This window comes from Streptomyces prunicolor (genome assembly GCF_045162825.1).
GTDB lineage: Bacteria > Actinomycetota > Actinomycetes > Streptomycetales > Streptomycetaceae > Streptomyces > Streptomyces prunicolor.
In genome coordinates, this window is the sequence record NZ_CP108676.1 from 2,729,653 (window position 1) to 2,785,897 (window position 56,245).

The 56,245-nt window shown below is 70.7% G+C and carries 56 protein-coding genes and 1 pseudogene (2 of these 57 running past the window's edge); 17 read left to right on the top strand and 40 right to left on the bottom strand.

Annotation, left to right across the window (positions count from 1 at the left end; genetic code table 11):
* The 4 genes from pepN to OG588_RS12315 form a co-directional block, all read right to left on the bottom strand.
* Positions 1–845, bottom strand: the beginning of a protein-coding gene (pepN, locus tag OG588_RS12300) for an aminopeptidase N (RefSeq protein WP_405953102.1). Its footprint begins 1,753 nt before the window's first position; the window shows 845 of its 2,598 coding nt (coding positions 1–845); the start codon lies at positions 843–845; the stop codon falls past the left edge of the window.
* 47 nt (positions 846–892) lie between these two features.
* Positions 893–1,471: a two-component system response regulator gene (locus OG588_RS12305; protein ID WP_405947312.1), complete on the bottom strand. Its 579-nt coding sequence runs from the start codon at positions 1,469–1,471 to the stop codon at positions 893–895.
* Between the two features lie 152 nt (positions 1,472–1,623).
* The gene (locus OG588_RS12310; RefSeq protein ID WP_405947313.1) at positions 1,624–1,974 is read right to left on the bottom strand and encodes a chorismate mutase; all 351 of its coding nucleotides are present in this window, start codon (positions 1,972–1,974) and stop codon (positions 1,624–1,626) included.
* Between the two features lie 124 nt (positions 1,975–2,098).
* Positions 2,099–2,989 (bottom strand): helix-turn-helix domain-containing protein, encoded by an 891-nt coding sequence (locus tag OG588_RS12315; protein WP_405947314.1) that lies wholly within the window; start codon positions 2,987–2,989, stop codon positions 2,099–2,101.
* A gap of 96 nt (positions 2,990–3,085) precedes the next feature.
* Between OG588_RS12315 and OG588_RS12320 the strand changes: the two genes are divergently transcribed.
* Positions 3,086–4,903, top strand: coding sequence for a glycoside hydrolase family 35 protein (locus OG588_RS12320; protein ID WP_405947315.1), 1,818 nt, complete (start codon positions 3,086–3,088; stop codon positions 4,901–4,903).
* Here OG588_RS12320 and OG588_RS12325 read toward each other — a convergent pair.
* The 3 genes from OG588_RS12325 to OG588_RS12335 form a co-directional block, all read right to left on the bottom strand.
* Entirely contained in the window at positions 4,834–6,099 is a 1,266-nt protein-coding gene (locus tag OG588_RS12325; protein WP_405947316.1) for a DUF2201 family putative metallopeptidase, read from the bottom strand. The genes OG588_RS12320 and OG588_RS12325 overlap by 70 nt on opposite strands.
* Entirely contained in the window at positions 6,096–7,346 is a 1,251-nt protein-coding gene (locus tag OG588_RS12330; RefSeq protein ID WP_405947317.1) for an AAA family ATPase, read from the bottom strand. Before OG588_RS12330 ends, OG588_RS12325 begins: the two co-directional genes overlap by 4 nt.
* A gap of 76 nt (positions 7,347–7,422) precedes the next feature.
* On the bottom strand, positions 7,423–8,847 hold the full coding sequence (locus tag OG588_RS12335) for a hypothetical protein (RefSeq protein ID WP_405947318.1): 1,425 nt from the start codon (positions 8,845–8,847) through the stop codon (positions 7,423–7,425).
* A 180-nt stretch (positions 8,848–9,027) separates the two neighbouring features.
* Here OG588_RS12335 and OG588_RS12340 point away from each other — a divergent pair, with 180 nt between their 5' ends.
* Complete coding sequence (locus OG588_RS12340) at positions 9,028–9,915, top strand: hypothetical protein (protein WP_405947319.1); 888 nt, start codon at positions 9,028–9,030, stop codon at positions 9,913–9,915.
* A gap of 217 nt (positions 9,916–10,132) precedes the next feature.
* On the opposite strand, the gene OG588_RS12345 is transcribed toward OG588_RS12340, so the two are convergent.
* Both OG588_RS12345 and OG588_RS12350 read right to left on the bottom strand, forming a co-directional pair.
* On the bottom strand, positions 10,133–11,038 hold the full coding sequence (locus tag OG588_RS12345; RefSeq protein ID WP_405953103.1) for an SDR family oxidoreductase: 906 nt from the start codon (positions 11,036–11,038) through the stop codon (positions 10,133–10,135).
* Positions 11,039–11,071: 33 nt separating this feature from the next.
* Positions 11,072–11,830 (bottom strand): SDR family oxidoreductase, encoded by a 759-nt coding sequence (locus OG588_RS12350; RefSeq protein ID WP_405947320.1) that lies wholly within the window; start codon positions 11,828–11,830, stop codon positions 11,072–11,074.
* Between the two features lie 115 nt (positions 11,831–11,945).
* Here OG588_RS12350 and OG588_RS12355 point away from each other — a divergent pair, with 115 nt between their 5' ends.
* From OG588_RS12355 to OG588_RS12370, 4 genes are read left to right on the top strand one after another with little or no spacing between them, the layout of a single operon-like run.
* A complete protein-coding gene (locus OG588_RS12355) occupies positions 11,946–12,731 on the top strand; it encodes an enoyl-CoA hydratase family protein (protein ID WP_405947321.1) in 786 nt (261 codons plus the stop codon).
* Positions 12,732–13,580: a CoA transferase subunit A gene (locus tag OG588_RS12360; protein WP_266877968.1), complete on the top strand. Its 849-nt coding sequence runs from the start codon at positions 12,732–12,734 to the stop codon at positions 13,578–13,580.
* The gene (locus OG588_RS12365; RefSeq protein ID WP_405947322.1) at positions 13,580–14,338 is read left to right on the top strand and encodes a CoA-transferase subunit beta; all 759 of its coding nucleotides are present in this window, start codon (positions 13,580–13,582) and stop codon (positions 14,336–14,338) included. Before OG588_RS12360 ends, OG588_RS12365 begins: the two co-directional genes overlap by 1 nt.
* Positions 14,338–15,390 (top strand): NAD(P)H-dependent flavin oxidoreductase, encoded by a 1,053-nt coding sequence (locus tag OG588_RS12370; protein WP_405953104.1) that lies wholly within the window; start codon positions 14,338–14,340, stop codon positions 15,388–15,390. Before OG588_RS12365 ends, OG588_RS12370 begins: the two co-directional genes overlap by 1 nt.
* Before the next feature lie 57 nt (positions 15,391–15,447).
* Here OG588_RS12370 and OG588_RS12375 read toward each other — a convergent pair.
* From OG588_RS12375 to OG588_RS12395, 5 genes and pseudogenes are all read right to left on the bottom strand, one after another.
* Positions 15,448–15,729, bottom strand: a pseudogene (locus OG588_RS12375) (transposase); the annotation flags it as partial.
* 46 nt (positions 15,730–15,775) lie between these two features.
* Positions 15,776–16,120: a hypothetical protein gene (locus OG588_RS12380; protein WP_405947323.1), complete on the bottom strand. Its 345-nt coding sequence runs from the start codon at positions 16,118–16,120 to the stop codon at positions 15,776–15,778.
* A gap of 193 nt (positions 16,121–16,313) precedes the next feature.
* Positions 16,314–17,471, bottom strand: coding sequence for an acetyl-CoA C-acetyltransferase (locus tag OG588_RS12385; protein WP_405947324.1), 1,158 nt, complete (start codon positions 17,469–17,471; stop codon positions 16,314–16,316).
* Between the two features lie 26 nt (positions 17,472–17,497).
* Positions 17,498–18,109 carry a TetR/AcrR family transcriptional regulator gene (locus tag OG588_RS12390; protein ID WP_019062253.1) on the bottom strand — a complete coding sequence of 204 codons (612 nt, stop codon included), beginning with the start codon at positions 18,107–18,109 and terminating at the stop codon, positions 17,498–17,500.
* A gap of 39 nt (positions 18,110–18,148) precedes the next feature.
* On the bottom strand, positions 18,149–18,937 hold the full coding sequence (locus OG588_RS12395; RefSeq protein WP_405947325.1) for an SDR family oxidoreductase: 789 nt from the start codon (positions 18,935–18,937) through the stop codon (positions 18,149–18,151).
* Between the two features lie 80 nt (positions 18,938–19,017).
* On the opposite strand from OG588_RS12395, the gene OG588_RS12400 reads away from it, so the two are divergent.
* Both OG588_RS12400 and OG588_RS12405 read left to right on the top strand, forming a co-directional pair.
* Positions 19,018–20,157 carry an acyl-CoA dehydrogenase family protein gene (locus OG588_RS12400; protein WP_405947326.1) on the top strand — a complete coding sequence of 380 codons (1,140 nt, stop codon included), beginning with the start codon at positions 19,018–19,020 and terminating at the stop codon, positions 20,155–20,157.
* On the top strand, positions 20,157–21,131 hold the full coding sequence (locus tag OG588_RS12405; protein WP_405947327.1) for an acyl-CoA dehydrogenase family protein: 975 nt from the start codon (positions 20,157–20,159) through the stop codon (positions 21,129–21,131). Before OG588_RS12400 ends, OG588_RS12405 begins: the two co-directional genes overlap by 1 nt.
* Here the strand turns inward: OG588_RS12405 and OG588_RS12410 are convergent.
* The 3 genes from OG588_RS12410 to OG588_RS12420 are packed head-to-tail and all read right to left on the bottom strand — an operon-like array spanning position 21,106 to position 24,097.
* A complete protein-coding gene (locus OG588_RS12410) occupies positions 21,106–22,755 on the bottom strand; it encodes a cytochrome bc complex cytochrome b subunit (RefSeq protein ID WP_405947328.1) in 1,650 nt (549 codons plus the stop codon). The two genes, OG588_RS12405 and OG588_RS12410, sit on opposite strands and share 26 nt — an antisense overlap.
* 53 nt (positions 22,756–22,808) lie before the next feature.
* Positions 22,809–23,381, bottom strand: coding sequence for a HutD family protein (locus OG588_RS12415; RefSeq protein WP_405947329.1), 573 nt, complete (start codon positions 23,379–23,381; stop codon positions 22,809–22,811).
* Positions 23,378–24,097 carry a vWA domain-containing protein gene (locus tag OG588_RS12420; RefSeq protein WP_405947330.1) on the bottom strand — a complete coding sequence of 240 codons (720 nt, stop codon included), beginning with the start codon at positions 24,095–24,097 and terminating at the stop codon, positions 23,378–23,380. The genes OG588_RS12415 and OG588_RS12420 overlap by 4 nt, the downstream gene beginning before the upstream one ends.
* Positions 24,098–24,212: 115 nt before the next feature.
* Here OG588_RS12420 and OG588_RS12425 point away from each other — a divergent pair, with 115 nt between their 5' ends.
* On the top strand, positions 24,213–25,052 hold the full coding sequence (locus OG588_RS12425; RefSeq protein ID WP_405947331.1) for a chitosanase: 840 nt from the start codon (positions 24,213–24,215) through the stop codon (positions 25,050–25,052).
* A 144-nt stretch (positions 25,053–25,196) separates the two neighbouring features.
* Here OG588_RS12425 and OG588_RS12430 read toward each other — a convergent pair whose 3' ends face one another.
* The 3 genes from OG588_RS12430 to OG588_RS12440 all read right to left on the bottom strand — a co-directional run bounded on the left by OG588_RS12430 (position 25,197) and on the right by OG588_RS12440 (position 32,345).
* The gene (locus OG588_RS12430) at positions 25,197–26,660 is read right to left on the bottom strand and encodes a glutamate synthase subunit beta (RefSeq protein ID WP_405947332.1); all 1,464 of its coding nucleotides are present in this window, start codon (positions 26,658–26,660) and stop codon (positions 25,197–25,199) included.
* Entirely contained in the window at positions 26,653–31,248 is a 4,596-nt protein-coding gene (gltB, locus tag OG588_RS12435; protein WP_405947333.1) for a glutamate synthase large subunit, read from the bottom strand. Before gltB ends, OG588_RS12430 begins: the two co-directional genes overlap by 8 nt.
* 365 nt (positions 31,249–31,613) lie before the next feature.
* On the bottom strand, positions 31,614–32,345 hold the full coding sequence (locus OG588_RS12440; protein ID WP_405947334.1) for a VIT1/CCC1 transporter family protein: 732 nt from the start codon (positions 32,343–32,345) through the stop codon (positions 31,614–31,616).
* Between the two features lie 290 nt (positions 32,346–32,635).
* Here OG588_RS12440 and OG588_RS12445 point away from each other — a divergent pair, with 290 nt between their 5' ends.
* The 7 genes from OG588_RS12445 to OG588_RS12475 all read left to right on the top strand — a co-directional run bounded on the left by OG588_RS12445 (position 32,636) and on the right by OG588_RS12475 (position 40,873).
* Positions 32,636–33,727: an ADP-ribosylglycohydrolase family protein gene (locus OG588_RS12445; RefSeq protein ID WP_405947335.1), complete on the top strand. Its 1,092-nt coding sequence runs from the start codon at positions 32,636–32,638 to the stop codon at positions 33,725–33,727.
* 239 nt (positions 33,728–33,966) lie between these two features.
* Entirely contained in the window at positions 33,967–35,412 is a 1,446-nt protein-coding gene (locus OG588_RS12450; protein WP_405953105.1) for an ADP-ribosylglycohydrolase family protein, read from the top strand.
* Between the two features lie 8 nt (positions 35,413–35,420).
* The gene (locus tag OG588_RS12455; RefSeq protein WP_405947336.1) at positions 35,421–36,623 is read left to right on the top strand and encodes an ADP-ribosylglycohydrolase family protein; all 1,203 of its coding nucleotides are present in this window, start codon (positions 35,421–35,423) and stop codon (positions 36,621–36,623) included.
* Positions 36,611–37,975 carry an ADP-ribosylglycohydrolase family protein gene (locus OG588_RS12460; protein ID WP_405947337.1) on the top strand — a complete coding sequence of 455 codons (1,365 nt, stop codon included), beginning with the start codon at positions 36,611–36,613 and terminating at the stop codon, positions 37,973–37,975. The genes OG588_RS12455 and OG588_RS12460 overlap by 13 nt, the downstream gene beginning before the upstream one ends.
* Positions 37,972–38,865, top strand: coding sequence for a ribokinase (gene rbsK, locus OG588_RS12465; protein WP_405947338.1), 894 nt, complete (start codon positions 37,972–37,974; stop codon positions 38,863–38,865). Before OG588_RS12460 ends, rbsK begins: the two co-directional genes overlap by 4 nt.
* Positions 38,862–40,064: a CaiB/BaiF CoA transferase family protein gene (locus OG588_RS12470; RefSeq protein WP_405947339.1), complete on the top strand. Its 1,203-nt coding sequence runs from the start codon at positions 38,862–38,864 to the stop codon at positions 40,062–40,064. Before rbsK ends, OG588_RS12470 begins: the two co-directional genes overlap by 4 nt.
* Positions 40,061–40,873 carry an HpcH/HpaI aldolase/citrate lyase family protein gene (locus OG588_RS12475; RefSeq protein WP_405947340.1) on the top strand — a complete coding sequence of 271 codons (813 nt, stop codon included), beginning with the start codon at positions 40,061–40,063 and terminating at the stop codon, positions 40,871–40,873. The genes OG588_RS12470 and OG588_RS12475 overlap by 4 nt, the downstream gene beginning before the upstream one ends.
* Before the next feature lie 57 nt (positions 40,874–40,930).
* Here OG588_RS12475 and lgt read toward each other — a convergent pair whose 3' ends face one another.
* From lgt to hisI, 11 genes are all read right to left on the bottom strand, one after another.
* Positions 40,931–41,923, bottom strand: a complete 993-nt coding sequence (gene lgt / locus OG588_RS12480; protein WP_405947341.1) for a prolipoprotein diacylglyceryl transferase — start codon at positions 41,921–41,923, stop codon at positions 40,931–40,933.
* A gap of 103 nt (positions 41,924–42,026) precedes the next feature.
* A complete protein-coding gene (locus tag OG588_RS12485) occupies positions 42,027–42,806 on the bottom strand; it encodes a DsbA family protein (protein WP_405947342.1) in 780 nt (259 codons plus the stop codon).
* Between the two features lie 133 nt (positions 42,807–42,939).
* Positions 42,940–43,755, bottom strand: coding sequence for a tryptophan synthase subunit alpha (gene trpA, locus OG588_RS12490; protein ID WP_405947343.1), 816 nt, complete (start codon positions 43,753–43,755; stop codon positions 42,940–42,942).
* Entirely contained in the window at positions 43,752–45,041 is a 1,290-nt protein-coding gene (gene trpB, locus OG588_RS12495; protein WP_405947344.1) for a tryptophan synthase subunit beta, read from the bottom strand. Before trpB ends, trpA begins: the two co-directional genes overlap by 4 nt.
* 59 nt (positions 45,042–45,100) lie before the next feature.
* The gene (gene trpM / locus OG588_RS12500; RefSeq protein ID WP_374195669.1) at positions 45,101–45,313 is read right to left on the bottom strand and encodes a tryptophan biosynthesis modulator TrpM; all 213 of its coding nucleotides are present in this window, start codon (positions 45,311–45,313) and stop codon (positions 45,101–45,103) included.
* A 22-nt stretch (positions 45,314–45,335) separates the two neighbouring features.
* The gene (gene trpC / locus OG588_RS12505; RefSeq protein ID WP_352183724.1) at positions 45,336–46,145 is read right to left on the bottom strand and encodes an indole-3-glycerol phosphate synthase TrpC; all 810 of its coding nucleotides are present in this window, start codon (positions 46,143–46,145) and stop codon (positions 45,336–45,338) included.
* 126 nt (positions 46,146–46,271) lie between these two features.
* On the bottom strand, positions 46,272–46,727 hold the full coding sequence (locus OG588_RS12510) for a DUF2752 domain-containing protein (RefSeq protein ID WP_019062276.1): 456 nt from the start codon (positions 46,725–46,727) through the stop codon (positions 46,272–46,274).
* Positions 46,728–46,833: 106 nt separating this feature from the next.
* On the bottom strand, positions 46,834–47,082 hold the full coding sequence (locus tag OG588_RS12515; RefSeq protein ID WP_043258776.1) for an HGxxPAAW family protein: 249 nt from the start codon (positions 47,080–47,082) through the stop codon (positions 46,834–46,836).
* Positions 47,083–47,315: 233 nt separating this feature from the next.
* On the bottom strand, positions 47,316–47,960 hold the full coding sequence (locus OG588_RS12520; protein ID WP_405947345.1) for a TIGR02234 family membrane protein: 645 nt from the start codon (positions 47,958–47,960) through the stop codon (positions 47,316–47,318).
* A gap of 52 nt (positions 47,961–48,012) precedes the next feature.
* Positions 48,013–49,491 (bottom strand): anthranilate synthase component I, encoded by a 1,479-nt coding sequence (locus OG588_RS12525; protein WP_405947346.1) that lies wholly within the window; start codon positions 49,489–49,491, stop codon positions 48,013–48,015.
* Positions 49,492–49,502: 11 nt separating this feature from the next.
* Complete coding sequence (gene hisI / locus OG588_RS12530; protein ID WP_405947347.1) at positions 49,503–49,937, bottom strand: phosphoribosyl-AMP cyclohydrolase; 435 nt, start codon at positions 49,935–49,937, stop codon at positions 49,503–49,505.
* 105 nt (positions 49,938–50,042) lie between these two features.
* Here hisI and OG588_RS12535 point away from each other — a divergent pair, with 105 nt between their 5' ends.
* A complete protein-coding gene (locus OG588_RS12535) occupies positions 50,043–50,678 on the top strand; it encodes a TIGR03085 family metal-binding protein (protein WP_405947348.1) in 636 nt (211 codons plus the stop codon).
* A 24-nt stretch (positions 50,679–50,702) separates the two neighbouring features.
* Here the strand turns inward: OG588_RS12535 and OG588_RS12540 are convergent, their stop codons facing one another.
* From OG588_RS12540 to OG588_RS12580, 9 genes are all read right to left on the bottom strand, one after another.
* Positions 50,703–51,944, bottom strand: coding sequence for an MFS transporter (locus OG588_RS12540; RefSeq protein WP_405953106.1), 1,242 nt, complete (start codon positions 51,942–51,944; stop codon positions 50,703–50,705).
* A 31-nt stretch (positions 51,945–51,975) separates the two neighbouring features.
* Complete coding sequence (locus tag OG588_RS12545) at positions 51,976–52,563, bottom strand: ArsR/SmtB family transcription factor (RefSeq protein ID WP_405947349.1); 588 nt, start codon at positions 52,561–52,563, stop codon at positions 51,976–51,978.
* Between the two features lie 123 nt (positions 52,564–52,686).
* The gene (gene hisF / locus OG588_RS12550; protein ID WP_365307692.1) at positions 52,687–53,442 is read right to left on the bottom strand and encodes an imidazole glycerol phosphate synthase subunit HisF; all 756 of its coding nucleotides are present in this window, start codon (positions 53,440–53,442) and stop codon (positions 52,687–52,689) included.
* Positions 53,439–53,849 (bottom strand): RidA family protein, encoded by a 411-nt coding sequence (locus tag OG588_RS12555; RefSeq protein ID WP_405947350.1) that lies wholly within the window; start codon positions 53,847–53,849, stop codon positions 53,439–53,441. The genes hisF and OG588_RS12555 overlap by 4 nt, the downstream gene beginning before the upstream one ends.
* A complete protein-coding gene (gene priA / locus OG588_RS12560; protein WP_328683917.1) occupies positions 53,846–54,574 on the bottom strand; it encodes a bifunctional 1-(5-phosphoribosyl)-5-((5-phosphoribosylamino)methylideneamino)imidazole-4-carboxamide isomerase/phosphoribosylanthranilate isomerase PriA in 729 nt (242 codons plus the stop codon). The genes OG588_RS12555 and priA overlap by 4 nt, the downstream gene beginning before the upstream one ends.
* A complete protein-coding gene (gene hisH / locus OG588_RS12565) occupies positions 54,574–55,233 on the bottom strand; it encodes an imidazole glycerol phosphate synthase subunit HisH (protein ID WP_019062287.1) in 660 nt (219 codons plus the stop codon). The genes priA and hisH overlap by 1 nt, the downstream gene beginning before the upstream one ends.
* Positions 55,224–55,388, bottom strand: a complete 165-nt coding sequence (locus tag OG588_RS12570) for a hypothetical protein (protein WP_019062288.1) — start codon at positions 55,386–55,388, stop codon at positions 55,224–55,226. Before OG588_RS12570 ends, hisH begins: the two co-directional genes overlap by 10 nt.
* Positions 55,385–55,978: an imidazoleglycerol-phosphate dehydratase HisB gene (gene hisB / locus OG588_RS12575; RefSeq protein ID WP_019062289.1), complete on the bottom strand. Its 594-nt coding sequence runs from the start codon at positions 55,976–55,978 to the stop codon at positions 55,385–55,387. Before hisB ends, OG588_RS12570 begins: the two co-directional genes overlap by 4 nt.
* A protein-coding gene (locus OG588_RS12580) for a histidinol-phosphate transaminase (protein WP_405947351.1) crosses the window boundary here: on the bottom strand, positions 55,975–56,245 show its final stretch. The gene runs 839 nt beyond the window's last position; only the last 271 of its 1,110 coding nucleotides appear in the window; the start codon falls outside the window, past its right edge; it ends in the stop codon at positions 55,975–55,977. The genes hisB and OG588_RS12580 overlap by 4 nt, the downstream gene beginning before the upstream one ends.

The window sequence follows — 56,245 nt, forward strand, 5'->3', positions numbered from 1 at the left end:
ACGGCGGAGCGGTAGATGAACTCGTCGCGGAAGGTGACCAGTCCGGGGTTCTCCATGGCGCCCGCGTTGAACTCGGGGACGAAGGCCTGGTCGTAGGAGTCGAAGGGGTAGGGCTCCTCGAACTTCTCGTGGTAGCGGTCGTAGCACTGGCGGGTGATGTCGAGGATCTCGTCGGCGTCCGCGTCGAGGTGGGGGGCCAGGGAGCGGCGGCAGTGGATGCCGAAGGGCAGGCCGCGGTGTTCGGTGCGCACCGAGTGCCAGGGGCCGGCGGCCACGGCTACGAGGTAGGTCGAGATGAGGGGGGTGGGGGCGGCCTGCCAGCGGCCTTCGCCGAGGTGTTCGGTGATGCCGTTGGCGAGGACGGTCCAGCCTTCGGGGGCCGTGACGGTGAGGTCGAAGACGGCCTTGAGGTCGGGCTGGTCGAAGGCGGCGAAGACGCGCTGGACGTCCTCCATGAAGAGCTGGGTGTAGAGGTAGGTCTCGCCGTCGGTGGGGTCCGTGAAGCGGTGCATGCCCTCGCCGGTGCGGGAGTAGCGCATGCTCGCGTCGACGCGCAGTTCGTGCTCGCCCGCGGTGAGGCCGGGCAGCGGGAGCCGGTTCTCGACGAGGTGTTCCGGGTCGAGGGGGTGGCCGTCGAGGGTGACGGAGCGCAGTTCGGCGGGCTTGAGCTCGACGAAGGTGTCGGTGCCTGCTTGATCCCCGCGAACGGTGAACGCGATGACGGTGCGGGAGTCGAAGGTGTCTTCGCCCGTCGTCAGATCGAGTTCGATCGTGTAGCGGTGGACGTCGAGGAGCCTGGCACGGGTCTGCGCTTCGTCGCGCGTCAGTACGGACATGCAGAACATGCTGCCTGATGGCACTGACATGGCACAGAGCAGGTCGCGTACGCGGCTTATGTCCGGTCGGGTGCGGGGGCGGATGCCGATGTGGGTGTGGGTGTGGATGCGGGTGCGGGTGCGGGTGCCGTGTTCTGGGCGTCGCGCCGGCAGGGCACGCGCGCGTCCGGGTGAGGCAGGGCGGGGCGGGGTTCCTGGGGGTCCTTGAGGAGGGCGCGGAGTTCGCGGACCTCCTGTTCGAGGGCCTGGTGGCGCCGGTGGGCGTCGTAGAGGTAGCGGACCTTGGTGCGCAGGGTCCAGGGGTCGACGGGTTTGGTGACGAGGTCGGCGACGCCCAGGGCGAAGGCGGCGGCGGTCAGTTCGGGGTCGAGGCCGAAGCCGGTGAGGAGGATGACGGGGATGTGCTGGGTCTGTTCGAGACGGCGCAGATAGCGGACGACGTCCAGGCCACTGACGCCGGGCATGCGCACGTCGAGCAGGAGGAGGCCGACCCGGCCGCGGAGCACCTGCTTGAGCGCCTCGTCGCCGCTGGTGGCGCGGGCGAGCGGACAGTCCAGCGGGGCCAGGGCGCTCTCCAGCGCGTACAGCGTGTCCTCATGGTCGTCGACGACGAGGATCTTGGCATCCGACGGCATGGCCCGACGTCCCTCCCGCGTGGGACAACCAGCTTATGGCGCAGGCACTGACGGGGCGTGCCCGTCGACCGACATGGAGTGCACAAGGAGCGCACAGCGCAGCATGGCCCCGAACTCGCCCCGCTGTCACGCCCATTACGGGACTCGGGAGGTCAGTTCGCCGTGGGTGAACCGCCGTTCACGGCGTCCTCCGCGATGCGCTCGTGGTGCCGAATCACTTCGCCGATGATGAAATTCAGGAACTTCTCAGCGAACGCCGGGTCCAGCTTGGCGCTTTCGGCCAGCGCGCGGAGGCGTTCGATCTGGCGGGCCTCGCGGGCCGGGTCGGCGGGCGGCAGCCGGTGGGTGGCCTTGAGGACGCCGACCTGCTGGGTGGCCTTGAAGCGTTCGGCGAGCATGTGGACGACGGCCGCGTCGATGTTGTCGATGCTGTCGCGCAGCCGGGCGAGCTCCTCGCGCACGGCGGGGTCGACGTCACCGGTTCCCTTGGTGCTGGTGGTCATGGGCGACCACCCTACGTGGCGTGCGGCCACGCGATCATCGGCCCCTGTGTGGGGTGCGGCTATGTGGCGTGCGGACATTCGACGATCGGGCCTGCGTGATGTGCGGCCACATGGTCGTCGACCCCTATGTGGCGTGCGGCCACTCGATGATCGGTGGATCGGCCGGGTCGGGGACCTGGTCGCTCCAGCCGCCGGGGACGGTGCGGCCCTGTTGGGCGCGGAAGCGGACGGGGGGCATGCCGACGCGACGGGTGAACAGGCGGGAGAAGTAGGCGGGGTCGTCGTAGCCGACACGGCGGGCGACGGCGGCGACCGGGAGTTCGGTGGCGGCAAGGAGTTCCTTGGCGCGGCCCAGGCGGATGCCGAGGAGGTAGTCCTTGGGGCTGCATCCGGCGCCTCGGCGGACGGCGACGCGCAGGGCGGCGGGGGTCATGCCGTGCCGGGTCGCGTGGTCGGCGACGGTCAGCGGCAGACAGGCGTCCCGGGCGAGGGCCTGGAGGACCGGGTCGCCGTCGGGGGCGAGGTCGGCGCGGGCACGGCGCAGGGCGACCAGGAGTTCGTGGACGGCCGCGCCGGTCTCCACCTCCAGGAGGGGGTTGCCGCGCCGCGCGGCGCGCGCCATCCGCCCGATGACCGCGCGGGGGCCGCTCGCGTCCGAGAGGGCCACCACGGGCCGCTCCGGCTCGATGTAGCCGAGTTCGGTGTACGTCGTCGTCGCGGGCCCGGTGAAGTCGACGAACCCCTCGTCCCAGCCGGCGCCGGCGTCGGGCGCGTAGTGGTGCGGGACTCCGGGGGTGAGCCACAGCAGCGCCGGCGCGGTGACGGTCGTGCGGCGGCCGTCGGGGCCCAGGTACCAGCCGCCGCCCGCGCTGATCACGACGGCCACGTGGTGGTCGAGGGTGCGGGGGCCGACGGTGGGCAGGGCGCCGTACTGGAGGCCGACGCCGAGGCAGGCGAGGCCGAGGCGGTGGTGGGCGGGTGTGGGCGTGAAGAAACGCATCCAGGTGTGGTACATCGACGCCCCCTCACACGGTGTTCGGTCCGCTCGGTCCAAGTAACGGTGATCTTTATCCATGGACGTGATCGGCGCCAAGGGGTGAGAGTCGGGGGCATGAGCGAGTTCACCGTGGGCGACAGGGACTTTCTGCTGGACGGGCGGCCGGTGCGGCTGCTGTCCGGGGCACTGCACTACTTCCGGGTGCACGAGGCGAGTTGGGGGCACCGGCTGGCGATGCTGCGCGTGATGGGCCTCAACTGCGTGGAGACGTACGTCCCGTGGAACCTGCACGAGCCGGCGCCGGGCGACTTCCGGGACGTGGCGGCGCTGGGCAGGTTCCTGGACGCCGCGCGGGAGGCCGGCCTGTGGGCGATCGTGCGCCCGGGGCCGTACATCTGCGCGGAGTGGGAGAACGGCGGACTGCCGCACTGGCTGACCGGCGAACTGGGGGCACGCGCGCGTACGCGTGACGCACGCTTCCTGGGCCACCTGGAGCGCTGGTTCCGGCAGCTGCTGCCCGAGGTCGTGTCCCGGCAGCTGGACCGCGGCGGCCCGGTGATCATGGTGCAGATCGAGAACGAGTACGGGAGTTACGGCTCCGACGCGGTGTATCTGCGGCGCGTGGAGGAGCTGTTGCGCGACCAGGGGGTCACGGTCCCGCTGTTCACCTCGGACGGTCCCGAGGACTTCATGCTGAGCGGCGGTTCGGTCCCGGGTGTCCTGGCGACGGTGAATTTCGGGTCCCACGCGCGCGTGGCCTTCGAGACGCTACGAAGGCACCGCACCGAAGGCCCGTTGATGTGCATGGAGTTCTGGTGCGGCTGGTTCGACCACTGGGGCGGCGAGCATGTCGTACGCGATGCCGGGGACGCGGCGGACGCGCTGCGCGAGATCCTGGAGTGCGGTGCGTCGGTCAACCTCTACATGGCGCACGGCGGCACCAATTTCGCCGGCTGGGCGGGTGCCAACCGGGGCGGCGGTGCCCTGCACGAGGGCCCGTTGGAGCCCGATGTGACGTCGTACGACTACGACGCGCCGATCGACGAGTACGGGCGCCCCACGGACAAGTTCTGGCGCTTCCGCGAGGTACTGGCCGCGTACGCGGACGGCCCGCTGCCCGAACTCCCGCCCGCACCGGCCGTGTTGGGCGCCCCGGCCGAGGTGGGCCTGACCGGCTGGACTTCCCTGGCCGCCGTGCTAGAGGCACGCGGCGGGCCGGAGACCGAGGGTCCCGTGCCGCCGAGCTTCGAGGAACTGGACGTGGACCGCGGAATCGTCCGCTACGAAGTGACCGTTCCGGGACCGCGCGCACCGTATCCGCTCACCGCGCGCGGGCTGCGGGACCTCGCGGTGGTGTACGTCGACGGGGAGCGGGCCGGGGTCCTCACGGAGGGCGACGAGCAGCTCAAGGAGCCCGTCGCCGGGCACGCGCGTGTGCAGGTGTGGGTGGAGTCCCTGGGGAGGGTCAATTACGGGCCGCGGCTCGGGGAGGCGAAGGGGATCACCGGGGGGCTGTTGCACGAGCGGCAGTATCTGCACGACGTACGCGCGCGTGGGCTGCGGTTGGACGCGCTGGACGACATCTCGGGGCTGGCGTCGCGGGAGCTGCCGTCGGACGGCTCCCCCGGGCTGTACCGGGGCACCGTCGAGGTACGGGGTGTCGGGGACGCCCTGCTCGAACTGCCGGGCTGGACACGGGGGTTCGTATGGATCAACGGGTTCAGTCTCGGGCGGTACTGGTCGGCCGGGCCGCAACGGGAGTTGTACGTTCCCGGTGCCGTCCTGCGGGAGGGCGTGAACGAGGTGTGGGTGCTGGAGCTTCAGGAGGCGGCGTTCACCGGGAAGCCGGTCGTCCTGCGGGGTCACCGGGAGACGGGGGCGGACCCGATCTCGACCACCCGGGCCCAGTCGGGCGGTGTGTCCGGCACGTAGTCGGGGTCGTCCTCGGCGTACGACGACCCGTCCTCGTACCGGCGCGGGAACAGGCCGACCACCGTCCGGCACGGTGGTCGGGACTCCGGCCAGGGGGTCTGGCCGTCGGTGAGGACGACGACGACGTCGGGCCGACCGCGCAGCGCCTTGGCGAAGCCGGTGCGCAGGTCCGTGCCGCCGCCGCCCAGCAGCTCGATCCCCTCGGCGCGGCACAGCGGTTGCGCGACCTGGGCCGCCGCGTCGCAGGACACCACGGAGACCAGGTCGCGGCGCCCGCCCACGGCCCGTGAGATCGCGGCGACTTCGAGGAGCGCGCTGCCCAACTCGGCGTCGCTGACCGACCCTGAGGTGTCGATGACCACGCACACCCGGGGCGGTCGGCGGCGCAGGCTCGGCAGCACGATGCCGGGCAGCGACACCGAGCGGCGCGAGGGCCTGCCGTAGGTGTAGTCCTCGCCGACGCCGGGAGCGGAGACCGCCGAGCGGATCGCAGCGCCCAGCAACTTCCGCCAGGGCTGCGGCGGATGGAACACCTCCTCGGCCCATCGCCGCCACCCGTTGGGGGCGCTGCCCGGGCGACCCTTGATGGCCTGCGCCACCCGGAAGCGGACCGCGTCGCGCTGCTGCTCGCTGAGCCCGTGCGCGCCGTCCGGTCCCAGCTCCCAGCCCCGGTCGAGGCCGTCGGCACCACTCCCGCAGTCCAGCCACGCCAACTCCTGGGTGCGCGCGCCGAGTTGGAACCAGCGCAGGTAGTCCTCCATCAGGTTCCCGGCGGGCAGTCCCAACGTGCCCGGCTGCACCGCGCCTTCGGGGGTGACCAGGCCGTCGCCGTACGCGTCGTCGTTGATCTCCATGTCGGCGGCGATGTTCATCCGCAACCGCTCCCCCGGGCCGGTCAGTTCGCGCTCACGGGCGACGCGGTCGCTGCGGCCGTGGTGATCACGGAGGAGATGCGACACCTCGTGGACCCAGACACCGGCCAGGTCCTCGACCGGCATCCGGTCCACGAAACCCGGTGAGACGTAGCAGCGCCAGTGCCGGTCGACGGCCATCGTCGGCACCTGCCGCGACTCGACCGTGTGGAGGGCGAACAGGGCCGTGGCGAGGTAGGGGCGGGCGCGGGCGGCGTAGAGGCGGGCGGCGAAGAGCTTGTCGAGGTCGAGAGCGCCCGCCCCAGTGGCTACGGACGTGTTCATCGGCGGGCCTTCGCCGCCTCGGCGGCGCGGTCCGCCCGCTGCGACAGGGTGACGACTCCGGCGAGTCGCTCGATGGCCGGGGGTACGTCCCAGTCCTCGCGGCGCAGCGAGGCGAGGGTGGTCGCGGGGACGACGACCAGGTCCGGGGCGCCGGTCTCCAACGCCCGGACCAGCAGCGCCCAGGCCGCGTCCCAGCGGGCCCGGTCGGGACGGTTGCGGACCGCGGCCACCACGCCGTCGAGCACGGCCTGGCGCAGATCGCCGCGCTCGGGCAGCTCACCGGCCGTCGGGTCGGCGAGGAAGATCTCCGGGTCGGGAAGGTCCATCCGGTCCACACTCGCGAGCAGTTCCAGGCCGGGACCGTCCCCCACCGTGCCCCTGACCAGCAGGGACAGCACTTCCCGGGAGGAACCGGCCGCCGTCGCGAACGCGATCAGGCTCATCGCCATCTCCCAGCTCCGGGGCGAGGGCCAGGCGCCGCCGCGCCGCGTCTCGTTGCCGGGCAGTTGATGGACCAGCTTGGGCCGCCCGGTGAGCAACCCGCACACCGCGCGGCGCGCGAAGTCCACGGCCTCGGGCAGCTTCTCCGGGTCAAGCCGCGGCAGGGTCGCCCGCGGCCAGGTCCCACCGAGTCCGCGTACGACGACCTCGTGGTCGTGCGTCCACTGCAGGTGCACGAACCGGTTCGCGAGCGGCGGGCTCAACTCCCAGCCGTCCGCCGCCGAGGACCGCGGGTTGGCGGCGGCCACGATCCGCACCCCGGACGGCAACCGCAGCGCGCCGATCCGCCGCTCCAGCACCAGCCGCAGCAGCGCGGCCTGCACGGCGGGCGGCGCGGTGGACAACTCGTCCAGGAACAACAGCCCCCGCCCCGCCCGTACGAGCCGTACGGCCCAGTCCGGCGGGGCCATCGGCACGCCCTGCTCAGCCGGATCGTCGCCGACGACAGGCAGCCCGGAGAAGTCGGACGGCTCGTGCACGCTGGCGATCACCGTGGTCAACGGCAGGTCCAGGGCGGCGGCGAGCTGCGTCAGGGCGGCCGTCTTGCCGATACCGGGCTCGCCCCACAGCAGCACGGGGAGGTCGGCGGCGACAGCGAGGGTGAGGGCCTCCAGCTGGGTGTCGGGGCAGAGTTCGGTGGTGGTGTCGCGCAGGAGGGTCAACAGGTCATCGGCGACGTCGAGTTGGGCGGGCGAGGGGATGGGGTCGGCGGGGTTGAGGGCGGCGTACAGGGTGCGTGTGGGCATATGTGGTCACCTTTGGGGTCGAGTTGGGGTGAGGTGAGGCGTGCGTGGGTGCGGGCGGGGGCGAAGTCCCGTGCGGTCAGCGGCTGGTGGTGGGGCAGGGGCGGAGCTTTTGGGCGCGCGGAAGTCCGGGGAAGAAGTGGCCGGACCGTGGGCCGGGTTCGGCCAGGCCCGCCCTGAACAGCCCGTACCTGAGCCGCCGTTCGGCCGCCGCCTGCAGTTCGTCCCGCAGCGCGCCACCGCGCAGCACCGCGTCAGGACCGAGCAGTCCTTCTACGACGGCCAGCGCGCCGGCGGTGTCGCCGTGGATGAGGCGTTCACGCACGCCGGTGAGGCAGTCCGGGCGGCGGTGGGCCTCGTCGATGGCCTGGAGGCAGGGCAGCGGGGTGCCGGTCAGCGCGACCAGCAGTTCCTCGCGACGGATCTCGGCCGGGTCGTGGTCCAGGGGGGCCAGTACGCCGTCGACCAGGCCGATACGGTGTTGGGCGCCTCGGCAGTCGATCAGGTGCGGATCCCCTGCCATCGCCCGGTCCAACACCCGTGCGGAAGCGTCCAGTTGAGGCCTAGGCCGAGGTCGAGGTCGTGTTCGAGACTGATCCGGTACGAGGGCGGCGGCGACCAGTGGATGCAGGCGGTCGGCGTCGATCGCGCCGGTGCGGAGGAGTTCCAGGTCGGGCAGGGTCCAGGTCGCCGCGTCGGGGAGGACCGGCAGGGCGGTGGCGGTGCCGTCCGTCGGTGCCGGTGCGATCCGCAGGGTGCCCGGGACCGGATCCAGGGCCAGGAGGAACCGGTGCCGGGAACCGAACCGCACGACGACCGGACCGGCGCTGCGCCCTTCGGCGCGGAGCACGATCGCCGCCTCCGCGGCCCACCGGTCGACGGCGCAGTTCCGCGCGTCGGGCACCCTGTGCAGGTCCGCGATCGGCGGAGGTTCGGCGCCGGGTGGCCTATCCGCCCCGGACCGGGCCCGCAGCTCGCCGCTTCTCCCCGCGTCCCACAGATGTCGGTGCAGGTCGAGGCGGAACCAACGGCTGGGCCGGGGATGCGGATGCCGGCGGGCGTCGGCGTCGCGGCGGGTGCCGTCCCACAGCGCGAGGCTGATCCGCTGGCCGCCGTCCGCCCAGGCGGGTGGAGTCCGGACCACCAGATGCGGCGGGCCCGTGGCATCGTCGTCGCCATCGTCGCCGTAGCGGGCCAGGGTGAGGGTCAGTCCCGGGCGCAGCAGGCCGTCCGGCGCGATCCTCGGCAGCTGCCATCGGAGCAGGTCAGGGGCGAGTCGGCGGAGATCGGCGCGGACCTTGGCGGCCAGTTCCCGGCCGTGGGTGCGCGCTACGGACCGTAGATCGAGATCGAGGTCCACGCCTGCGGCGGCACAGGCACCTGCCCAGTCCCCGGCACGCCGACGGGCCGTGGCGGTCTCGATCATGGAGGGCGGCACGGCGAACTCGCGCACGCGCAGCCAAAAGGAAAGTCGGGAATCCCCGTTCGCGGTGTGAGGGAGCATCAGCGCTCACCTTGCGCGGACGGGACCCCCGATCTCTGTACGGAGTGAACCATCGTCGTCGTCATCGCGGGGAGCATAACCTTCCCGGCCGCGATCTGTCAGGGGGATTTCAGGGGCGTGCGTTCGTGCGCGTCGGCATACAGTGGATGCGGGTTCAGGGCGTCTCTGGGGGTTGTGGACGTGGCGGACGACGGACCGGTCGAGCACGGCTACCCGCACCTCGATACGGTGCGGGACGCCATCACCGCGCTCTACAAGCGGTTGTCCTACGACACCGTCCAGACGTTCGCGACCAGCGTGGCCCCCGTCGACGTGGCGTTCGGCGACACGGACGACCTGCACCTGGGCGCACAGCGGGTGGCCCGCGAGATGGTCCGGCACTACCGGCTCCCGGACGCGCGGCCGATCATCAGCTTCCGTGAGATGACACATGCGGCGAACGTCGAACTCACCGCCGGGCCCGAGTACTTCATCGAGTTGAACGACCGGTTCCGCACCCATCGGCGGGACATCGGCGCGGCTCTCGCGCACGAGGTCATGCACGTCTATCTGCACCGCCTGGACCTGTCCTTCCCCGGCACCCGCGAGAACGAGATCCTCACGGACACGGCGGCGACGTATCTGGGGGCGGGGTGGCTGTTGCTGGACGCGTACCGGGAGGACGCGGCGTCCTCGCAGAAGCTGGGTTATCTCACCCCGGAGGAGTTCGGGTACGTCCTCGCCAAGCGGGCCCTGGTCTTCGGCGAGGATCCCTCCGTGTGGTTCACCAGCCCGCAGGCCTACACGGCGTACGTCAAGGGCATGGCGCAGGCCCGGCGTGACGAGCAGCAGCCTCCGTTGACGGCGGCGGGGTGGGCGGGGAGGCGCCGGTACGCCCTGGACCGGCGGCACGGGCCCGGGCCGGGTTCTCAGTCAGGCGTGCCGTATGCCTTCAGCGGGGACAAGGGCGGCAGCTTGCGGGTGTCGTTCCCTTGCCCCACCTGTCATCAGCGGATCAGGGTGCCGGTGCGGGGGCGAGTACGGGCGAGGTGTTCTCTGTGCCGGACGGTGTTGGAGTGCGATACGTAGGTTGAAGTGCCGGGTGTGTTCCGGGTGTTGAAGCGGGCGAGCGGCGTCGCAGCGAGCGTCCCTGGGGGCTCCGCCCCCAGCCCCCCGGGCCTATGCCCACCCACCACCCGTCTCGGTCGGCCAAGAAGTGGACGCACAGCTGCAGACTCGGTCGGTCGAGAAGCAGACGTACGGCAGCGGATCGGTCGGCCGAGAATTGGACGCGCCACCCCTCCCCCTACGTCCCATACACCGCCCCCGGCACCCCCGCCTCCCCCAACAACTTCACCACCGTCTCCCCCACCTCCCCCACCCCCCACCGCGCCCCCTTCTCCGCACTGGGCCCCGCCCGCCACCCCTCCATCACGGTGATCCGCCCACCCTCGGCCTCAAAAACCCGCCCGGTGACCCCGGGCCCCTCCGCGGACCCCAGCCACACCACCAACGGCGACACATTCTCCGGCGCCATCACATCGAACCCGGAGTCGGGCGCGGCCATCGTCTCCGCGAAGGTGTGCTCCGTCATGCGGGTCCGTGCCGCGGGGGCGATCGCGTTGACCTGGACGCCGTAGCGGGCGAGTTCGGCCGCCGCGACCAGGGTCAGGCCGATGATGCCGGCCTTGGCGGCGCTGTAGTTGCCCTGTCCGACAGAGCCCAACAGCCCTGCCCCGCTACTGGTGTTGATGATCCGGGCGACCGGGGTACGGCCGGCTTTGGTCTCCGCCCGCCAGTGTGCCGCCGCGTGTTTCAGCGGCAGGAAGTGTCCCTTCAGATGGACCCGCATCACCGCGTCCCAGTCGTCCTCGTCGAGGTTGACGAGCATCCGGTCGCGCAGGTAGCCCGCGTTGTTCACAAGGGTGTCGAGTCGGCCGTAGGTCTCCAGGGCGGTCGACACGAGGGACGCGGCACCGGTGGCCGTGGCGATGTCGCCGCCGTGGGCCACCGCCTCGCCGCCCGCCGCGCGGATCTCGGCGACGACCTGCGCGGCGGGGCTGTCGGGGTCCGGGGTGCCGTCGAGACCGACGCCGAGGTCGTTGACGACGACCCGAGCGCCCTCGGCGGCGAAGGCGAGGGCGTGAGCGCGGCCGAGACCCCGCCCCGCGCCGGTGACGACGACGACCCGCCCATCACAGATTCCGCTCAACTCGTTCAACTCGCACTCACCTCTCCGGTCAACTCACTTCTCCTTGTTGGCAGTTGCCGCGTCCAGGAACGCCGGTCGCTCCCCGCCCCCGTGGACCAGGAGGCTCGCCCCGCTGATGTAGGCGGCGGCGGGGGAGGCCAGAAAGACCGCTGCCGCGCCGATGTCGGAGGGGTCGGCGAGGCGGCCGAGCGGGACGGTTCGGGAGACGGCGTCGATGGCGTCCTCGCCGCCGTAGTGGAGGTGGGCCAGCTCCGTGCGGACCATGCCGACGACGAGCGTGTTGACGCGGATGTCCGGCGCCCACTCCACCGCCATCGAACGGGCCAGGTTCTCCAACCCGGCCTTGGCCGCCCCGTACGCCGCCGAACCGGGCGAGGGCCGGCTGCCGCTGACGCTGCCGATCATCACGACCGAGCCCTTGGCCCGCTTGAGGTGTGCGTACGCGGCGAGGGAGGCGGTGAGTGGTGCGAGGAGGTTCAACTCGATGATCCGCGCGTGCCGTTCGGCCTCCGCGTCGACGAGTGGGCGGTACGGTGCGCCGCCCGCGTTGTTGACGAGTACGTCGAGTCGGGGCAGCGCGGCGAAGAACTCCCGTACGGCGTCCGGGTCGCGGAGGTCGAGGGGCCTGAACTCGGTTCCCTTGACGGGGTCTTCGGGCGGTCGGCGCGCGCAGGTCAGCACCTCGGCACCGGCCTCGACGAAGGCCCGTGCGATACCGGCGCCGACGCCTCGGGTGCCGCCGGTGACGAGGACGGTTCTGTGTGCGAGCGGGGCGTCGCGCGAGTTGTCCACAGGGCGATCGTCGGCAGGGTGGTTATCCACAGGGCCTCCCGCTCGGATTCTCCGGCTGCTAGCTTCGAAGCCTCGCACCTAACAAATGTTTGGTGGAAAGGTAGCTGATGCGTCCATGGGTGTCTCCACCTCGCCCTCGAAAAAGGGGCCCGAAAAAAATGGCGTCGCCGTCGTCACGGTCGACTACCCGCCGGTGAACGCGCTGCCGGTGGACGGCTGGTTCGCCCTGGCCGACGCCGTGCGCACGGCAGGGCGCGACCCCGACGTCCGCTGTGTGGTGCTGGCGGCCGAGGGGCGGGGATTCAACGCGGGCGTGGACATCAAGGAGATACAGGAGCGCGGGCAGTCGGCCCTGGTCGGGGTGAACCGGGGCTGTTTCGAGGCGTTCGCGGCGGTGTACGAGTGCGAGGTGCCGGTCGTGGCAGCGGTGCAGGGATTCTGTCTGGGCGGGGGCATCGGGCTGGTCGGCAACGCGGATGTGATCGTGGCGAGCGAGGACGCCACCTTCGGGCTGCCCGAGCTGGACCGGGGCGCACTGGGCGCCGCCACGCACCTGGCCCGGCTGGTCCCCCAGCACCTGATGCGCGCCCTGTACTACACCTCGCGCACGGCGACGGCGGCCGAGCTGCACGCGCACGGCTCGGTGTGGCGGGTCGTACCGCGCGCCGAACTCCTCCCCGCAGCCCTGGAGTTGGCGGCCGAGATAGCCGCCAAGGACGGCGAGCTGATCCGCCTCGCCAAGTCCGCGATCAACGGCATCGACCCCGTCGACGTCCGCCGCAGCTACCGCTTCGAGCAGGGCTTCACCTACGAGGCGAGCGTCAGCGGCGTGGCCGACCGGATCCGCGACACCTTCGGAAAGCCCGAAGTGACCGGCGAGAAGGCAAGGAAGGAGGCGTAGGTGACCGACAAGACGATGACGGCCGACGAGGTCGTCGCCCGGCTGCACAGCGGCATGACCCTCGGCATCGGCGGCTGGGGCTCGCGCCGCAAACCCATGGCCCTGGTACGGGCGTTGCTCCGCTCGGACCTCACCGACCTCACCGTCGTCTCGTACGGCGGCCCGGACGTCGGCATGCTCGCGGCGGCCGGCCGCATCCGCAAGCTGGTGGCCGCCTTCGTCACGCTCGACTCGATCCCCCTCGAACCGCACTACCGCGCGGCACGCGAGAGCGGAGCGTTCGAGCTGATGGAGGTCGACGAGGGCATGTTCATGTGGGGCCTGCGCGCCGCCGCGAACCGGCTGCCGTTCCTGCCGGTGCGCGCGGGGATCGGTTCGGACGTGATGCGGGTCAACCCCGGCCTGCGGACGGTCACTTCGCCGTACGACGACGGGGAGACGTTCGTCGCGATGCCCGCGCTGCGGCTGGACGCGGCCCTGGTGCACGTCAACCGCGCCGACAGGTTGGGCAACGGGCAGTATCTGGGCCCGGACCCGTACTTCGACGACCTGTTCTGCGAGGCGGCGGACGCGGCCTACGTCTCCTGCGAACGGATCGTGGACACCGCCGAGTTGACGAAGGAGGCGCCGCCGCAGTCCCTGCTCGTCAAGCGGCTGAGCGTGACCGGAGTCGTCGAGGCCCCCGGCGGCGCCCACTTCACCTCATGCGCTCCCGACCACGGCAGGGACGAGGACTTCCAGCGGCTGTATGCGACGACACCCTGGGCGGAGTTCGCCGAGCGCTTCCTGGCCGGTGACGAAGAGGCCTACCGGTCGGCAGTGCGCAACTGGCAGGAGGAGCAAGGGTGATGGACGTATCGCGTAGGGACGTACCGCGGACGGACGTACGGCGTTCCGAGTACTGCGTGATCGCCTGCGCGGAGGCGTGGCGTGACGCGGGTGAGATCCTGGCCAGCCCGATGGGCCTGATCCCCTCCGTCGGGGCCCGGCTGGCCCGGCTCACCTTCGCGCCGGATCTCCTGCTTACCGACGGCGAGGCGATGCTCGTCCGTCCGGACGGGACACCGGAGGGCTGGTTGCCGTACCGGCAGCACCTCGCCCTGGTGTCCGGCGGGCGGCGGCACGTGATGATGGGCGCGAGCCAGATCGACCGGTACGGCAACCAGAACATCTCGTGCGTCGGCGACTGGGCGCGGCCGAAGCGGCAGTTGCTCGGGGTGCGCGGGGCGCCGATCAACACCCTGAACAATCCGACGAGTTACTGGATACCGCGGCACTCCCGGCGGGTGTTCGTGGAGAAGGTCGACATGGTGTGCGGGGTGGGCTACGACCGGGTCGCCGAGCATCCGGGGACGGCCCGCTTCCACCGCATCCCCCGGGTCGTCTCCGACCTCGGTGTCTTCGACTTCGCGACCCCCGACCGCTCGATGCGGCTGGCCTCGCTGCATCCGGGGGTGAGTGTGGAGCAGGTACGGGAGGCGACCGGCTTCGAGCTGACCGTCCCGGACGAGGTGCCGCCGACCCGCGAACCCACCCCGGACGAGTTGCGGCTGATCCGTGAAGTGATCGACCCGGCCGACACCCGCCTCAGAGAAGTGAGTTCATGATGGAGACCGCGCTGACCCGGCTGGTCGGGGTCCGGCATCCGATCGTGCAGACGGGCATGGGGTGGGTGGCGGGACCGCGCCTGGTGTCGGCCACGGCGAACGCGGGCGCGCTGGGCATCCTGGCCTCCGCGACCATGACCACCGACCGGCTCCGGGACGCGGTCCGCGAGGTCAAGTCCCGTACGCGGGAGCCGTTCGGGGTGAATCTGCGCGCGGACGCGACCGACGCCGGCGACCGGGTGCGGATCATCATCGAGGAGGGAGTGCGGGTCGCGTCCTTCGCGCTCGCGCCGTCCGCCGAGCTGATCGCGGAGTTGAAGGAGGCGGGCGTGGTCGTGATCCCGTCGATCGGGGCGCGGCGGCATGCGGAGAAGGTCGCGGCGTGGGGCGCGGACGCGGTGATCGTGCAGGGCGGAGAGGGTGGCGGACACACCGGGGAAGTGGCGACGACGGTGTTGTTACCGCAGGTCGTGGACGCGGTGGACATACCGGTCGTAGCGGCCGGCGGCTTCTTCGACGGACGGGGACTGGTCGCGGCGCTTGCCTACGGGGCGGCGGGCGTCGCCATGGGCACCCGCTTCCTCCTCACCTCGGACTCGACGGTCCCGGACGCGGTGAAGGCGGCGTATCTGGCGGCGACGGTCAAGGACGTGACCGTCACGAGGGCGGTCGACGGCCTGCCGCACCGCATGCTCCGTACGGAACTGGTCGACGCCCTGGAGAACTCCGGCCGCACGAGAACCCTGCTCCAGGCGATACACCGGGCGGCGGGCTTCCGCCGACTGTCCGGACTGACCTGGCGCCGGATGATCCGCGACGGCCTCGCCATGAAGCACGGCAAGGAACTGACCTGGAGCCAGGTGCTGCTCGCCGCGAACACGCCGATGCTGCTCAAGGCGTCGATGGTGGACGGGCGGACAGATCTCGGGGTGATGGCCTCCGGGCAGGTCGCCGGGCTGATCGACGACCTGCCGTCGTGTGCGGAGTTGGTGCGGCGGGTGATGAAACAGGCCGACGAGGTGCTGTGGACGCTGGTCCGGGCCGACGCCTGAACTCAGGGGCGGGGGAAGGGGGCAGGGGGCAGGGGGACCGGGCGGGGCGAGTAGCGCCTGGGAGTTCTCGATCCGGCCCGCGGTTCCGGTGGAGTGGCGCTGGACGCCGACGCTGTGGGTGCCCTTCTTCAGGTCGCCGGTCTCGTCCACGACGAGCACGGCGTCCTTGTCGCCGAGGTGGTCGACGACGAAGGCCCGTATGTCGTCGCGGACTTGGTCCGCATCCCAAGACGCGCGGCTGAGCAGATGCCGCATGCCGGCCGGGCTCGTGTCCCCGGCGGGCTCGGCGATCGTCCAGCAGTTCTTCCTCGGCAGGTCCGCGAGCAGGCCCTGGAACAGAGGACGCCTGCGGGCGCCGGCTGCTGTCCTGGCCGGGGCTTGGCGGTCACATCTTCTGTACCTCGGTCGATACCGTGAACCCTTCTCTGCGGCAGGCGTCCAGGACCGTCGCCGTGGCGCTGGTCCAGAAGAAGTAGCGGTGGCCCTGGACGGTGCGCAGTCCGACACCGGGTGTACCCAGGCGGCCGCGGCAGGGGAAGACCTCGACGATGTCCTCCGGTGTGCCGGCCAGCGGTTGCGCTCCGGACAGCTGCCACACGGCACCGAACAGGCGGATCCTCAGGCGCAGTCGCCCGGGGTCGACCGTGAGTACACCGAACGGCCAGGTTGCGTTGAGCCGTCCCCCACCGAAGCGCGCTGCCGGGAAGTTCGCCCCACCCGTTATCTGCATCTGCCCAGCATGCCCACAGCGGACCATCGGCTTTCCATCGGGGTGGCATCGCGGTCCTGATCAGGTGGCATGCCCGGTATGTCGCCACCGGCACCAGGCCCGCGCCCGCACCAGCCGCGACCACTGACAAGCCGCCCTACAGCCATGAAGATCACGATCTGCGGCCGGAGTACCAGGACGTGGCCCGCGTCGATCAGAGCCGTTCGATGATCGTCACGTTGGCCTGGCCGCCGCCCTCGCACATGGTCTGGAGGCCGAACCGGCCGCCGGTGCGCTCCAGTTCGTGCAGGAGGGTGGTCATGAGTTTGACGCCGGTCGCGCCGAGGGGATGGCCGAGGGCGATCGCGCCGCCGTTGACGTTGACCTTCTCCGGGTCGGCGCCCGTCTCCTTCAGCCAGGCGAGGACGACGGGCGCGAAGGCCTCGTTGATCTCGACGAGGTCGATGGCGTCGATGGAGAGACCGGTCTTCTTCAACGCGTGGGCGGTGGCCGGGATGGGCGCCGAGAGCATACGGATCGGATCCTCGCCCCGGACCGAGAGGTGATGGACACGGGCACGAGGGCGTAGACCGTGCTCCCGCACCGCCCGTTCCGAGGCGAGCAGCATCGCCGCCGCGCCGTCGGAGACCTGGGAGGAGCACGCGGCGGTGATGGTGCCGCCGTCGACGACGGGTTTCAGGCCGGCCATCTTCTCCAGCGAGGTGTCCCGGCGCGGGCCCTCGTCGACCGCGACCGCGCCGTAGGCGACCGTCTCGCGTTCGAAGCGGCCCTCGTCGATCGCGCGCAGGGCCCGCCGGTGTGAGCGGAGGGCGAACTCCTCCTGCTCCTGCCTGCTGATCCCCCACTTCGCGGCGATCATCTCGGCCCCCGCGAACTGGTTGACGGGCCGTGTCCCGTACCGCGCGCGCCAGCCCTCGCTGCCTGCGAAAGGGCCCTCGGTGAGCCCGAGAGGCAGGGCGGCCTGGCGGGAGGCGAAGGCGATGGGGATGAGGGACATGTTCTGGACGCCGCCCGCGACGACGAGGTCCTGCGTGCCGGACAGCACGCCCTGCGCCGCGAAGTGCACGGCCTGCTGCGAGGACCCGCACTGCCGGTCCACCGTCACGCCCGGCACCTCCTCGGGCAGCCCGGCCGCCAGCCAAGCCGTCCGCGCGATGTCCCCGGCCTGCGGCCCCACCGCGTCCAGACACCCGAAGACGACGTCCTCGACGGCGGCGGGATCGATCCCCGAGCGCGCGACCAACTCCTTGAGCACATGCGCGCCGAGGTCGGCCGGATGCACCCCGCTCAGCCCTCCCCCGCGCCGCCCGACGGGCGTACGGACCGCTTCGACGATATAGGCCTCGGCCATGTCAACTCCCCATACAGACACGTGAGTTATGTGCGTACGGCGATCCCGTCCAGCACCATCGACAGGTACTGCCGGGCGATCTCCTCGGCACTGTGCTGTCCACCCGGCCGGTACCAGGAGGCGGCGACCCACACCGTGTCGCGGACGAACCGGTAGGTGAGCCGGACGTCGAGGTCGGCGCGGAAGACCTGGGCGGCGACCCCGCGCTCCAGCGTGGACAGCCACGCCTTCTCGAACTTGCGCTGCGACTCGGCGAGGAACGCGAACCGCTCCTGCGCGACCAGGTGCTTGCTCTCCTTCTGGTAGATCGCGACGGCGGCGCGGTGCCGGTCGATCTCCCGGAACGACTCCGTGACCAGGGCCTCCAGCGTCTCGCGCGGGCTCAACTCGGCGTCCAGGACGGTGTCATAGCCGCCCCACAGCTCGTCGAGGAAGGTCCGCAGGATCTCCTCCAGCATCGATTCCTTGGAGTCGAAGTGGTAGTAGAGGCTGCCCGCGAGCATGCCCGCGTGGTCGGCGATCTTCCGTACGGTGGTGGCGTTGTACCCCTGCTCGGCGAAGACCTCGGCCGCCGTGTCGAGGAGTTCACGACGGCGGGCCGGAGCGGCGGTCACCGGGGGTTTCTTCTTGGTCGGCACGCCACCATTGTCGTGCCAGAGCCTTGGTCCCTCGCGCCGCTACGCATGTTGGCTACTGACGGAGACAACCTCGCCGGTCATGTAGGACGAGTAGTCCGAGGCCAGGAACACGATCACGTTGGCCACCTCCCAGGGCTCCGCGTACCGTCCGAAGGCCTCGCGCGCGGTGAGTTCGGCGAGCAGCTCGGGCGTCGTGACCTTCACCAGGTGCGGGTGCATGGCGAGGCTCGGCGAGACCGCGTTCACCCGCACCCCGTACTCGGCGGCCTCTATCGCCGCGCACCGGGTCAGCGCCATCACGCCCGCCTTGGCCGCCGCGTAGTGCGCCTGTCCGGCCTGGGCACGCCAGCCGACGACGGAGGCGTTGTTGACGATCACCCCGCCGCCGCTCTCGCGCATCGCGCGCAGGGCGGCCCGGGTGCACCGGAACGTGCCGTTCAAGGTCACGTCCAGCACCTTCGACCACTGCTCGTCGGTCATGTCGACGAGGTCCGAAGTCCCGCCCAGGCCCGCGTTGTTGACGACGACGTCGAGTCGCCCGTGCGCGGCGACGGCCGCGTCGAACAACGCCTGCACCTGCGCCTCGTCGGTGACATCGCACGGCAGCGCGGCGACCGACTCCGGCCCGAACTCCCCGGCCAGCTCGGCCTCGTACTCCTTCAGCCGTCGCGTGTGCGCGTCACTGATCAGTACGCGCGCGCCCTCCTGGAGGAAGCGGCGCGTGGTGGCCCCGCCGATGCCCGCACCGGCGGCGGCGGTGACGACGGCGGTGCGTCCCTTCAGCAGCCCGTGCCCGGGGACGTATGCCGGACTCTCGACGCCTGTCATGGGCCCACGCTAACCTACCAAACACTTGTTAGGGAAGAACTGCCGAAGACTCAAAGGCTCTTGGGGAAGGACTCCCGCCGATGGACCTCGACTTCACTCCTGCCCAGGAGGCGTTCCGCGCCGAGGCCCGCGCCTGGCTGCACGCCCACGTACCGGCCGCACCCCTCCCCTCCCTGGAGACCGAGGCGGGCTTCGCCGCGCACCGCGCCTGGGAGGCCCAACTCGCCGCGGACCGTTGGTCGGTGGTGTCCTGGCCGGAGGAGTACGGCGGCCGGGGCGTGGACCTCGTGCGGTGGCTGGTCTTCGAGGAGGAGTACTACGCGGCGGGCGCGCCGGGCCGGGTCGGTCAGAACGGCATCAACCTGCTCGCCCCGACCCTCTTCGACCACGGCACGCGGGAGCAACGCGCGCGCGTGCTGCCCCCGATGGCGACCGGCGAGGTGGTGTGGGCGCAGGCCTGGTCGGAGCCGGAGGCGGGTTCGGACCTGGCCTCGCTCACCTCGCGCGCGGTGCGCACGGACGGGGGCTGGCTGCTGAGCGGGCAGAAGACGTGGTCCTCGCGGGCGGCCTTCGCGGACCGCGCGTTCGGCCTCTTCCGCAGCGAGCCGAACACCCCGAAGCCCCAACAAGGCCTGACCTACCTGATGTTCGACCTGCGCGCGCCCGGCGTCACAGTCCGCCCGATCGGCCGCCTCGACGGCAAACCGGCCTTCGCGGAGCTGTTCCTGGACGAGGTGTTCGTCCCCGACGAGGACGTGATCGGCGAGCCGGGGCAGGGCTGGCGGGTCGCCATGTCGACCGCGGGCAACGAACGCGGACTCACCCTCCGCTCCCCCGGCCGCTTCCTCGCCGCCGCCGACCGCCTGCTCAACCTCTGGCAGGCACAAGGCAGTTCACCCACAACCAGGGACCGGGTGGCCGACGCCGTGATCGGCGCCCGCGCCTACCAGCTCTTCACGTACGCCAACGCCTCCCGTTTCCTGGACGGCGAGTCCATCGGCCCGGAGTCCAGCCTGAACAAGGTGTTCTGGTCCGAGTACGACATCGCGCTGCACGAGACGGCCCTCGAACTACTCGGAGCGGAGGGCGAGTTGGCGGACTCCGACTGGGCCGAGGGCTATGTCTTCTCCCTCGCGGGTCCCATCTACGCCGGTACGAACGAGATCCAGCGCGACATCATCGCCGAGCGCCTGCTCGGCCTGCCGAAGGGCCGCCGCTGATGCGCTTTCTCCTCGACCCCGAACAGCGGGCGTTCGCCGACTCGTTGAACGCGATGCTGACGGCGGCGGAGACTCCGTCGGTCGTACGGGCATGGAGTCGCGGCGAGCACACGAGCGGGCGGGCCCTGTGGCGCCGTATCGCCGAAGCCGGGGTGTTCTCGCTGGCGGTGCCCGAGGCGTACGAGGGGCTGGGACCCCGGCCGGTCGAACTCGCCGTGGCGTTCGTGGAGTTGGGGCGGCACGCGGTTCCGGGACCTCTGGTGGAGACGGTCATGGCGGCCGCGCTGCTGGCCGAACCCGGCCCGGCCAAGCGCCTGTTGCCCGCGCTGGCCTCGGGTGAGGCGATGGCCACGGCGGCGCCGACGGGATCGTACGCACTGGACGGTGACGTGGCGACGACGCGCCTGAGCTGGGACGGGGACGGGGACGGACTGCGGATGGCCCCCGGGCACGGGCCGGTACGCACGTCCCTGGACCCGGCGCGCCGCCTCACCGCGCTCCTCCCCGGCGGTGAACTCCTCGCCCCGGACCCGCCCTTGGCCCACGCCCTCGCCTGGGCCCGGCTCGCCACCGCCGCCCAGGCCCTCGGCGTCGGACTCGCGCTGCTCGACAGGACGGTCACCTACGTCAAGCAGCGCACCCAATTCGGTGTCCCCATCGGCTCGTTCCAGGCAGTCAAGCATCAACTGGCCGATGCGAAGATCGCGTTGGAGTTCGCGCGTCCGCTGCTCTTCGGCGCCGCGCTCACCATGACGGAGGCGGACGTGGCCGCCGCGAAGGTCACGGCGTGCGAGGCGGCGTACCGGACCGCCCGTACGGCGCTTCAACTCCACGGCGCGATCGGTTACACCGCCGAGTACGACCTGTCGCTGTGGCTGACCAAGGCCCTTGCCCTGCGCGCGAGTTGGGGCAGCCCGGGTGAGTGCCGGGCCGCCGCACTCAACGGCCTCAGTGGTGGTGGTCGCCGCTCGTGAGTTCCTTGTACTCCTCCGAGGTCGGCTTCGGGATGCGGGCTTCGGGTCCGAACATCGCCTTGGCGAGCCGGGCCCGTACCCGCTGCCCGCCCTTGACCCGCCGCTCGACGCCGTTCGCGTCGACGAGCGGGCCGATCGCGTACGGCGGTTCCTGTTCGTGCTGGGTGAGCCTGAACCGCTCGCCGGGGGCGAGGGGGTCGTGGACCTCGACGTACTCGCCGTGCGGCAGCATCTTGATGAGGCCGGACTCGCGGCCGTGCAACACCTTGTCCCGGTCCCGGCGTTGGAGCCCGAGGCAGACGCGTTTGGTGATCAGGAACGCGGCGACCGGCATGGCGAAGAAGGAGACCCGCACGAACCAGGTGATCGCGTTGATGGAGAGATTCAGATGCGTGGCCACGACGTCGTTGCCGCCGCCGATCAGCAGCACCGCGTACAGGCTGAGCCAGGCCACTCCGAGTCCGGTGCGCACGGGCATGTTGCGCGGCCGGTCCAGGATGTGGTGTTCGCGTTTGTCGCCGGTGATCCAGGCCTCGATGAACGGGTAGGCGCCGATGGCGGCGAGGATCAGCGGGAAGAGCGTGAAGGGGATGAAGACGCCCAACTCCAGTGTGTGGCCCCAGGCGTTGATCTCCCATCCCGGCATCACCCGGATCAGCCCCTCGGAGAAGCCGAGATACCAGTCGGGTTGGGCGCCGGTCGTCACCAGGTCCGGCCGGTACGGTCCGAAGGCCCATACGGGGTTGATGCTGGCGATCCCGCCCATGATCGCGAGGACGCCGAAGACGAGGAAGAAGAAGCCGCCCGCCTTGGCCATGTAGACGGGCAGGAAGGGCATGCCGACCACGCTCTTCTGGTCCCGTCCGGCGCCGGGGTACTGCGTGTGCTTGTGGTAGAAGACCAGGATCAGGTGCGCGACCACCAGGCCCAGCATGATCCCCGGCAGCAGCAGGACATGGATCGGGAAGAGCCGCGAGATGATGTCGTGCCCCGGGAACTCCCCGCCGAACAGGAACATCGACATGTACGTGCCGACGATCGGCACGGACAGCATCGCGCCGTCCGCGAAGCGGATGCCGGTGCCGGACAGCAGGTCGTCGGGGAGCGAGTAGCCGGTCAGTCCGGTGAGGATGCCGAGGAACAACAGGGTCCAGCCGAACACCCAGTTGAGCTCGCGTGGCTTGCGGAACGCGCCGGTGAAGAACACCCGCATCATGTGGATGAGCATGCCGGCGATGAAGACGACGGCCGCCCAGTGGTGGATCTGCCGGATCAGCAGCCCGCCGCGCACGTCGAAGCTGATGTCGAGCGTGGACTCGAAGGCCCGGGTCATCGGGATGCCGTTCAACGGCGTGTACGAACCGTGGTAGATGACCTCGACGCCGCTGGGCTCGAAGAACAAGGTGAGATAGATGCCGGTGAGGATCAGGATGAGGAAGCTGTAGAGGCAGATCTCGCCCAGCATGAACGACCAGTGGTCCGGGAAGACCTTGCGCATATTGGACTTGGCGAGCGCGTACAGCCCGAGCCGGCCGTCCGCCCAGTCGGCGAGCTTCTCCCCTTTTCCGGCTGCGTCAGGCCGTCCGGCACCCGCCGCTCCGTTCACCGATCGTGCGCCGTCCATACGTTGGCCGCCCTCCCCGTCGGATCACCCCACAGGGTGCCACGAGGTCCGGGCTAAGCCAACGGTGCGTCAGCAGGCAATGACAGCCCGATCACGGCGGTACGGCCCCGGGCGTGCAGCACCGCATCCTCGGCGCCCAACTGCACGGCGTCGTAAGGCCCGAGGGTCAGCCCGGCCACCTCGGCGGTCCCGTCGAGCACCACGACCAGGGTGTCCGTGCGCAGGGGCAACCGCCCTCGGACGACAGCCACCGTAGGAACATCAGTCGTAGAACCCGCGCCGCCCCTGCACCACATGACGTTGAGGTTGACGACCGGCCCGTCCAGCAGTCGGCAGTCGGTCGGTACGTCACCCCTGAAGTCCCGTGGTTCGTAACGGGTGTTGACCAGCCACCGTTCGCCACCCACCGTCAGATCCATGCCCGCGCCCTCGACGACGGTCAGGGTGCGATCGACGTCGGGGAAGGCCGAGAACGGCCCGTCCGCCGCGACCTCGGCCAGACTCACCCGCCACGCGAAGTCGTCCATGCCCGCCCCCTCGGGCCACGCGGCGATCTCCCGCGTCACACCGCCACCGTTCTTCCAGGGCACGGCAGTTCGCGCCGAGGCGGGCAGGACTCGGATCACTGGACGAACCCCATCTCCCGTGCCGCCGCCAGCCACTGCGGGAATTCGCCCACCAGCCGGTCGTAGAGCTCCGCGTCGGACATCTTCAGCGGATCCGAACCGGCGTGGAAAAAGCCCGCGTTGTCGATCTCCCGCTTCTGCGGCACCGCCAACTCATCGAGTTTGCGCAGGAATTCGAACTGCTTGCTCTTCGCGTCGCCGAACCCGACGAACTGCCAGAACAGCGGGAGCTTGGCCGCCTTGCACAAGTACCGTTCCGCGGCGAGCTTGTTGATCGGGCCGCCGTCGGTCTGGAAGACGACGAGGGCGGGGTCCTTGGCGCCGCTGTCGAGGTAGTGGTCGATGACGGCGTCCATGGCCAGGTGGTAACTGGTCTTGCCCATGTGCCCGAGCCCGGCCACGATCCGTTCGATACGCCCCTGATGATCGGCGAGGGCGATGTCCGTGACGGCGTCGACGTCGGTCGAGAAGAATATGACCGGCACGGTTCCGTCGTCGTCGAGGTGCGCCGAGAGGCCCAACACCCGGTCGGCGAGCGCCTGGACGCTGCCGTCCTTGTAGTACGGCTTCATGGAGCCCGAGTAGTCGACCACGAGGTAGACCGCGGCGCGCTGCCCGTCCAGGCCGTGCTTGCGCAGCGAGACCCCGGCGCTCTTGTACAGGCTGACCAGCGCGGGCGCGGTCTCCTCGACCTTGCTGAGCGAGATCGCGGCCACGGGGGCTCCCTTCGGATCACGGCGAAAGGATCGAGGTTACGCCACGGAGGTCCGGCAAGCGCAATGTCCCCCCAACCCCCGAAATAACGGATGTAACCGCCCTTACGCTGGGCCCATGAAACGCGCCGGCGTCCTGTTGCTCGCCGCCGTGCCCGTCGCCATAGCCGCGACGGCCTACGGCCTCTCACCCACCACCACCCACACCGACCCGCGGCCCACGCACCCGTCCGCCGCGACCGAACGCAGAGCACCCGAGGGCCTGGCCGCGCCGGCCATGAAGAACCTCGCCCAGGAGCTGGTGGCCAGCGCCGAGAACTCCACCCTCGACTGGCGCAGCGCGTACGCCTACGTCCAGGACATCCGCGACGGCCAGGGCTACACCGCGGGCATCATCGGCTTCTGCACCGGCACCCACGACCTGCTCGTCCTGGTCGAGCGCTACACCGCCGCCCACCCCGACAACGGCCTCGCCCGCTACCTCCCCGCCCTGCGCAAGGTCGACGGCACGGCCTCCCACGAGGGCCTGGACCCCGGCTTCCCGGCCGCCTGGCGCGCCGAAGCGAAGGTCCCCGCCTTCCAGGCGGCGCAGGACGCGGAACGCGACCGCATCTACTTCGACCCGGCGGTCAGCACCGCCAAGCGCGACGGCCTGGGCCTGCTCGGCCAGTTCATCTACTACGACGCGATCGTCTTCCACGGCCCGGGCACGGACGGCTTCTACGGCATCCGGGAGCGCGCGATGCGGCAGGCCAGGACCCCGGCCGAAGGCGGCTCCGAGAAGGCCTACTTGAGCGCCTTCCTCGACGTCCGCCGCGCCACGATGCGGGCCAAGCACCCCGGCATCGACACCTCACGCATCGACACGGCCCAGCGGAAGTTCCTGGAGGAGGGGAACCTGGAGCTGCGGACGCCGTTGGTGTGGAAGGTGTACGGGGAGACGTACAAGGTGCCGTAGCAGGACGGGAGTTGGACCCGGACATACGGCGACGCCCGCCGGGTCCGGTCGGGGACAAGGCAGGCGCCGTCTCGTGCTCCGCACGCCTTTGTGCGGACGTCTTTTGATGAACCGTCAGACGGCGAACCGTCGGACCATGAACCGTCAGACCATCAACGCCCGGTCCGTCGGCCGGATCGGCGCAGGCAGTTCGCTCGCGCCGGTCAGGAAGCGGTCGACGCCGCGCGCGGCCGAGCGGCCCTCCGCGATCGCCCACACGATGAGGGACTGGCCGCGGCCCGCGTCACCGGCGACGAAGACGCCGGGGACGTTGGTCTGGAAGTCGGCGTCGCGGGCGATGTTGCCGCGCTCGTCGAGGCCCAGGGCGAACTGGTCGATGAGGCCGTTCTGGCGGTCGGGGCCGGTGAACCCCATGGCCAGCGTGACCAGTTGGGCCGGGATCCTGCGCTCGGTGCCCGGCTTCTGGGTCAGCTTGCCGTCGACGAACTCGACCTCGACGAGGTGCAGCCACTGGACGTTGCCGTCCTCGTCGCCCTCGAAGTGGGTGGTGTTGACGGAGTAGACCCGCTCACCGCCCTCCTCGTGCGCGGAGGTCACCTTGTAGAGCATCGGGAAGGTCGGCCAGGGCTGCGCGACCGCGTTCCGCTCGTCGCCCGGGCGGGGCATGATCTCCAACTGCGTGACGGAGGCGGCCCCTTGGCGGTGCGCCGTACCGACGCAGTCCGCGCCGGTGTCGCCGCCGCCGATGACGACGACGTGCTTGCCCTCGGCCGAGATCGGGGCGGTGACGTAGTCGCCTTCCTGGACCTTGTTCGAGAGGGGCAGGTACTCCATCGCCTGGTAGACGCCGGTCAACTCCCGTCCGGGGACGGGGAGATCACGGGCGGTGGTGGAGCCGGCGGCGATGACGACCGCGTCGTAGCGCTTGCGGAGGTCGGTGGCCTTGAGGTCGATGCCGATCTCGATGCCGGTGCGGAAGCGGGTGCCCTCCGCGCGCATCTGCTCGATACGGCGGTTGATGTGCCGCTTCTCCATCTTGAACTCGGGGATGCCGTACCGGAGAAGACCCCCGATGCGGTCCGCGCGCTCGTAGACGGCGACGGTGTGGCCCGCCCGCGTGAGCTGCTGCGCGGCGGCGAGGCCCGCCGGGCCCGAGCCGATGACCGCGACGGTCTTGCCCGAGAGGCGCTCGGGAGCCTGCGGGGCGACGTCGCCCGTCTCCCACGCCTTGTCGATGATGGAGACCTCGACGTTCTTGATGGTGACCGGCGGCTGGTTGATGCCCAGCACACAGGCCGCCTCGCACGGCGCGGGGCACAACCGCCCAGTGAACTCAGGGAAGTTGTTCGTGGCGTGCAGACGCTCCGACGCGGCCGTCCAGTCCTCGCGGTACGCGTAGTCGTTCCACTCGGGGATGAGGTTCCCCAGCGGACAGCCGTTGTGGCAGAACGGGATGCCGCAGTCCATGCACCGGCCGGCCTGCTTGCCGATGATCGGCAGCAGCGAACCGGGGACGTAGACCTCGTTCCAGTCCTTCAGACGGACGTCCACGGGGCGGGACTTGGCGACCTCGCGCCCGTGGTTCAGAAAGCCCTTCGGGTCAGCCATTGATCGCCGCCTCCATCATCTTCTCGGTGATCTCGGTCTCGGAGAGACCCGCTTGCTCAGCGGCGTCCTTGGCGGCGAGCACTGCCTTGTAGGCGCTGGGGATGATCTTGCTGAAGCGGTCCACGGACACGGCCCACTCGGCGAGCAGCTTCTCGGCGACCGTCGAGGCGGTCTCCTCGGCGTGCCGGCGCACCACGTCGTGCAGCCACTGCTTGTCGTCCTCGTCCAACTCGTGGACGGCGCCCGCGTTTCCGACGTTCACGTTGTCGGGGTTCAGGTCGATGACGTAGGCGATGCCGCCGGACATGCCCGCCGCGAAGTTGCGGCCGGTCTCGCCCAGGACGACCGCCCGGCCGCCGGTCATGTACTCGCAGCCGTGGTCGCCCACACCCTCGGAGACCACCGTGGCACCGGAGTTGCGGACACAGAACCGCTCACCGGTACGCCCACGCAGGAACAGCTCGCCGCCGGTCGCGCCGTAGGCGATGGTGTTGCCCGCGATGGTGGAGAACTCGGCGAGGTGGTCGGCGCCCCGGTCGGGGCGGACGATGACCCGGCCGCCCGAAAGGCCCTTGCCCACATAGTCGTTGGCGTCGCCCTCCAGGCGCAGCGTGACACCGCGCGGGAGGAAGGCGCCGAAGGACTGGCCCGCCGAGCCGGTGAAGGTGATGTCGATGGTGTCGTCGGGCAGACCCGCGCCGCCGAACTTCTTCGTCACCTCGTGGCCGAGCATCGTGCCGACCGTGCGGTTGATGTTGCGGATCGCGACCTGCGCGCGGACCGGCTGGGCGTCGGTGGCGCTGGACGCGGCCAGCGCGTCGGCGGCGAGCTTGATCAGCTCGTTGTCGAGTGCCTTCTCCAGGCCGTGGTCCTGCTTGATGACCTGGTGGAGGGCGGCGCCGTCCGGGAGTTCGGGGACGTAGAAGAGGGGGGCGAGGTCGAGGCCCTGCGCCTTCCAGTGGTCCACGGCCCGCTCGACGTCCAGGGTTCCGGCCTTGCCGACGGCTTCCTCGATGGTGCGGAAGCCCAGCTCGGCGAGGATCTCGCGGACCTCTTCGGCGATGAACTGGAAGAAGTTCACGACGTATTCGGCCTTGCCGGCGAACCGCTCGCGCAGCACCGGGTTCTGGGTGGCAATGCCGACCGGGCAGGTGTCGAGGTGGCAGACGCGCATCATGACGCAGCCGGAGACGACGAGCGGCGCGGTCGCGAAACCGAACTCCTCGGCGCCGAGCAGCGCGGCGATGACGACGTCACGGCCGGTCTTCAGCTGGCCGTCCGTCTGGACGACGATCCGGTCGCGCAGGCCATTCAAAAGGAGCGTCTGCTGGGTCTCGGCGAGGCCCAACTCCCAAGGCCCACCAGCGTGCTTGAGAGACGTCAGCGGGGACGCGCCCGTACCGCCGTCGTGGCCGGAGATGAGGACGACGTCCGCGTGCGCCTTGGACACACCCGCGGCGACCGTACCGACACCGACCTCCGAGACCAGCTTCACGTGGATCCGCGCCTGCGGGTTCGCGTTCTTCAGGTCGTGGATCAGCTGGGCGAGGTCCTCGATGGAGTAGATGTCGTGGTGCGGCGGCGGCGAGATGAGGCCGACACCCGGCGTCGAGTGACGCGTCTTCGCGACCCACGGGTAGACCTTGTGGCCGGGCAGCTGGCCGCCCTCGCCGGGCTTGGCGCCCTGGGCCATCTTGATCTGGATGTCGTCCGCGTTGACCAGGTACTCGGAGGTGACGCCGAAGCGGCCGGAGGCGACCTGCTTGATGGCGCTGCGCCGGGCCGGGTCGTAGAGCCGGTCCGCGTCCTCGCCGCCCTCACCGGTGTTGGACTTGCCGCCCAGCTGGTTCATGGCGATGGCGAGGGTCTCGTGCGCCTCCAGGGAGATGGAGCCGTACGACATGGCGCCGGTGGAGAAGCGCTTGACGATCTCACTGACCGGTTCGACCTCGTCGATGGAGATCGAGGGCCGGTCCGACTTGAAGCCGAAGAGCCCGCGCAGCGTCATCAGCCGCTCGGACTGCTCGTTCACGCGGTCCGTGTACTTCTTGAAGATGTCGTAGCGGTTGGTGCGCGTCGAGTGCTGGAGGCGGAAGACCGTCTCCGGGTCGAACAGGTGCGGCTCGCCCTCACGGCGCCACTGGTACTCGCCGCCTATGTCGAGGGCGCGGTGCGCGGGCGCGATGCCGCTGGCCGGGTACGCCTTCGCGTGGCGGGCGGCGACCTCCTTGGCGATGACGTCGATGCCGACGCCGCCGATCTTGGTGGCCGTACCGCTGAAGTAGCTGTTGACGAACTGCTCGTCCAGGCCGACCGCTTCGAAGACCTGGGCGCCCCGGTAGGAGGCGACGGTCGAGATGCCCATCTTGGACATGACCTTGAGGACGCCCTTGCCGAGCGCGTAGATCAGGTTGCGGATGGCCTGCTCGGCCTCGATGTCGGTGAGGAACGTGCCCGCGCGGACGAGGTCCTCGACGGACTCCATCGCCAGGTACGGGTTGACGGCCGCGGCGCCGAATCCGATGAGCAGGGCGACGTGGTGGACCTCGCGGACGTCACCGGCCTCCACCAGCAGGCCCACCTGGGTGCGCTGCTTGGTGCGGATGAGGTGGTGGTGGACGGCGGCAGTGAGCAGCAGCGAGGGGATCGGCGCGTGCTCGGCGTCGGAGTGCCGGTCCGAGAGGACGATCAGGCGGGCGCCGTTCTCGATCGCGGCGTCGGCCTCGGTGCAGATCTCGGCGAGGCGGGCCGCGAGGGCGTCGCCGCCGCCGGAGACCCGGTACAGGCCGGACAGCGTCGCGGCCTTCATGCCGGGCATGTCGCCGTCGGCGTTGATGTGGATGAGCTTGGCCAGCTCGTCGTTGTCGATCACCGGGAAGGGCAGGGTGACGCTACGACAGGAAGCGGCCGTCGGCTCCAGGAGGTTGCTCGCCGGTCCGAGGGACGAGCGCAGGGAGGTCACGAGCTCTTCCCTGATCGCGTCCAGCGGCGGGTTGGTGACCTGCGCGAACAGCTGGGTGAAGTAGTCGAAGAGCAGCCGGGGGCGGGCGGAGAGCGCGGCGATGGGCGAGTCGGTGCCCATCGAACCGATGGGCTCGGCACCGGCCTTGGCCATCGGCGCGAGGATGACGCGCAGCTCCTCCTCGGTGTAGCCGAAGGTCTGCTGGCGGCGGGTGACCGAGGCGTGCGTGTGCACGATGTGCTCACGCTCGGGCAGGTCGGACAGCTCGATCTCACCGGCTTCGAGCCAGTCGCCGTACGGCTTCTCGGCGGCGAGGCCGGCCTTGATCTCGTCGTCCTCGATGATGCGGTGCTCGGCGGTGTCCACGAGGAACATGCGGCCGGGCTGGAGGCGACCCTTGCGGACGACCTTCGCGGGGTCGATGTCGAGGACGCCGACCTCGGAGCCGAGGACGACGAGGCCCTCGTCGGTGACCCAGTAGCGGCCGGGGCGCAGGCCGTTGCGGTCGAGGACCGCGCCGACCTGGGTGCCGTCGGTGAAGGTGACGCAGGCCGGGCCGTCCCAGGGCTCCATCATCGTGGCGTGGAACTGGTAGAAGGCGCGGCGGGCCGGGTCCATGGAGTCGTGGTTCTCCCACGCCTCCGGGATCATCATCAGCACGGAGTGCGGCAGCGACCGTCCACCGAGGTGGAGGAGTTCGAGCACCTCGTCGAAGGACGCGGAGTCGGAGGCCTCGGGCGTGCAGATCGGGAAGATCCGGTCGATCTTCTCCTGGTCGCCGAAGAGGTCGGAGGCGATCTGGGACTCGCGGGCCGCCATCCAGTTGCGGTTGCCCTTGACCGTGTTGATCTCGCCGTTGTGCGCGACGAAGCGGTACGGGTGGGCGAGCGGCCACGACGGGAAGGTGTTCGTGGAGAACCGGGAGTGCACGAGCGCGATCGCGGAGGCGAAGCGGCGGTCGGACAGGTCCGGGAAGAAGGGCTCCAGCTGACCGGTGGTGAGCATGCCCTTGTAGACGATGGTCCGCGCGGACAGCGACGGGAAGTAGACGCCGGCCTCGCGCTCGGCGCGCTTGCGCAGCGCGAAGGCCTTGCGGTCGAGGTCGATGCCCTGGGTCTGCCCGTCGCTCACGAAGACCTGCCGGAACAGCGGCATGGTGGAGCGGGCCGTAGCGCCAAGGAGTTCGGGCGCGGTCGGAACCTCGCGCCACCCGAGAACGGTGAGGCCTTCCTCTACGGCGATCGTCTCAACCTGCGAGACGATCGCGTCGGCGCCGTCCTCGGGCAGGAAGGCGATGCCGACCGCGTATCCACCGGCGGCGGGGAGGTCGAATCCGGCCACCTCGCGGAAGAAGGCGTCCGGCACCTGGGACAGGATGCCCGCGCCGTCGCCCGAGTCGGGCTCGGCACCCGTCGCACCGCGGTGCTCCAGGTTGCGCAGCACCGTGAGCGCCTGCTCGACCAGCGCGTGGCTCGCCTCGCCGGTGAGGGTGGCCACGAAGCCGACGCCACAGGCGTCGTGCTCGTTGCGGGGGTCGTACATACCCTGCGCGGCAGGGCGAGCATCCATGAAGGACCAGTTCTGGCCATTCGTGGGCTGCTGGGACGGCTGGCGCGGCGTACGCATCGGCTCTCCCGTCGTCGTCGTGGCATATGCATGGGCATAGGGACGACGTTGGCCCTCTGCGAGTTAGCGCAAAATTTCGTGCAGGTTACATGATGGAACGGTTCTCGGGAACCGGATACTCCGTTCCAACATGCGGACGCCACGGGGTCGCGGCGGTGCACCGCACAAGCGGTGGAGGTGAAGGGGACCAAAGCGGACAGATCGATGTCCGTCGGTCCATGGCAGAGGGAGCGTCGTAGCCCATCCCGCGGGTGCGCCGCGAGCGTCATTGCCCACAGCGCTTACGGCTCATGCCCAGTGGTTAAGCGTTCGAAACCAGCGAGTAACGGCTACTTATGCGACCCAACGCATAAGTGCGCGTCGAGCTATCCTACGACCGTTCCGAACAAGGCGCCCAGGGCGTACGTCACACCGGCCGCCGCACCCCCCAGCGCGAGCTGTCGCAGCCCGCTGAACCACCAGGTCCGCGCGGTCACCCGGGCCACCACGGCACCACATCCGAACAACCCGACGAGCGCGAGCAGCAGCGCCGGCCAGAGCGCGGTCGCCCCCAGCAGGAACGGCAGTACGGGAAGCAGCGCCCCCAGCGCGAACGCCCCGAAGGACGAGACGGCGGCGACGAGCGGCGAGGGAAGATCCCCGGGATCGATCCCCAGCTCCTCGCGGGCATGTATCTCCAAGGCCTGCTCGGGATCACGCGAGAGCTGCCGGGCGACTTCACGGGCGAGCGCGGCCTCGACGCCACGACTCTCATAGAGGGAGGCGAGCTCGGTCTCCTCGTCCTCCGGGTGCTTGCGCAGCTCACGCCGCTCGACTTCGAGCTCGGCCTCGACCAGCTCGCGCTGGGAGGCGACGGAGGTGTACTCGCCGGCCGCCATGGAGAAGGCGCCGGCGGCGAGTCCGGCCAGCCCGGTGATGACGACGGTCTGGTGACTGACGGCGCCGCCGACGACACCGGTCATCAGGGCGAGGTTGGAGACGAGACCGTCCATGGCGCCGAACACGGCGGGGCGCAGCCAACCGCCGTTCACATCGCGGTGGGTGTGGTTGTCGCGGTGCGCTTCGTGGAGCGTCGCCTCGGTCTCGATGATGGCCATGCGGTGATCCCCCTGGAGGTTCAAGAAACTAAGGAAAGGCTAACTTTAGACATGTTCTACTCTTCGACAACACTCAACATACGGTTTCCATTTCCCGCCCACCAGCAAGGAAAGGCTGGGCTAACCTGCACCTTTACCCTCGAACGCTCATCCGTGCGTCATACCAATCAGATGTCGACCGGGTGACGCCGCGCTCCGTCAGGCTCTGCCGAAGGCCTCCCGTGGGAGACATCCGCAAAGGGTTCCGCGCCCCGAGGCGCCCTGAGGGAACCCCGTAGGAGAGGCCGCGTATGGCATCGATCGCCTGCATTCCCCCGGTCCCGGCGCCCAAGAACGCCACCGAACTCCGCGAACGAGCGCGCGGCGCGCTGCTCGGCCTGGCGGTAGGGGACGCCCTCGGGGCACCAGCAGAAAACATGAAGCCTTCGGAGATCCGCGCCCGTTGGGGCCGCATCACGGGCTACGTCGCGGAGAACCCGGCGGGCACGGACGACACGGAGTACGCGATCTTTTCGGGCCTCCTCCTCGCCCGCCACGGCTCGGCCCTCACGCCGACCCACGTGGAGGCGGCCTGGCACGAGTGGATCGCGGACCGCGACGAGGGCCCGTTCCGGGGAGCGGGCTTCAGCGAACGCGGCACCCTGGAGAACCTCCGCCGGGGCCTGGCCGCCCCCATCTCGGCACAACACCGCCACGCCTGGAGCGACGGCCTGGCGATGCGCGCGGCCCCCTTCGGCGTCTTCGCGGCGGGCCGCCCGGCGGAAGCGGCCCGTCTGGTGGCGATCGACGGTTCGGTGAGCCACGAGGGCGAGGGCATCTACGGCGGCCAGGCGGTCGCGGCGGGCGTGGCGGCGGCGATGGCGGGAGCGCCGACGATCGCGGTGGTGGCATCAGCCCTGGCCGTAGTCCCCGACGACTCCTGGACGGCCCGCTCCCTACGCCGAGCGGTGGCGGTGGCCCACCGAGGCGAACGAGCGGTCCGCTCCGCGGTGGTCATCGGCGGCTACCCCTGGACCGACCTGGCCCCCGAGGCGGTGGCTCTGGCCTTCGGCGCATACGCGGCAGCGGACGGCGACTTCGTCGAATCGGTCCTCACCGCGGTGAACATGGGGCGGGACGCGGATACGACGGCAGCGGTGGCGGGGGCGTTGGCGGGCGCGACCCGGGGCGCATCGTCGATCCCGCCCGACTGGGCATCGGCGATCGGTCCCGCGCGGGGGAGTTGCCTACCGGCGATGGCTGGTCACCATGTGCTGGATATCGCGGAGTTGCTGGTTCCGGGGGAGGGCGGGAAGTGGGGCACGGGGGGCGCGGTCCGACGGGATCCGCGGGAGCAGCGGGAGTACGTGCTGGCTGCGGATGAGGATGAGGTGCAGCTGTGAGGCGTGAGGAGAGCGGGAGCAACGGGGTGGCGCGGGACGCGCAACGGACTGAACCTGCGGTCGCTGGGGGCGAGTTCGCCGGGCAGGGGCTGCCCACGCCCAACGTCCCGCTCGGCCCCGAGCCGCTCCAACGCGCAGCTACTGACGGCGAATCCGCCCTGCGGGAACCGCCTGCGGCCACCGATGGCGAACCCTCCCCATGTGGGCGTCCCGCATCGGGCCCCCATCGCCACCCCAAGCTGCTTCAACTCCCAGCCGTCGACGGCGGATCCGCCTCGCGACAACCACCCACACCCGCCTACGGCGAACGCGCCCCACAAGGACGACCCGCCTCCAGCCCTCGTCTCCACCCCACCCTGCTCCACCTCACGTCCGCCGAAGGCGAATCCGCCGCGCACAACCCACCCGCACCCACTTCCCACCTCCACGCACCCCACCCCACCCCACTCAGCCGCACAGCCGCCGACGGCGAATCCGCCCCACAGGGGCCACCCGCACCCGACGACGAGAGTTGTACGGGCGGTGCGGGTGGGAGCACAAAGGCCGATGGCGAAGCCGAGGCCGTCAAAAAGGCCCGCCGTATCGAGGGGCTGCTCCTCGGGCTAGCCGCAGGTGATGCCGCCGGTTGGCCCGCCGCACGGCACCGCGCCGCTCGTATGCCCGAGTGGACCCGCCGCCTCACCCGCGAGCTGGACACCTTCGCCGAACAGAACGCGACCACCACCCTCCCCGTCCCCATCGCCCTGAACCAACCCCCCGAGCCCCTACGCCTGGGCCCCTCCGACGACGCCGAATGGGCGGCGTTCGCCGCAGAAGCCGTACTACGAGCCGGCGACGACACAGTCCTCGGCGACCTGAGCCGCGAACGCCGCACCCGCGCCGCGATCGACCTCACCTGGAACGCCATCGCCAGCGAGGTCGCCGCCGCAGCGGACCGCGCCCCGGAAGTCGAGTCCGCCGTACTCCCCCTCCGCGCCCGCATCTCGGTAAGGGCAGGCCTGGGAAACCTCGCCGCAGGACTCCGCCCACCCGCCACAGGCCACGACAACCCCCACTACTTCGACGACGCGGCCTGCGTAAGAGCCTGCGTCCTGGCAGTAGCGCACCCCGGTGACCCCCAACGCGCCGCCGCCCTCGCCGAGTTCGACGCCCACTACACCCAGGACGGCGACGGAGTCCACGGCGCCAGAGCCATGGCCGCGGCCCTCGCACTCGCCCTCGTCGGCGCGGACGTGGACGACTGCGTGGCAGCCGCACTCGCCGAACTCCCCGAAGCCACCGAGATCGGCCGCAACGCCCGCCACGCCCTGAAGTTGGCCCAGGACAGCGAGAACGCCTTCGCCCTGATCCCCCTCCTGGAACACCAGATCGTCGACCACGTCTACAGCTACGGCATCGCAGCCGCCGAAACAGTCCCGGTAGCCCTGGCCCTGGCAACAGCAGCCCGCGGCCGTATCGCGGAGGCGGTCCCGGCCGCAGCCTGCCTCTCCCGGGTAGCCGACTCGGCCCCGGCCCTGGCAGGCGCCCTCACCGGAGCACTGAGCGGCGGCCAGGCGATCCCATCGACCTGGCGGGAAGCCTGCCGCACCCTCTCCGGCTGCGCACTCCCCCGCCTCACCGGCACCGACCTCGTGGAACTCGCCGAACTCCTGGAAGCCACACAACCGGCGCCACCAGGAGGATGATTCGGTGCATGGCACCTAAAAAACCCAAAGAATCCAAACAGCCCAAACAACCTGAAGAAACAGAAACCAGCCTCGAAGAGAGGATCACCGGAGCCCTGGTGGGCGCCGCCGTCGGCGACGCCCTCGGCGGCCCCGTAGAGGGCTACTCCCCCGACCAGATCCTCGAACGCCACACCGGCCGCGTGCACGGCATCGTCGGCCCCTGGAACGGCGAAGCCTGGCGCACCGCCCGCCCCATCGCCCCGTACCACAAGGGCGACGGCCACGTCACCGACGACACCTTGATGACCCACGCTCTCGTACGGGTCTACGCCCAGGTCCGCGACCACCTCGACGCCTACTCCATCGCCGACCACCTCGTCCCGGACCTGATGCAAACCCCGCGCTGGATCCCGGAGTTGGAGGCGGAAGCCATCCCCCTCCAGCGCATCTTCCTCGCCGAGAAATGGCTCGCGACCCGCCTCCACTACGGCCACATCGACCCCCGCGAAGCAGGCGTCGGCAACATCGTCAACTGCGGTGCCGCGATGTACATGGCCCCGGTCGGCCTGGTCAACGCGGCCCATCCGGCGGCCGCTTACGCCGAGGCTCTGGACATCGCGGGCGCACACCAGTCGTCGTACGGCCGAGAGGCAGCCGGTGTCTTCGCCGCGGCCGTATCGGCAGCCTGCGTCCCGGGCGCCACCCCGGACTCGGTCGTGACCGCCTGCCTCGCCCTGGCGAAGGACGGCACCCGCACCGCCATCGAGAAAGTCTGCGAAGTAGCCTCCCGCTACTCGGACTTCGAGTCGGCCCTGGTCCCCCTGCGGGAGGCGATCGCGCCGTACGACACGGTCGGCCCCGACTACCGCGCCCCGTCCCTGGATGCCCGCCGCCCCTCCCGCACCAAGGCGATCGAGGAACTCCCCGTAGCACTCGGCATGTTGGTGGTCTCCGGCGGCGACTACCGCCACGCGGTGCTGGGTTCGGTGAACTACGGCCGGGACTGCGACTCGATCGCGACGATGGCCGGCGCGGTGGCCGGCGCCCTCGGCTCCACGGTCCCGCAGGACTGGTCGAAGACGGTCGCGGAAGCCAGCCGCCTGGACCTCTGGGAACCAGCCACAACCCTCACCGCCGTCACCCACGAGCTCTTCGAGCGCGATGTCCTCCGACGCCGTGCCCACGAGGCGGCGTTCACCGAGATCGGAGGGCTGCGGTGCTCCGACTGACCTGGGTCCAGCCGGAGGACCTGCTCGGCCACGAGCTGCACCAGGCCGCCCAGGACGGACGCGAGCCGTCCGCGATCGCGGCACGCTGGCGGGCGGCGGGCGGTGCGGAAGCCCCGGAACGGGCGGGCGCGTCGGACCGACCCCCCACCCGCTACCTCCGGTTGCTCGCCGAGGACCTGCTGGACGAACTGGCCGACCTCCCCAGCAGGTTGGCGGACCAGGAACCCACCGACCTGGCACGCATCAGATCCCTCTGCCCCAACTGGCCCACCCCACAAGCCACTTCACCACATCTCCCACCCCGTCCAGCCCGCCTCCAGGCCGCCTGGCTGGGCCGCGCCGTCGGCTGCCTCCTCGGCAAACCCGTCGAGAAGCTCCCCCTCGACGGCATCCGCCAACTCGCCCGCGCCACCGGCAACTGGCCCCTCAACACCTACTTCACCGCCCGTGGCGTCCCCGCCGAACTCCTCGCCGCCCACCCCTGGAACCGCCGCTCCGCCCCCACCTCCCTGGCCGAGAACATCGACGGCATGCCCGAGGACGACGACCTCAACTACCCCCTGTTGAACCTCCTGTTGCTACAGCGCCACGGCAAGGACTTCACCACCGCCGACGTGGCGAAGCTCTGGCTCGACGAACTCCCGGCAGGCCGCACCTTCACCGCCGAACGCATCGCCTACCGCAACCTCCTCACCGGCCTTGAACCCCCGCGAACGGCCCGCCACCGCAACCCGTTCCGCGAGTGGATCGGCGCCCTGATCCGCGCCGACGTACACGGCTGGACCAACCCCGGAAACCCCACCGCGGCGGCCGAACAGGCCCACCGCGACGCCACGTTGACCCACACCGCGAACGGCGTCTACGCGGCGATGTTCACGGCGGCCACCATCGCCACCGCGACCACCGGCACCCACGACATCCATACCTGCCTGCGCACCGGACTGACGGTCGTCCCGCCCAACTCCCGCCTCGCCAAAGCGATTCGCCACGCCCTCCAACTGGCCAGGAAACACCGGGACTTCGACACGATCGTGGACGAACTCCACGCCACCTACTCCTCCACCCACCACTGGGTCCACGCGATCCCCAACACCGCCCTGATCGCCGCCGCCCTCACCCACGCGGACGGCGACTTCACCGGCTCCATCTGCCGTGCGGTGTCGGGAGGTTGGGACACCGACTCCAACGGCGCGACGGTCGGCAGCATCGCCGCCCTTCTCTCGGACACCGCGCTCCCCGACCGCTGGACGACCCCGCTCAAGAACCGACTCGCCACCTCCGTAGGCGACTTCAACGGCATCGGCTTCGACACCCTCGCCCGGCTCACCCATCAGGAGACCGCCCGCCCATGACCCTCATCGCCGTGCTCGGCAGCACGAACATGGACCTCGTCGCCTACGTCGAGAAGGCCCCGCAGCGCGGAGAGACCGTGACGGGACGGGAGTTCCGCACGATCCCCGGCGGCAAGGGCGCCAACCAGGCGATCGCCGCGGCCCACGCGGGCGCCGACGTCACCATCATCAGCGCGGTCGGCAACGACGCCTACGGCGCCCAACTCCGGTCCACCTTCGAGCACTCCGGCGTCGACACCGACCATCTGCGCACCGTCGAGGGCCCGTCCGGCACCGCGCACATCGTCGTGGACGACGAGGGCGGCAACGCGATCGTCGTCATCCCCGCCGCCAACGGCACCGTCGACCACCTCGCCCCCGGCGACGAGGGCATGATCGCCACGGCCGACGCCCTGCTCCTCCAACTGGAGATCCCGCTCGCCGCGGTGATCGCGGGCGCGGAGGCGGCCCGCCGCCACGGCGTCCGTACGATCCTCACCCCCGCACCCGCCCAGCCCCTGCCACCCGAACTCCTCGCCGCCGTCGACGTGTTGATCCCGAACGAGCACGAGGCCACCGCCCTCACCGGCCGCACCGACCCGCGCGAGGCCGCCGCGGCCCTGCTCGACCAGGTGCCCGAGGTGATCGTCACCCTGGGCGCGGCGGGCAGCCTGTACGCGGCCCGGGGCGCCGAACCACTCACCGTTCCCGCGCCCCGAGTGACCGCCGTGGACTCGACCGGCGCGGGCGACACCTTCGTCGGCGCGCTGGCGGTGGCACTCGCCGAGGGCCGTCCGATGCGGTCCGCGCTGACCTGGGCGGCAGCGGCTGCGGCGCTGTCCGTGCAGCGGCCCGGGGCGACGGCGTCGATGCCGTTCCGCGCGGAGATCGACAAGCAGTACGCCTCATGACCGGGACGACGACCACAACTCCCCTGTCGGGCCTGCGCGTTCTCGACCTCGCGACGCTCTTCGCCGGTCCCCTCGCCGCCACCATGCTCGGCGACTTCGGCGCCGAGGTCATCAAGGTCGAGCACCCGACCAAGCCGGATCCGTCCCGGGGCCACGGCCCCTCGAAGGACGGCATCGGCCTCTGGTGGAAACTCCTCGGCCGCAACAAGCGCACGATCGCCCTCGACCTGTCGAAGCCGGGCGGACGCGACACCCTGCTCCGCCTCACCGCCACCGCCGACGTGATCATCGAGAACTTCCGCCCCGGCACCCTGGAGAAATGGGACCTCGGCTGGGCCGAACTCTCCGCCGCCAACCCGCAGTTGGTGCTCGCCCGGGTCACCGCGTTCGGCCAGTTCGGGCCCTACGCGCACCGCCCCGGCTTCGGCACCCTCGCCGAGGCGATGAGCGGCTTCGCCGCGATCACCGGCGAACCGGACGCGCCCCCGACGCTCCCGCCGTTCGGCCTCGCCGACTCGATCGCGGGCCTGGCGACGGCGTACGCCGTGATGACGGCCCTCGCCGCCCGCGACCGCACCGGCGAAGGCCAGGTGGTGGACATGGCGATCATCGAACCCATCCTCACCGCGCTGGGCCCCCAACCCCTCTGGTACGACCAGCTCGGCCACGTCCAGCCCCGCACCGGCAACCGCTCCCAGAACAACGCCCCGCGCAACACCTACCGTACGGCGGACGGCAGTTGGGTCGCCGTCTCCACCTCGGCCCAGTCGATCGCCGAGCGCGTGATGCGCCTGGTCGGCCGCCCGGAACTGATCGACGAACCCTGGTTCGCGACGGGCGCGGACCGGGCCCGGCACGCCGACATCCTGGACGCGGCGGTCGGCGACTGGATCGCGCAACGCACCCGCACCGAAGTGCTGGCCGCCTTCGAGAAGGCGGAGGCGGCGGTCGCCCCCATCCAGGACGTACGGGACGTCATGTCGGACCCGCAGTATCAGGCCCTCGACACGATCACCACCGTCGACGACCCCGAACTCGGCCCCCTCCGCATGCAGAACGTCCTCTTCCGTCTCTCCGCCACCCCCGGCGCGATCCGCTGGACCGGCCGCCCCCACGGCGCGGACACCGAGACAGTGCTGTCCGAACTCGGCCTGACCGAAACCGAGTTGACCACGCTCCGCCAGGAGGGCGCCCTGTGACCCCGCACCCCCTGACCTGGCTCTACGTCCCCGGCGACCGCCCCCCGATCGTGGCCAAGGCCCTCACCGCCGGCGCGGACGTGGTCGTCGTGGACCTGGAGGACGCGGTAGCCCCGGACCGTAAGGCCTACGCCCGCGCGGCCACGGCGGAACTCCTCTCCGAGCCCCAACTCGACGTCCACGTACGCGTGAACGCCCTGGACACCCCCTGGGCCGCCGACGACCTCCGCGCGCTCACACCCCTCCCGGGCGTGTCCGGCCTACGGCTCCCGAAGGTCACGTCCGCCGAGGACGTCGTAGCCGTAGCGGAAAAGGCCCGCGACCTCCCCCTGTACGCCCTCCTGGAGACGGCCCTCGGCATCGAGCGGGCCTTCTCGATCGCCGCCGCGCACTCCTCCGTGCACGGCATCGCGCTCGGCGAGGCGGATCTACGGGCCGACCTGGGCGTACGCGACGACACCGGCCTGGACTGGTCCCGCTCCCGGGTGATCGTCGCCGCCCGGGCGGCAGATCTGCCACCACCACCTCAGTCCGTCCACCCGGACATCCGCGACCTGGAGGGCCTGGCCGCCTCCTGCGCCCACGGCCGCGCCCTCGGCTTCCTGGGCCGCGCGGCGATCCACCCCCGTCAACTCCCGGTCATCGAGAGCGCGTTCCTCCCGACGAGCGAGGAGATCGAACAGGCCGAGACGATCGTCAAGGCGGCCATGCGGGAGGAGGGCGCGCAGGCGCTGCCCGACGGCCGGTTCATCGACGCGGCGGTGGTGGCTGCGGCGCAGCGAACGCTCGCGTTGGCGCGCCGCACCTGAACGCGATGAGGGCGCCCCGTGAAACACGGGGCGCCCTCATCGTCGTAGAACCGGCCGTCAGCCCTTCTTGGCCGACTCGGCCTCGTCTTTCTTGAGGTCTACTTCTTCTGCTTCTTCCGTACTGTCGGCGTCTTCCTTCGCTGCCGGAGCGTCGGACGCCGGCTCTTCCTTGTCCGCCGACTCGCTGTCACCGTCGGTCTCACCGCCGGATGCATCCGCGTCCGCGTTGATCTCCGTGTCCGGCTCGACGATCTCTTCGCGGCCCGGGCGCTTCTTCGCCGAGATCACGAAGTACGTGACCGCGAGCAGGAAGACGATCATCGCGGTCCAGTCGTTCAACCGGAGGCCGAGGATGTGGTGGGCGTCGTCGACGCGCATGTACTCGATCCAGCCGCGGCCGACGCAGTACGCGGCGACGTACAGCGCGAACGCCCGGCCGTGGCCCAGCTTGAAGCGGCGGTCGGCCCAGATGACGAGGAAGCCGACACCGATGCACCACAGGGACTCGTACAGGAAGGTCGGCTGGTAGTAGCCGGGGACGCGGCCGTCCGTCGAGGACGTGATGTGCAGCGCCCAGGGGAGGTGGGTCTCGCGGCCGTAGAGCTCCTGGTTGAACCAGTTGCCCCAGCGGCCGATGGCCTGGGCGAAGGCGATGCCGGGGGCGAGGGCGTCGGCCCAGGCGGGGAGCGGGATGCCACGGCGGCGGCAGCCGATCCAGGCGCCCACCGCACCGAGGGCGATCGCGCCCCAGATGCCGAGGCCGCCCTGCCACACCTTGAAGGCGTCCACCCAGTCGCGGCCCTCGCTGAAGTACAGCTCGTAGTCCGTGATCACGTGGTAGAGGCGACCGCCGACGAGACCGAACGGCACGGCCCAGACAGCGATGTCGGCCACCGTCCCGACCTTGCCGCCGCGGGCGACCCAGCGTTTGTTGCCGAGCCAGACAGCGACGAAGACGCCGATGATGATGCAGAACGCGTAACCGCGCAGCGGAATGGGGCCGAGGTGGATGACCCCGCGCGACGGGCTGGGAATGTAGGCAAGTTCCATGGCAGGGTCGACGCTACCGTGCCGGACCGCGACCACGGCAAGCGGCCCGGCTACGGCTCCATAACGGGCCGGTATGAAAACCGGCCCGCCCGCTTACCCCTTGTCAGCCCTTGTTCGCCGCCTGGACCAGCTGCTTCAGCTTCGCCGGGGTCATCGTCTGGTCGGCGTAGATGTTCTTGCCGTCGAAGAGGACGGTCGGGGTGCCGGTGAATCCGCCGGCCTGGAACGCGGCGGCCGACTTCGTGACCCAGCTGTCGTGCGTACCGCTGTTGACGCACTTCTGGAAGGCGGGCGTGTCCAGACCCTTCACCTTGCCCGCCAGCTCGATCAGCTTGGCGTTGCTCGCGTAGGCGTCGTCCGTCTCCTTGGGCTGGTTCTCGTACAGCACGTCGTGGAAGTCGCGGAACTTTCCGGCGTCCTGGGCGCAGGCCGCCGCGTTGGCCGCGCGCTTGGAGCCGGTGCCGCCGAGGTTGCCGTCGATGATCGTGACCAGGTGGTACTGCACCTTGAGCTGCCCGGAGTCGGTCAGCTCGTGGAGTGTGGAGCGGTACGCCGTCTCGAAGGCCTGGCAGGCCGGGCAGCGGAAGTCCTCCCACACCGTGAGCGTCGGCTTGGCGCTGTCCTTGCCGACCTGGATCGCCAGGCTGTCCTTGCCGGTCGCCCCGGAGGGCGCGACGAGGGGGCCCGCCTTGCTGCTGCCGCTGTCGTCCTTGCCGTGGTTCGCGGCGAGGACGCCGACCACCGATGCAAGACCCAGCACGCAGACGACGCTCGCGGCCACGATCAGCGTGCGCCGCCGCCTCTCCGCGGTCTTCTGCTTCTCACGCTCGACCGCCAGCCGCTCGCGGGCGGTGCGCTTTCCGTCACGGTTCTTCTCGCTCACACCCGCAGAACGAACCGGGGAGGCGCAGCGCGCCTCCCCGGTCCCAGGTCCACCCATACGAGGGACCAGTTGTTCTGTTATTCCGGTTGTTCCGTGACGCTATGCCGGTTGCTCCGTGACGCCTGGCGCTCTGTTACGCCTGTCCGCGCACGCCCTTCGCGAGGTCGGCCGCGAGTGCGCGGACCGCCTCGACGCCGGCCGCGTCGTCCGGCGCGTCCAGCATCCCCTTGACGAAGGCCGAGCCGACGATCACGCCGTCCGCGAAGCGGGCCACCTCGGCGGCCTGCTGGGCGTTCGAGACCCCGAGCCCTACGCACACGGGCGTGTCGGTGGTGGCCCGGGTGCGCTCGACGAGATCCTGCGCCTGCGCGCCCACGGACGCGCGGGTGCCGGTGACGCCCATCAGCGAGGCGGCGTAGACGAAGCCGGTGCCGACCTTGGTGATCTCGGCGAGCCGGGCGTCCTTGCTGCTGGGCGCGACCACGAAGACCGTGGCGAGCCCGTGCTTCTCCGCGTGCTCCCTCCACAGGCCCGCCTCCTGCACGGGCAGGTCGGGCAGGATGCACCCGGCGCCGCCCGCCTCGGCCAGCTCGGCGGTGAAGCGCTCGACTCCGTAGCGGTCGATCGGGTTCCAGTACGTCATGACGAGGACGGGCTTGCCGGTCGCCGCGTGCGTCTCGCGGACCGTGCGCATGACGTCCGCGATCTTGACGCCGCCGCGCAGGGCGATGTCGTCGGCGGTCTGGATGACGGGGCCGTCGAGGACGGGGTCGCTGTGCGGCAGACCCACCTCGACGATGTCCGCGCCGCCGTCGAAGGCCGCCTTGATCGCCTCGATACCGCCGTCCACGGTCGGGAACCCGGCCGGGAGATAGGCGATGAGCGCGGCCCGTCCGTCGGCCTTCGCGGCGGCGAGGGTGTCGCTCAACAGCTGGATGTTGCCGCTCACTTGGCGTCCCCCTCGATCTCCGCGACGTCGGCGGTGTTCGCCGCGACTTCGGCATCGGCACTGGTGTCGTACAGGCCGAAGTACCGCGCGGCCGTGTCCATGTCCTTGTCGCCGCGCCCGGACAGGTTGACGACGATCAGCCCGTCCTTGCCCAGCTCCTTGCCGACCTCCAGCGCACCGGCGAGTGCGTGGGCGCTCTCGATGGCCGGGATGATGCCCTCGGTGCGCGACAGCAGGCGCAGGGCCTGCATCGCCGCGTCGTCGGTGACCGCGCGGTACTCGCCGCGGCCGCTGTCCTTGAGGTAGGAGTGCTCGGGGCCGATGCCGGGGTAGTCCAGTCCGGCCGAGATCGAGTACGGCTCGGTGATCTGGCCCTCCTCGTCCTGGAGGACGTAGGACCGGGAGCCGTGCAGGATCCCCGGCTCACCGGCGGTCAGCGTGGCCGCGTGCTCGCCCGTCTCCACGCCGTGCCCGGCGGGCTCGCAGCCGATGAGGCGTACGTCCGCGTCCGGGATGAAGGCGTGGAAGAGGCCGATGGCGTTCGAACCGCCGCCGACGCACGCGATGGCCGCGTCGGGGAGGCGTCCGGCGCGCTCCAGGATCTGGCGGCGGGCCTCGACGCCGATCACGCGGTGGAAGTCGCGGACCATGGCCGGGAAGGGGTGCGGGCCGGCGACCGTACCGAAGAGGTAGTGCGTGCGGTCGACGTTGGCGACCCAGTCGCGGAACGCCTCGTTGATCGCGTCCTTGAGGGTGCGGCTGCCGGACTTCACGGCGATGACCTCGGCGCCGAGCATACGCATCCGGGCCACGTTCAGCGCCTGGCGCTGGGTGTCGATCTCGCCCATGTAGATGGTGCATTCGAGGCCGAACAGCGCGCAGGCGGTGGCGGTCGCGACGCCGTGCTGGCCGGCGCCGGTTTCCGCGATGACCCTGGTCTTGCCCATGCGCTGGGTGAGCAGGGCCTGGCCGAGGACGTTGTTGATCTTGTGCGAGCCGGTGTGGTTCAGGTCCTCGCGCTTGAGGAAGATCCTCGCGCCACCCGCGTGCTCCGCGAAGCGGGGCACCTCGGTGAACGCGCTTGGCCTGCCGGTGTAGTTGAGGAGGAGGTCGTCCAGCTCGCGGGCGAACTCGGGGTCGTGCTTGGCCTTGTCGTACTCGACGGCCACCTCGTCCACGGCGGCTACGAGGGCCTCCGGGATGAACTTGCCGCCGAATGCGCCGAAGTAGCCCTCGGCGCTGGGGATTTGACCGTCGGGGTCTGGGATGAAGAACTCGCTGGGCATGCGGAAACCTCACGGTGAGTGTTTGTTGAGACACTAAGCGCCGTGGGGGCGGGGGTTGTTCAGATGGCTGCGGGACCGTTGTGGCTGGTCGCGCAGTTCCCCGCGCCCCTGAAGGGGCGCCATCGCATGCCGTTTACCTGTCCAGGCTCGTCACCGATGACGTAACGCACTCGCCGGCCGTGAACCCGCCTGGCGGGCGCGCGGCAGCCACGGGGGCGGCAGCCGCGCGCGAGGCGGGCGTACCGGTCCATGGGCGTCAGGGTGATCGTCATCGGAGGAAACCCTACCGCTCGATCAGCCGCGGCCGTGTCGCAGTGCGGGGTGTTCGCCCGCCGCCACCAGATCCGAGACCGCCGACTTCGGGTCGCGGCCGGTGACCAGGGACTCGCCCACCAGGACCGCGTCGGCGCCTGCGTTGGCGTAGGCGATGAGGTCGTGGGGGCCGCGGACGCCGGACTCGGCGATCTTGACGATGTGGGCCGGGATCTCGGGGGCGACGCGCTCGAAGGTGCCGCGGTCGACCTCAAGGGTCTTGAGGTTGCGGGCGTTGACACCGATGATCTTCGCGCCGGCGTCGACCGCGCGGTCGACCTCGTCCTCGTCGTGGACCTCGACGATCGGCGTGAGGCCGATCGACTCCGCGCGCTCGATGAGGGACTCCAGGGCGGGCTGGTCCAGGGCCGCGACGATCAGCAGCGCGAGGTCGGCGCCGTAGGCCCGGGCCTCCCAGAGCTGGTACGACGTGACGATGAAGTCCTTGCGGAGGACCGGGATGTCCACCCGCGCGCGGACGGCCTCCAGGTCGGCCAGCGAACCGCCGAAGCGGCGCTGTTCGGTGAGGACGGAGATGACGGCGGCGCCACCCGCCTCGTAGTCAGCCGCGAGGCCCGCCGGGTCGGCGATCGCGGCCAGCGCGCCCTTGGAGGGGCTGGAGCGCTTGACCTCGCAGATGACCTTGACGCCGTCACCGCGCAGCGCGGCGACACCGTCCTTGGCAGCGGGAGCCTTCGCCGCGCGCTCCTTGAGCTCGTCGAGGCTGACGCGCGCCTGCCGTTCCGCCAGGTCGGCACGGACTCCGTCGATGATCTCGTCGAGCACACTCACGCGAGCGGCCCCCTTCCGGACGGTGGAAAAGCCATGGTCACATCTGACCTCGATGGTATCCGGAGGAAGGCGTAGCCCTCGCATCCGGTTGACGCCGGTCCCACTACCTGGACATCCGTCGATTGATCAAGGGTGTAGCCAGCCACCGAACGGCAGGTTCCGGACAACCGTGAAGACCAGCACCAACGCGCCCAGAGTCCACAGCTGGACCCTGCCGAGCTCGATCCGCGCGGACCGGCCACGCGCCGCACGGACCACCCAGACGGTCCATACGACCGTGAAGGCCAGATAGCCCACTACGGCGATCGCGTTGTCCTGGAGCGCGGCGAGGAAGTCGCCGTGGATGAACTCGTGCGCGCTGCGCAGGCCGCCGCAGCCGGGGCAGTACAGGCCGGTGAGGGCGTACAGGGGGCAGACGGGGTAGTGGCCCGGCTGGTTCGGGTCGACCGTGCCGACGTAGGCGAAGGCTCCGGCTACGGCCGCGAGGACGCCCGCGGGCACGGCGACGCGGTTCAGCACGGAGGCGGAACCGGGGGCGCGCGTCTTCGGCACGCTCTGGCTGTCGGCGTTCACGTCTCGCATTGTGCCCCCTGGCCCTTTCATACGGCACGCGCGCGTGAGGGGCGGTTCCCGGTGCTCCCGGAACCGCCCCTCCACGAAGTGGTGGCCGACAGCTACTGCCTACGGCTCAGCTGTCGGCGTGCGCCGGCTTGGCGAGCAGCTCGGTCAGGTCCTTGGGACGGTCCTTGGGCATGCCCATTCCCATCGCGCTCATGACCCAGCCGACGATGCCGCCGATGACCGCGATCGCCATACCGGCCCAGAAGCCGATCGGCTGCGCCATGACCATGAAGGCGCCGCCGACCAAGAAACCGATGAAGATGATGGTGGTACCGGTCCAGGCGGCCAAAGTGTGACCGTGGCTGTTGCCCGCCATGACGTGCTCCTCGTTGCTGTGTACGTGTGTGAGCAGACGCTCACGCTTCATTGTTCCGCACGCGAGCGGAAGCGATGCTCCGGGGTGGCCCGTGTCCTCTGCGGTTCGGCAGTGCCCCGTAAGGGGCGCGGGGCTGTGTCCATTTGCGGCTCCGCCGCGTGGGCGCGACCAGCCACGACGGCGCCGCAGCCGACCGACGGCCCGGCGCATCGCCTGCTCTCCCAGCGGAGCGCCTACGCGCTGGTGGGGTCCTCACCGCGGTCCAGGGCCTTCCAGATGTCCTCGGGACGATCGGGGTCCACCACAGGAGCCCGCCGGGGGCGAGGCGCGCCGTTGCGTTCGTAGCGGCCGGACATCGCGGGCCAGCGGCGGCCGTAGAACAGGGCGAGGAGGCCGGCCAGCAGGATCAGGCCGCCGCCCACCGCGGCGACGTAGGGCCAGGCGGTGTGGTCGAAGGCGTGCACGACGGACGAGGTGTCGCCGGAGGCCTGTGCGGCCTTGTCGTCGAGCGCGGAGCTGTCGGTGGCACCGAGGAGCGCCGCGGCGACGATGCCGGCGCCGGAGAGCGCGAGGAGGGCGGAGACCGCGAAGCGGCCCGTCCTGCGGACGGCGAAGACGGCGACGAGCGCGGCGAGGCCCACTATGGCGAGCGCCGCGGGCACACCCGTGACGTCGCTGCCCTTGACGGACAGCGGGAACGCGTCGCCGGCCACCGTCGCGGTCCCCATCGACCAGCGCTGACGGGTGGCCAGCAGTGCCACGGCCGCGCCGAGCGCACCGCTCAGCAGAGCCACGGCGAGGCTACGGCGGCCGGCGCGCGCGGCGGGGCCTTCGCCTTCGGAACGGGGGTGTGGAACAGCAGCAGTCACGTAGTCCACTATCGCTCGAACCCCGGGCGAACCGTCACCCGGGGTTCATATGACCCTCGTCCTATTGCCCGAGCCGGTTCGCCGTGTGCACGGCGCGGAGGACCGCCGCCGCCTTGTTGCGGCACTCCTGGTCCTCCATCTCCGGGTCCGAGTCGGCGACGATGCCGGCGCCCGCCTGGACGTAGGCCGTGCCGTCGCGGAGCAGGGCCGTACGGATGGCGATGGCGGTGTCGGAGTCGCCCGCGAAGTCGAGGTAGCCGACGCAGCCGCCGTACAACCCCCGCCTGGACGGCTCGAGTTCGTCGATGATCTGCATCGCTCGGGGCTTGGGCGCGCCCGAGAGGGTGCCGGCGGGGAAGCAGGCCGTCAGGACGTCGAAGGCGGTACGGCCGGGCGCCACGCGGCCGGTCACCGTCGAGACGATGTGCATCACGTGCGAGTACCGCTCGACGGACATGAAGTCGACGACCTCGACCGAGCCGGGCTCGCAGACGCGTCCCAAATCGTTACGCCCGAGGTCGACCAGCATGAGGTGTTCGGCGCGCTCCTTGGGGTCGGCCAGGAGTTCGTCGGCGAGGGCCTGGTCCTCCTGCGGGGTGGCCCCGCGGTGCCGGGTGCCCGCGATGGGGTGGACCATCGCGCGGCCGTCCTCGACCTTGACGAGGGCTTCCGGGGAGGAGCCGACCACGTCGAAGCCGTCGAAGCGGAACAGGTACATGTACGGGGAGGGGTTGGTCGCCCTCAGCACCCGGTATACGTCCAACGCGCTTGCCGTGCACGGGGTTTCGAAGCGCTGGGAGGGGACGACCTGGAAGGCCTCGCCCGCGCGGATGCGCTCCTTGATGTCCTCGACGGCCTCCTTGAAGTCGGGGCCGCCCCACAGCGCGGTGTACTCGGGGAGCTCGGAGGGCGGGAGCTGGGCGGGCGGCTGGGCCACCGCGCGGGAGAGGTCCGCCTCCATGGCGTCGAGGCGGGCGATCGCGTCCGCGTAGGCCTCGTCGACGCCGGAGTCGAGGTCGTTGTGGTTGATCGCGTTGGCGATCAGCAGGACCGAGCCCTCCCAGTGGTCCATCACGGCGAGGTCGCTGGTGAGGAGCATGGTCAGCTCGGGGAGCTTGAGGTCGTCGCGCTCGCCCGGGCCGATCTTCTCCAGGCGGCGGACGATGTCGTAGCCGAGATAGCCGACCATGCCGCCGGTGAAGGGCGGCAGGCCCTCCTGGTGGGGGGTGTGCAGGGTCTCGATGGTGGCACGCAGGGCGGCGAGCGGGTCACCGTCGGCCGGGACGCCGACGGGCGGGGTGCCGAGCCAGTGGGCCTGCCCGTCGCGGGCGGTGAGGGTGGCGGCGCTGCGGACGCCCACGAACGAATAGCGGGACCAGGAGCGGCCGTTCTCCGCGGACTCCAGGAGGAAGGTGCCGGGGCGCTCCGCGGCGAGTTTGCGGTAGAGCGCGACCGGGGTGTCGCCGTCGGCGAGGAGCTTGCGGGTGACCGGAATGACGCGACGGTCGGTGGCCAGCTTGCGGAACGTCTCGAGGTCCATGGCGGCTGACCCTACTGATCCGAGGCGGCGGTGCCGGAATCAGCACCTTCTTTAATAAGGCCTTCTTTGAAGTCTTCTTCGGGGTCCTCTTTTAGGAGCACGTCCGCGTCGAAGCAGGTACGGGCGCCGGTGTGGCAGGCGGCGCCGATCTGGTCGACCTTCACGAGGACCGTGTCGGCGTCGCAGTCCAGGGCGACCGACTTGACGTGCTGGAAGTGGCCGGAGGTGTCGCCCTTCACCCAGTACTCCTGGCGGCTGCGGGACCAGTAGGTGCAACGGCCTGTCGTCAACGTCCGATGCAGCGCCTCGTCGTCCATCCAGCCGAGCATGAGCACCTCACCGGTGTCGTACTGCTGGGCGATGGCGGGGACGAGCCCGTCGGCGCTCCGCTTGAGGCGGGCGGCGATATCGGGATCGAGGCTGCTGGGTGGGGGCGTGCTGGTCATGGGGCCATTGTGCCGCGCCCCACTGACAGTTCCGGCAGACGTCCACTGTGCGGACCGGCCGGGCGTCCACTGTGCGGACTCTCCCCGCGGTCGTAGGCTGACGGTATGTCGACCTTCGCCAAGCGTGAACGACTTCTGCTCGCCGATCTCCTGGAGACCGCGGGCCCGGACGCCCCGACACTCTGCGAGGGGTGGCGGGCCCGGGACCTGGCCGCACACGTGGTGGTGCGCGAGCGCCGCGCCGATGCCGCCGGCGGCATCATGATCAAGCAGCTCGCGCCGCGGCTGGAGCGGGTGATGACGGAGTTCGCGGCGAAGCCGTACGACGAGCTGATCCAGCTCATCCGTACGGGCCCGCCGCGCTTCTCGCCGTTCCAGCTCAAGCAGCTCGACGAGGCCTCCAACACGGTCGAGTTCTACGTCCACACGGAGGACGTACGGCGGGCGCAGCCGGAGTGGACTCCGCGCGAACTGGACCCGGTGTTCCAGGACGCCCTGTGGTCCCGGCTGGAGCGCATGGCCAGGCTGGTGGGCCGCAGTGCGCCGACCGGGCTGGTGCTGCGGCGCCCGGACGGGCAGACGGCGGTCGCGCACAAGGGGGCGCCGGTCGTGACGGTGACCGGTGAGCCCTCGGAGCTGCTGCTGTTCGCGCACGGGCGGCAGAGCGTGGCCAAGGTGGAACTGGACGGCGACGAGAACGCGATCGCCAAGCTTCAGGAGGCCAAGCAGCTGGGGATCTGAGCCCGCGGGTGTGAACAGGCCGGGTCAGTCGGGGAGTTCGGCGCGCCGCAGGTCTCGGACGCACAGGGCGATGACTCCGCCGAGACCGCAGACCACCGCGCTGACCACGAACACCGGGCCCGTGCCCCACGCCCCGATCGCCGCCGCCGACAGCGGCATGGTGAGCGGGGCGAGGCCGAGGCTGGCCAGGCTGGAGACGGCGGTGACGCGGCCGAGGTAGGCGGGGTCGGACCGGGTCTGCAGCAGGGCGCCGCACATCACGCCGCTGAGCCCGGCGAGCAACCCGATGAGCAGGGCGATGCCTACCGCCGCGAGGACGCTCGGGACGTAGGCGAGGGCGCCGATGGCGACGGAGCCCGCGATGAGCGACCAGCCGGCCACCTGCCCGGCGTGCGGAAGCCGGCCCCGCACGGTCAGCACCGTCGAGGCGGTCCCCGCGCCGACCCCGAACCCGGCGAGCACCCACCCCATCCCGGACGCTCCCCAGCCCCGCTGGTCGGCGAGCAGGGTCAGCCCCACGTTGAGCGGACCGGCGAACCCCAGGTCACCAAGGGCGATGGCCAGCATCAAGGGCGCGAGGACCCGGTGACCGCGGACGTACCGGAGCCCGGCGGCCAGGTCGCGCCACGCGGTGGTCGTACCGACGGCGGCCGTGTCGCCCGGCGACAGCTCCCGGACCCGTACCGAGATCAGCAGTGGCACCGACACCGCGATCAGCAGCCCGGCGATCCCGAACGCGGCCGTCGCGCCGCCGAACGCCACGGCGAGGCCGCCGAGCGGGGCGCCGAAGATGACGGCGAACCGGTACGCGAGGCCCCGCATGCCCTGCACCCGGGCGAGCTGTCCCTTGCCGGTGATGCGCGCGGGCAGCGCGCCCACGGCGGGTACGAAGACGGCGTCCACGATGCCGAAGACCAGGGCGAGCGCGGCGAGCGGCCACAGCCCCGGGCCGGTGAGGAACAGCAGCGCGGCCACCGCGAGCACGGCCGCGCAGCGCACCGCGTCACTGCCGATGACGACCCGGCGCGGACCGAAGCGGTCGGCGATCACTCCCCCGCCCAGCATCAGTACCGCGCGCGGCAGCGCGCTGACCGACATCACCAGGCCGGCCTGCGCCGGGGACCCGGCCTGTACGGCGGCCCAGGACAGGGCTACGTAGTAGACGCCGTCGCCGGCCATCGAGGCCGCGTAGGCGCCGAGCCAGCGTAGGACGTTGGGGTCGCGGTGGGCGGGTCTTTCGGTGGCTGTGCCGGGGGCTATGAGCATGGTGGGCACGGGAGTTCGTCCTCTCCGGGGCTCAGGCGCGGAACGGGAAGCCGTACAGGTGGATCGCGACGTTCTCCCGGCCCTGGGTGTCGCCCGCCTGCTCGGCGGCCCGCCCCCTGGCCTGGTACTTCTTGATCAGGGCGTCCAACTCGTGCCCCAGTTCGGCGAGTTCGGGCGCGTTCAGGCGTGGGAGGTACTCGCCATCGAAACCCGCCGAGCGCCACTCGTCGCTCCAGGACTCGGACTCGTCGAGGTGACGCCGGTACAGGTCGACACGTTGCTCCAGCAGCGCCCGCACGAGCGCCCCCTGGGTGGCGAGCTTCTCGGGCGCGTCCTTCACGTCCTCGTGCCGCACGATCAGGCTCTCGGCGGCGGTCCGCCACCAGCGCTCCCGGCCGTCACCGCTCTGCTGCCCGGCCTCCTCGATCAGCCCGTGCTCGGCGAGCTTGCGCAGGTGGTAGCTGACCAGCGAAACGGCCTCGTCGACCTGGTCGGCGAGCTGCGACGCCGTCGCCGTACGCGCCACGTACAGCGCCCGGTACAGCTTGAGGCGCAGCGGGTGCGCGAACGCCTTGAGCGTCCCCAGATCGGTGATGTTGCGGATCTCGTCCGAGGTCATGCACTCGACGTTAGATACAAAAGGAAAGTTGCGCAATATATTTTGCGCAACTTTCCTTTCGCATCCCCCCACAAGTAAGCCCCGACCGCCAGGCAGCCGGGGCTTACAACAGGTCTCAGGGGATCACCGCACGGGGTGACCCGCTTCCCGCAACGCCTGCTTGACCTCACCGATCCGCAGATCCCCGAAGTGGAAGACGGAAGCCGCCAGCACCGCGTCCGCCCCCGCCGCCACCGCCGGCGGAAAGTCCGCGAGCTTGCCCGCGCCGCCGGAGGCGATGACCGGCACGGTCACGTGCTTGCGCACCGCCGCGATCATCTCCAGGTCGTAGCCGTCCTTCGTACCGTCCGCGTCCATCGAGTTGAGCAGGATCTCCCCCGCCCCCAACTCGGCCGCCCGGTGCGCCCATTCGACCGCGTCGATGCCGGTGCCCTTGCGACCGCCGTGGGTCGTGACCTCGAAGGAACCCGACTCCGTACGGCGCGCGTCCACCGACAGGACAAGAACCTGCCTGCCGAACCGCTCCGCGATCTCCCGGATCAGCTCGGGCCGTGTGATCGCCGCCGTGTTGACGCCGACCTTGTCCGCGCCCGCCCGCAGCAGCTTGTCCACGTCCTCGGCCGTGCGGACGCCGCCGCCGACCGTGAGCGGGATGAAGACCTGCTCGGCGGTGCGGCGGACCACGTCGTACGTCGTCTCGCGGTTGCCGGAGGACGCGGTGATGTCCAGGAAGGTCAACTCGTCGGCGCCCTCGGCGTCGTAGACCTTGGCCATCTCGACGGGGTCGCCCGCGTCGCGCAGGTTCTGGAAGTTGACGCCCTTCACGACCCGGCCGTTGTCCACGTCCAGGCAGGGGATGACTCGTACGGCCAACGTCATGCCGAACCTCCGCCCTCGGTACCGGAGCGGTACGCCTCCACCTCGACCTCGACCACCAGGCTCGGATCGACGAAGCCGGAGACGATGATCATGGACGCGGCGGGGCGGATCGCGTCGAAGAGTTCCTTGTGTGCGCGGCCCACGTCATCAACGTCCCGGGCGTGGGTGATGTACATACGGGTGCGCACCACATCGGCGGGGCCGAGACCCAGTTGCTCCAGCGCCGAGAACGCGACGTTGAACGCGTTGACCGTCTGCTCGTAGGGACCGCCCCCGGCGATCTCGCCGTCCACTATCGACGTGCACCCGGAGACCAGCACCAGGCCGTTGGGCAGCTGCACCGCGCGGGAGTAGCCGAAGGCGTCCTCCCAGGGCGCGCCGGTCGACACGCGTCGTAGCTCGGTCACCGGGCCACCGCCTCCAGTGCCTCTTCCAGGGTGAACGCCTTCGCGTACAGGGCCTTTCCGACGATGGAGCCCTCGACACCGAGGGGTACCAGCTCGGAGATCGCGCGGAGGTCGTCGAGCGAGGACACGCCACCGGAGGCCACGACGGGGCGGTCGGTCGCCGCGCAGACGTTGCGCAGCAGCTCCAGGTTGGGGCCCTGGAGGGTGCCGTCCTTGGCGATGTCGGTGACCACGTACCGGGCGCAGCCCTCGGAGTTGAGGCGGTCCAGCGTCTCGTAGAGGTCGCCGCCGTCGCGGGTCCAGCCGCGTCCGCGCAGGGTCGTGCCGCGTACGTCGAGGCCGACCGCGATCTTGTCGCCGTGCTCGGCGATGACCTTGGCGACCCACTCCGGGGTCTCCAGCGCGGCGGTGCCGAGGTTGACCCGGGTGCAGCCGGTGGCGAGGGCGGCGGCGAGGGTGTCGTCGTCGCGGATGCCGCCGGACAACTCGACCTTGATGTCCATGGCGCCGGCGACCTCGGCGATGAGCTTGCGGTTGTCGCCGGTGCCGAACGCGGCGTCCAGGTCGACGAGGTGCAGCCACTCGGCGCCGGAGCTCTGCCAGGCGAGGGCGGCCTCCAGGGGGGAGCCGTAGGAGGTCTCGGTCCCGGACTCGCCGTGCACCAGGCGGACGGCCTGGCCGTCGCGGACGTCCACGGCGGGGAGGAGTTCGAGCTTCGAAGGCATCAGAGGGTTCCGATCCAGTTGTTCAGCAGCTGCGCTCCGGCGTCGCCGGACTTCTCGGGGTGGAACTGCGTGGCCCACAGGGCGCCGTTCTCCACGGCGGCCACGAAGGGCTTGCCGTGCGTCGACCAGGTGACCAGGGGGGCGCGCATCGCCGGGTTCACGACTTCGAGGGACCAGTCGTGGACGGCGTAGGAGTGCACGAAGTAGAAGCGCGCGTCCGCGTCGAGGCCCGCGAAGAGCTGGGAGCCCGCCGGGGTGTCGACGGTGTTCCAGCCCATGTGGGGCACGATCTCGGCCTGCAACGGCTCGACCGAGCCGGGCCACTCGTCCAGGCCCTCGGTCTCCACGCCGTGCTCGATGCCCCGCGCGAACAGGATCTGCATGCCCACGCAGATGCCCATCACCGGGCGCCCACCGGCCAGCCGGCGCCCGACGATCCAGTCGCCGCGCGCCTCCTTGAGGCCCTGCATACAGGCGGCGAAGGCACCGACACCCGGCACCAGCAGGCCGTCCGCGTTCATGGCCTTGTCGTAGTCACGCGTTATCTCGACCTCGGCACCCGTGCGCGCGAGAGCACGCTCGGCGGAACGGACGTTCCCGAAGCCGTAGTCGAAGACGACGACCTTCTTGGAAGCGTTCTTCGCCGCGCTCAACTCCACACCGCCAGCCGCATGACCCCCGCGACCAGACACATCGCCGCGCCGATGGAGACCAGCACGATGAGGCTCGCCGGCATCTTCTGCTTGACGAAGGAGTAGACCCCGCCGAGGAGGAAGAGTCCGACGACGATCAGGAGGCTGGAGAGGCCGGTCACAGCGCGCCCTTCGTGGAGGGGAGGATGCCGGCCGCGCGCGGGTCACGCTCGGAGGCGTAGCGCAGCGCGCGGGCCAGCGCCTTGAACTGGCACTCCACGATGTGGTGTGCGTTGCGCCCATAGGGCACGTGCACATGAAGCGCGATCTGGGCCTGTGCGACGAAGGACTCCAGGATGTGCCGGGTCATCGTGGTGTCGTACTCGCCGATCATCGGCGCCATGTTCTCGGGCTCGGTGTGCACGAGGTAGGGGCGGCCGGAGAGATCGACGGTCACCTGAGCCAGGGACTCGTCCAGGGGAACCGTGCAGTTGCCGAACCGATAGATCCCCACCTTGTCGCCGAGCGCCTGCTTGAAGGCGGCGCCGAGGGCTAGGGCGGTGTCCTCGATGGTGTGGTGCGAGTCGATGTGCAGATCGCCCTCGGTCTTCACGGTGAGGTCGAACAGACCGTGCCGGCCGAGCTGGTCGAGCATGTGGTCGTAGAAGCCGACTCCTGTCGACACGTCGACCTTGCCGTGCCCGTCGAGATCGATCTCGACGAGGACCGAGGTCTCCTTGGTCGCCCGCTCCACCCGTCCTACGCGGTTCATGCGCTCTGCTCCTTCTTCAGTTCACGGACCGCGTCGAGGAACGCGTCGTTCTCTTCGGGGGTTCCGGCGGAGACCCGCAGCCACCCCGGGATGCCGTTGTCCCGGACCAGGACGCCCTGGTCGAGGATCTTCTGCCAGGCGGTGTGCGAGTCCGCGAACCGCCCGAACTGCACGAAGTTCGCGTCGGACTCGACGACTTCACACCCGAGGGCCTTCAACTCGCCCACCAGCCGGTCCCGTTCGGACTTCAGCTGCTCGACATACCCG

Coding starts and splice junctions, on each gene's coding strand:
- hisI (WP_405947347.1), bottom strand. CDS start 49,937: ATGACCAGCACGCCCCCACCCAGCAGCCTCGATCCCGATATCGCCGCC.
- OG588_RS12540 (WP_405953106.1), bottom strand. CDS start 51,944: ATGCTCATAGCCCCCGGCACAGCCACCGAAAGACCCGCCCACCGCGAC.
- OG588_RS12430 (WP_405947332.1), bottom strand. CDS start 26,660: ATGGCTGACCCGAAGGGCTTTCTGAACCACGGGCGCGAGGTCGCCAAG.
- hisB (WP_019062289.1), bottom strand. CDS start 55,978: ATGAACCGCGTAGGACGGGTGGAGCGGGCGACCAAGGAGACCTCGGTC.
- OG588_RS12535 (WP_405947348.1), top strand. CDS start 50,043: ATGTCGACCTTCGCCAAGCGTGAACGACTTCTGCTCGCCGATCTCCTG.
- OG588_RS12330 (WP_405947317.1), bottom strand. CDS start 7,346: ATGCCCACACGCACCCTGTACGCCGCCCTCAACCCCGCCGACCCCATC.
- OG588_RS12305 (WP_405947312.1), bottom strand. CDS start 1,471: ATGCCGTCGGATGCCAAGATCCTCGTCGTCGACGACCATGAGGACACG.
- gltB (WP_405947333.1), bottom strand. CDS start 31,248: ATGCGTACGCCGCGCCAGCCGTCCCAGCAGCCCACGAATGGCCAGAAC.
- OG588_RS12335 (WP_405947318.1), bottom strand. CDS start 8,847: ATGCTCCCTCACACCGCGAACGGGGATTCCCGACTTTCCTTTTGGCTG.
- OG588_RS12455 (WP_405947336.1), top strand. CDS start 35,421: ATGGCACCTAAAAAACCCAAAGAATCCAAACAGCCCAAACAACCTGAA.
- OG588_RS12395 (WP_405947325.1), bottom strand. CDS start 18,937: ATGACAGGCGTCGAGAGTCCGGCATACGTCCCCGGGCACGGGCTGCTG.
- OG588_RS12425 (WP_405947331.1), top strand. CDS start 24,213: ATGAAACGCGCCGGCGTCCTGTTGCTCGCCGCCGTGCCCGTCGCCATA.
- hisF (WP_365307692.1), bottom strand. CDS start 53,442: ATGACGTTGGCCGTACGAGTCATCCCCTGCCTGGACGTGGACAACGGC.
- OG588_RS12400 (WP_405947326.1), top strand. CDS start 19,018: ATGGACCTCGACTTCACTCCTGCCCAGGAGGCGTTCCGCGCCGAGGCC.
- OG588_RS12410 (WP_405947328.1), bottom strand. CDS start 22,755: ATGGACGGCGCACGATCGGTGAACGGAGCGGCGGGTGCCGGACGGCCT.
- OG588_RS12445 (WP_405947335.1), top strand. CDS start 32,636: ATGGCATCGATCGCCTGCATTCCCCCGGTCCCGGCGCCCAAGAACGCC.
- OG588_RS12405 (WP_405947327.1), top strand. CDS start 20,157: ATGCGCTTTCTCCTCGACCCCGAACAGCGGGCGTTCGCCGACTCGTTG.
- OG588_RS12510 (WP_019062276.1), bottom strand. CDS start 46,727: ATGCGAGACGTGAACGCCGACAGCCAGAGCGTGCCGAAGACGCGCGCC.
- lgt (WP_405947341.1), bottom strand. CDS start 41,923: ATGGAACTTGCCTACATTCCCAGCCCGTCGCGCGGGGTCATCCACCTC.
- OG588_RS12320 (WP_405947315.1), top strand. CDS start 3,086: ATGAGCGAGTTCACCGTGGGCGACAGGGACTTTCTGCTGGACGGGCGG.
- OG588_RS12440 (WP_405947334.1), bottom strand. CDS start 32,345: ATGGCCATCATCGAGACCGAGGCGACGCTCCACGAAGCGCACCGCGAC.
- OG588_RS12385 (WP_405947324.1), bottom strand. CDS start 17,471: ATGGCCGAGGCCTATATCGTCGAAGCGGTCCGTACGCCCGTCGGGCGG.
- OG588_RS12370 (WP_405953104.1), top strand. CDS start 14,338: ATGGAGACCGCGCTGACCCGGCTGGTCGGGGTCCGGCATCCGATCGTG.
- priA (WP_328683917.1), bottom strand. CDS start 54,574: ATGCCTTCGAAGCTCGAACTCCTCCCCGCCGTGGACGTCCGCGACGGC.
- OG588_RS12355 (WP_405947321.1), top strand. CDS start 11,946: ATGGGTGTCTCCACCTCGCCCTCGAAAAAGGGGCCCGAAAAAAATGGC.
- OG588_RS12545 (WP_405947349.1), bottom strand. CDS start 52,563: ATGACCTCGGACGAGATCCGCAACATCACCGATCTGGGGACGCTCAAG.
- rbsK (WP_405947338.1), top strand. CDS start 37,972: ATGACCCTCATCGCCGTGCTCGGCAGCACGAACATGGACCTCGTCGCC.
- OG588_RS12380 (WP_405947323.1), bottom strand. CDS start 16,120: ATGCAGATAACGGGTGGGGCGAACTTCCCGGCAGCGCGCTTCGGTGGG.
- OG588_RS12365 (WP_405947322.1), top strand. CDS start 13,580: ATGGACGTATCGCGTAGGGACGTACCGCGGACGGACGTACGGCGTTCC.
- trpB (WP_405947344.1), bottom strand. CDS start 45,041: ATGCCCAGCGAGTTCTTCATCCCAGACCCCGACGGTCAAATCCCCAGC.
- OG588_RS12515 (WP_043258776.1), bottom strand. CDS start 47,082: ATGGCGGGCAACAGCCACGGTCACACTTTGGCCGCCTGGACCGGTACC.
- OG588_RS12315 (WP_405947314.1), bottom strand. CDS start 2,989: ATGTACCACACCTGGATGCGTTTCTTCACGCCCACACCCGCCCACCAC.
- trpM (WP_374195669.1), bottom strand. CDS start 45,313: ATGACGATCACCCTGACGCCCATGGACCGGTACGCCCGCCTCGCGCGC.
- OG588_RS12325 (WP_405947316.1), bottom strand. CDS start 6,099: ATGAACACGTCCGTAGCCACTGGGGCGGGCGCTCTCGACCTCGACAAG.
- OG588_RS12470 (WP_405947339.1), top strand. CDS start 38,862: ATGACCGGGACGACGACCACAACTCCCCTGTCGGGCCTGCGCGTTCTC.
- OG588_RS12310 (WP_405947313.1), bottom strand. CDS start 1,974: ATGACCACCAGCACCAAGGGAACCGGTGACGTCGACCCCGCCGTGCGC.
- OG588_RS12525 (WP_405947346.1), bottom strand. CDS start 49,491: ATGGACCTCGAGACGTTCCGCAAGCTGGCCACCGACCGTCGCGTCATT.